The 57671-nt window shown below is 41.2% G+C and carries 49 protein-coding genes (1 of these 49 only partly in view); 29 read left to right on the top strand and 20 right to left on the bottom strand.

All coding sequences use genetic code 11. The features are described from left to right. A protein-coding gene (locus tag KTO63_RS03765) for a DUF3375 domain-containing protein (protein ID WP_232373018.1) crosses the window boundary here: on the bottom strand, positions 1-1019 show its 5' portion. It extends 571 nt beyond the left edge of the window; the window shows 1019 of its 1590 coding nt (coding positions 1-1019); the start codon lies at positions 1017-1019; its stop codon lies off the left edge, out of view. A gap of 125 nt (positions 1020-1144) precedes the next feature. On the opposite strand from KTO63_RS03765, the gene KTO63_RS03760 reads away from it, so the two are divergent. The 12 genes from KTO63_RS03760 to KTO63_RS03705 all read left to right on the top strand — a co-directional run bounded on the left by KTO63_RS03760 (position 1145) and on the right by KTO63_RS03705 (position 15149). Beyond that, positions 1145-1795, top strand: coding sequence for a tetratricopeptide repeat protein (locus KTO63_RS03760; protein ID WP_217789812.1), 651 nt, complete (start codon positions 1145-1147; stop codon positions 1793-1795). Between the two features lie 231 nt (positions 1796-2026). After that, entirely contained in the window at positions 2027-4033 is a 2007-nt protein-coding gene (gene ispG, locus KTO63_RS03755; protein WP_217789811.1) for a (E)-4-hydroxy-3-methylbut-2-enyl-diphosphate synthase, read from the top strand. 154 nt (positions 4034-4187) lie between these two features. After that, positions 4188-5144: an aldose 1-epimerase gene (locus KTO63_RS03750; protein ID WP_217789810.1), complete on the top strand. Its 957-nt coding sequence runs from the start codon at positions 4188-4190 to the stop codon at positions 5142-5144. Positions 5145-5291: 147 nt separating this feature from the next. After that, complete coding sequence (locus KTO63_RS03745; protein WP_217789809.1) at positions 5292-6065, top strand: hypothetical protein; 774 nt, start codon at positions 5292-5294, stop codon at positions 6063-6065. Positions 6066-6154: 89 nt separating this feature from the next. Then, positions 6155-6823, top strand: coding sequence for a lysoplasmalogenase (locus KTO63_RS03740; RefSeq protein WP_217789808.1), 669 nt, complete (start codon positions 6155-6157; stop codon positions 6821-6823). A gap of 28 nt (positions 6824-6851) precedes the next feature. After that, positions 6852-8450 (top strand): L-aspartate oxidase, encoded by a 1599-nt coding sequence (gene nadB, locus KTO63_RS03735; RefSeq protein WP_217789807.1) that lies wholly within the window; start codon positions 6852-6854, stop codon positions 8448-8450. Positions 8451-8763: 313 nt separating this feature from the next. Beyond that, positions 8764-9828: a 3-phosphoserine/phosphohydroxythreonine transaminase gene (serC, locus tag KTO63_RS03730; protein ID WP_232373017.1), complete on the top strand. Its 1065-nt coding sequence runs from the start codon at positions 8764-8766 to the stop codon at positions 9826-9828. A gap of 115 nt (positions 9829-9943) precedes the next feature. After that, the gene (locus KTO63_RS03725) at positions 9944-11176 is read left to right on the top strand and encodes a DUF1015 domain-containing protein (protein WP_217789805.1); all 1233 of its coding nucleotides are present in this window, start codon (positions 9944-9946) and stop codon (positions 11174-11176) included. Positions 11177-11299: 123 nt separating this feature from the next. Further along, complete coding sequence (locus KTO63_RS03720; RefSeq protein WP_217789804.1) at positions 11300-11863, top strand: 1-acyl-sn-glycerol-3-phosphate acyltransferase; 564 nt, start codon at positions 11300-11302, stop codon at positions 11861-11863. Positions 11864-12263: 400 nt separating this feature from the next. Then, the gene (tsaB, locus tag KTO63_RS03715; RefSeq protein WP_217789803.1) at positions 12264-12956 is read left to right on the top strand and encodes a tRNA (adenosine(37)-N6)-threonylcarbamoyltransferase complex dimerization subunit type 1 TsaB; all 693 of its coding nucleotides are present in this window, start codon (positions 12264-12266) and stop codon (positions 12954-12956) included. A 104-nt stretch (positions 12957-13060) separates the two neighbouring features. Beyond that, positions 13061-13399: an ArsR/SmtB family transcription factor gene (locus KTO63_RS03710; protein ID WP_217789801.1), complete on the top strand. Its 339-nt coding sequence runs from the start codon at positions 13061-13063 to the stop codon at positions 13397-13399. Between the two features lie 346 nt (positions 13400-13745). Continuing rightward, on the top strand, positions 13746-15149 hold the full coding sequence (locus tag KTO63_RS03705; protein ID WP_217789800.1) for an MBL fold metallo-hydrolase: 1404 nt from the start codon (positions 13746-13748) through the stop codon (positions 15147-15149). 129 nt (positions 15150-15278) lie between these two features. Here KTO63_RS03705 and KTO63_RS03700 read toward each other — a convergent pair whose 3' ends face one another. After that, positions 15279-16205, bottom strand: a complete 927-nt coding sequence (locus KTO63_RS03700; protein WP_217789799.1) for a lysophospholipid acyltransferase family protein — start codon at positions 16203-16205, stop codon at positions 15279-15281. 539 nt (positions 16206-16744) lie between these two features. Between KTO63_RS03700 and KTO63_RS03695 the strand changes: the two genes are divergently transcribed. Then, positions 16745-17656, top strand: coding sequence for a helix-turn-helix domain-containing protein (locus tag KTO63_RS03695; RefSeq protein WP_217789798.1), 912 nt, complete (start codon positions 16745-16747; stop codon positions 17654-17656). A gap of 93 nt (positions 17657-17749) precedes the next feature. Here the strand turns inward: KTO63_RS03695 and KTO63_RS03690 are convergent, their stop codons facing one another. Together KTO63_RS03690 and dnaN are read right to left on the bottom strand one after the other, a co-directional pair. Continuing rightward, positions 17750-18139: a putative signal transducing protein gene (locus KTO63_RS03690; protein WP_217789797.1), complete on the bottom strand. Its 390-nt coding sequence runs from the start codon at positions 18137-18139 to the stop codon at positions 17750-17752. A gap of 153 nt (positions 18140-18292) precedes the next feature. Next, a complete protein-coding gene (gene dnaN, locus KTO63_RS03685; RefSeq protein WP_217789796.1) occupies positions 18293-19408 on the bottom strand; it encodes a DNA polymerase III subunit beta in 1116 nt (371 codons plus the stop codon). Between the two features lie 245 nt (positions 19409-19653). Here dnaN and KTO63_RS03680 point away from each other — a divergent pair, with 245 nt between their 5' ends. The 4 genes from KTO63_RS03680 to KTO63_RS03665 all read left to right on the top strand — a co-directional run bounded on the left by KTO63_RS03680 (position 19654) and on the right by KTO63_RS03665 (position 22970). Then, the gene (locus tag KTO63_RS03680; RefSeq protein WP_217789795.1) at positions 19654-20133 is read left to right on the top strand and encodes a regulatory protein RecX; all 480 of its coding nucleotides are present in this window, start codon (positions 19654-19656) and stop codon (positions 20131-20133) included. Between the two features lie 52 nt (positions 20134-20185). Further along, positions 20186-20932 (top strand): 3-deoxy-manno-octulosonate cytidylyltransferase, encoded by a 747-nt coding sequence (locus tag KTO63_RS03675; protein ID WP_232373016.1) that lies wholly within the window; start codon positions 20186-20188, stop codon positions 20930-20932. Positions 20933-21111: 179 nt separating this feature from the next. Beyond that, complete coding sequence (locus KTO63_RS03670; RefSeq protein ID WP_217789794.1) at positions 21112-22185, top strand: iron-containing alcohol dehydrogenase family protein; 1074 nt, start codon at positions 21112-21114, stop codon at positions 22183-22185. Between the two features lie 143 nt (positions 22186-22328). Then, entirely contained in the window at positions 22329-22970 is a 642-nt protein-coding gene (locus KTO63_RS03665; RefSeq protein ID WP_217789793.1) for an NAD(P)H-dependent oxidoreductase, read from the top strand. 283 nt (positions 22971-23253) lie between these two features. Here KTO63_RS03665 and KTO63_RS03660 read toward each other — a convergent pair whose 3' ends face one another. The 6 genes from KTO63_RS03660 to KTO63_RS03635 form a co-directional block, all read right to left on the bottom strand. Next, entirely contained in the window at positions 23254-25200 is a 1947-nt protein-coding gene (locus KTO63_RS03660) for a protein kinase domain-containing protein (protein WP_217789792.1), read from the bottom strand. After that, complete coding sequence (locus KTO63_RS03655; protein WP_217789791.1) at positions 25197-25964, bottom strand: PP2C family serine/threonine-protein phosphatase; 768 nt, start codon at positions 25962-25964, stop codon at positions 25197-25199. The genes KTO63_RS03660 and KTO63_RS03655 overlap by 4 nt, the downstream gene beginning before the upstream one ends. Then, positions 25961-26635 carry a vWA domain-containing protein gene (locus KTO63_RS03650; RefSeq protein ID WP_217789790.1) on the bottom strand — a complete coding sequence of 225 codons (675 nt, stop codon included), beginning with the start codon at positions 26633-26635 and terminating at the stop codon, positions 25961-25963. Before KTO63_RS03650 ends, KTO63_RS03655 begins: the two co-directional genes overlap by 4 nt. Before the next feature lie 222 nt (positions 26636-26857). After that, complete coding sequence (locus KTO63_RS03645) at positions 26858-27499, bottom strand: YceI family protein (protein ID WP_217789789.1); 642 nt, start codon at positions 27497-27499, stop codon at positions 26858-26860. Between the two features lie 267 nt (positions 27500-27766). Further along, a complete protein-coding gene (locus KTO63_RS03640; protein ID WP_217789788.1) occupies positions 27767-28888 on the bottom strand; it encodes an alpha/beta hydrolase family protein in 1122 nt (373 codons plus the stop codon). Positions 28889-29147: 259 nt separating this feature from the next. Further along, positions 29148-30167 (bottom strand): tetratricopeptide repeat protein, encoded by a 1020-nt coding sequence (locus tag KTO63_RS03635; RefSeq protein ID WP_217789787.1) that lies wholly within the window; start codon positions 30165-30167, stop codon positions 29148-29150. A gap of 478 nt (positions 30168-30645) precedes the next feature. Between KTO63_RS03635 and KTO63_RS03630 the strand changes: the two genes are divergently transcribed. Then, positions 30646-31164 (top strand): GNAT family N-acetyltransferase, encoded by a 519-nt coding sequence (locus KTO63_RS03630; protein WP_217789786.1) that lies wholly within the window; start codon positions 30646-30648, stop codon positions 31162-31164. 125 nt (positions 31165-31289) lie between these two features. Here KTO63_RS03630 and KTO63_RS03625 read toward each other — a convergent pair whose 3' ends face one another. After that, entirely contained in the window at positions 31290-34442 is a 3153-nt protein-coding gene (locus KTO63_RS03625; RefSeq protein WP_217789785.1) for an AsmA family protein, read from the bottom strand. Between the two features lie 338 nt (positions 34443-34780). Between KTO63_RS03625 and KTO63_RS03620 the strand changes: the two genes are divergently transcribed. Together KTO63_RS03620 and KTO63_RS03615 are read left to right on the top strand one after the other, a co-directional pair. Next, a complete protein-coding gene (locus tag KTO63_RS03620) occupies positions 34781-35929 on the top strand; it encodes a methionine aminotransferase (protein WP_232373015.1) in 1149 nt (382 codons plus the stop codon). 174 nt (positions 35930-36103) lie between these two features. Next, positions 36104-37306: an aspartyl protease family protein gene (locus tag KTO63_RS03615; RefSeq protein ID WP_232373014.1), complete on the top strand. Its 1203-nt coding sequence runs from the start codon at positions 36104-36106 to the stop codon at positions 37304-37306. A gap of 121 nt (positions 37307-37427) precedes the next feature. Here KTO63_RS03615 and KTO63_RS03610 read toward each other — a convergent pair whose 3' ends face one another. From KTO63_RS03610 to KTO63_RS03595, 4 genes are all read right to left on the bottom strand, one after another. Further along, positions 37428-38936, bottom strand: a complete 1509-nt coding sequence (locus tag KTO63_RS03610) for a S41 family peptidase (protein WP_217789784.1) — start codon at positions 38934-38936, stop codon at positions 37428-37430. A 177-nt stretch (positions 38937-39113) separates the two neighbouring features. Continuing rightward, positions 39114-40142, bottom strand: coding sequence for a thiamine-phosphate kinase (thiL, locus tag KTO63_RS03605; protein WP_217789783.1), 1029 nt, complete (start codon positions 40140-40142; stop codon positions 39114-39116). Between the two features lie 46 nt (positions 40143-40188). After that, positions 40189-40599 (bottom strand): GxxExxY protein, encoded by a 411-nt coding sequence (locus KTO63_RS03600; RefSeq protein WP_217789782.1) that lies wholly within the window; start codon positions 40597-40599, stop codon positions 40189-40191. Between the two features lie 147 nt (positions 40600-40746). Beyond that, on the bottom strand, positions 40747-41526 hold the full coding sequence (locus KTO63_RS03595; protein WP_217789781.1) for an inositol monophosphatase family protein: 780 nt from the start codon (positions 41524-41526) through the stop codon (positions 40747-40749). A 166-nt stretch (positions 41527-41692) separates the two neighbouring features. Between KTO63_RS03595 and KTO63_RS03590 the strand changes: the two genes are divergently transcribed. From KTO63_RS03590 to KTO63_RS03555, 8 genes are all read left to right on the top strand, one after another. Continuing rightward, complete coding sequence (locus KTO63_RS03590; protein ID WP_217789780.1) at positions 41693-42901, top strand: glycosyltransferase family 2 protein; 1209 nt, start codon at positions 41693-41695, stop codon at positions 42899-42901. A 320-nt stretch (positions 42902-43221) separates the two neighbouring features. Next, positions 43222-44751 carry a GH3 family domain-containing protein gene (locus KTO63_RS03585; protein ID WP_217789779.1) on the top strand — a complete coding sequence of 510 codons (1530 nt, stop codon included), beginning with the start codon at positions 43222-43224 and terminating at the stop codon, positions 44749-44751. A 127-nt stretch (positions 44752-44878) separates the two neighbouring features. Beyond that, positions 44879-45523, top strand: coding sequence for a LysE family translocator (locus tag KTO63_RS03580; protein ID WP_217789778.1), 645 nt, complete (start codon positions 44879-44881; stop codon positions 45521-45523). A 122-nt stretch (positions 45524-45645) separates the two neighbouring features. Then, positions 45646-46224, top strand: a complete 579-nt coding sequence (locus tag KTO63_RS03575) for a hypothetical protein (protein ID WP_217789777.1) — start codon at positions 45646-45648, stop codon at positions 46222-46224. A gap of 159 nt (positions 46225-46383) precedes the next feature. After that, positions 46384-47097, top strand: coding sequence for a monofunctional biosynthetic peptidoglycan transglycosylase (mtgA, locus tag KTO63_RS03570; protein ID WP_217789776.1), 714 nt, complete (start codon positions 46384-46386; stop codon positions 47095-47097). A 158-nt stretch (positions 47098-47255) separates the two neighbouring features. Further along, a complete protein-coding gene (gene aspA / locus KTO63_RS03565) occupies positions 47256-48659 on the top strand; it encodes an aspartate ammonia-lyase (protein ID WP_217789775.1) in 1404 nt (467 codons plus the stop codon). 96 nt (positions 48660-48755) lie between these two features. After that, on the top strand, positions 48756-50096 hold the full coding sequence (locus tag KTO63_RS03560) for an anaerobic C4-dicarboxylate transporter family protein (RefSeq protein ID WP_217789774.1): 1341 nt from the start codon (positions 48756-48758) through the stop codon (positions 50094-50096). A gap of 18 nt (positions 50097-50114) precedes the next feature. Next, on the top strand, positions 50115-51290 hold the full coding sequence (locus KTO63_RS03555) for a porin (protein WP_217789773.1): 1176 nt from the start codon (positions 50115-50117) through the stop codon (positions 51288-51290). Here the strand turns inward: KTO63_RS03555 and KTO63_RS03550 are convergent. Further along, on the bottom strand, positions 51255-51740 hold the full coding sequence (locus tag KTO63_RS03550) for a hypothetical protein (protein ID WP_217789772.1): 486 nt from the start codon (positions 51738-51740) through the stop codon (positions 51255-51257). The two genes, KTO63_RS03555 and KTO63_RS03550, sit on opposite strands and share 36 nt — an antisense overlap. Positions 51741-51869: 129 nt before the next feature. On the opposite strand from KTO63_RS03550, the gene corA reads away from it, so the two are divergent. Further along, the gene (corA, locus tag KTO63_RS03545; protein WP_217789771.1) at positions 51870-52976 is read left to right on the top strand and encodes a magnesium/cobalt transporter CorA; all 1107 of its coding nucleotides are present in this window, start codon (positions 51870-51872) and stop codon (positions 52974-52976) included. A gap of 152 nt (positions 52977-53128) precedes the next feature. Here the strand turns inward: corA and KTO63_RS03540 are convergent, their stop codons facing one another. The 4 genes from KTO63_RS03540 to KTO63_RS03525 all read right to left on the bottom strand — a co-directional run bounded on the left by KTO63_RS03540 (position 53129) and on the right by KTO63_RS03525 (position 56838). Continuing rightward, positions 53129-53569: a GNAT family N-acetyltransferase gene (locus KTO63_RS03540; protein ID WP_217789770.1), complete on the bottom strand. Its 441-nt coding sequence runs from the start codon at positions 53567-53569 to the stop codon at positions 53129-53131. Between the two features lie 54 nt (positions 53570-53623). Then, positions 53624-54136: a DUF2480 family protein gene (locus KTO63_RS03535; protein WP_217789769.1), complete on the bottom strand. Its 513-nt coding sequence runs from the start codon at positions 54134-54136 to the stop codon at positions 53624-53626. Between the two features lie 99 nt (positions 54137-54235). Continuing rightward, positions 54236-54610 (bottom strand): DUF1508 domain-containing protein, encoded by a 375-nt coding sequence (locus KTO63_RS03530; RefSeq protein ID WP_217789768.1) that lies wholly within the window; start codon positions 54608-54610, stop codon positions 54236-54238. 122 nt (positions 54611-54732) lie between these two features. Next, positions 54733-56838, bottom strand: a complete 2106-nt coding sequence (locus KTO63_RS03525; protein ID WP_217789767.1) for a peptidylprolyl isomerase — start codon at positions 56836-56838, stop codon at positions 54733-54735. Positions 56839-57671 lie beyond the last annotated feature (833 nt).

Raw genomic sequence — 57671 nt, 5'->3', positions numbered from 1 at the left:
TGCTGAAGCAGCATTGTCTTTATGTTCTGCAGGAAATCATTGTTCGCTTCTATATTTCTGTCGTACAGCAAGTCTAGCAATTGCTCCGTAAGTTCGCGCCATTCTTCCTGACCGGCACGGGAAATAAGAAAATCCCAAAACGCATAGAAACTCTTTCCCTGGTCGCTGTTGCGCAGCGCATCGTAAGCTTCAAATGCATAGCCAACAATGGCGCCTTTGTTTAATTCTGCTTTCGTGTGATGCTCTACGATAGAGCGGTGTATTCCTTTAAAATTATCTTCCACTTCACGAAAATCGCTCAGCAGTTCGTAACACAATCTTGTAAAAAGCTCCAGCCTTTCCTGCACCTGGGCATTGTTATAAACCTCAACGGTAGCGCCATGTTCGAGTCTTTGGATCTCTTTGTCAATAGCGGCGCGTTTGTTTTTCAAATCTTCGAGGCGCGCAGTGCGATCATCTTCGGTTTTTTCTACGATATCGCGCAAAGAAGAGAATAACATTTTGAAGCGGCTCTCTGTACCCACAAAATCTCTACGGCCTAATGTCTGAAACCATTGAAATATCTTCTCCGTATGTGCACTCAGTTGATATTGCGTGTTGCCATCATTGTCCGGGAAATCCTGCAGCACTCTTTTTTGCACCCAGTTCACCAGGTATTTCCGGGCACGGCTTTCTTCATCTTCCCCAAATTCAATTTTTGCTTCTTCCAGATCTTCTGTTCCGTCCACGTGCATGGCAAGTGTTTCCGCCAGGTGAGTTGCCAGTTTTGTTTCGGAAATAAAGAATACATTGTTTTCTTTAAATACATCGTACAAAAACGGCAATACCCATGCGGCGTTGCGCATGCGAATGATCTGTATCGCAGAAGATGAGTTAAATAATAATGAAATATCGATCCCGGCCATTGCGGCAAGATAGGGAAAAACAGGAACGCCCGCCTGAATGAATTTTATTCGGGCAGGCAGATTTTCATGATTATTAAGGTTTATTAAGATTTTATAGGTTTTGAAGCTTCGCAAATGAAAACCAGAGAGTTAGATACTATAGGCTCTTAAAAAACAAAAAAATCATAACCGATCTTCAAAATCATCAAAATCTGCGTTCCTTCTCTATCTTTGCACTCTTTCAAAAAAAGTCTTTCACAATGAAATTTTACAATTGGGTCATTAAATACAGGCTTCCGCTGGGAATCGTGTTTCTTGTTTTAGCCATTGCATGTACGGTAGCCTTCGGTTTTTGGCCGTCTTTCGTTCTTTATTTAGTAGCAGTTATCTTAATTTTCAGTCATTTCTTCTTCGGTCCGCTTCGCCTGATCCAGGAGTATATGGAATCCGGTGATATGGACGGCGCGGAAAGAGTGTTGAATACCATCAAATTTCCTGGTCTTTTATACAAACCAATCCGTTCGGTTTATTATACCCTGAAAGGTAATATCGCGATGATGAAACAGGATTTCACCGGCGCGGAAAAACACATGAAGAAAGGTTTGGACCTTGGTATGCCGATGAAAGAAGCAGAAGGCGCTAGTTTGCTGCAACTGGGAATGGTGTCTATGCAGAAGAATGACCTTAGACAAGCGGAAAACTATATCCGTTCTGCGATCCGCAAAGGTCTTCCCGATAAAGAAAACGAAGCAGCAGCCTACCTTCAAATGTGCAGCATTATGATGACAAAAAGAGAGTTCCGCGCTGCAAAAGATTTCTTCAAAAAAGCAAAAGCATTAAAACCAACTACGCCTCAAATAGTAGATCAAATCAAACAGATCGAAAAATATATTACGAGAATGCCGGGATAGGCGGGTTCAAGCGTTTCAGAAAAGGTCTCCAATTGGGGGCCTTTTTTTTGCACACAGATGACACGGATTGGACTGATTTACACGGATTTTTTGCTGAAATGCATCATGCGTTTTAAACACATAGATAAGTTATTTAGTCATTCAATTATTGGCAAGAATCAGTGTAAATCAGTCCAATCCGTGTCATCTGCGTGCCAATTTCCTTACCTTGCAACAAAGTGTACAATCTACATGCAGTTATATAGTGAATCGCTGACTTCTTACAAAAGACTATCTACAAGAGAAGTGAAGATCGGAGATCTTTTGCTGGGCAATTTTCATCCCATTCGCGTACAAACCATGACCACTACCGACACCATGGACACCATGGCCACGGTAGAGCAAAGCATCCGGTGCATTGAAGCCGGAGCGGAAATGGTGCGCATTACGGCACCAAGCAAAAAGGAAGCAGAGAACCTGTTGAACATTAAAAATGAATTGCGCAAGCGTGGTTACAATACACCACTCATTGCCGATATCCACTTTACACCCAACGCTGCGGAAATTGCCGCGAGAATTGTAGAAAAAGTAAGGGTGAACCCAGGCAATTACGTTGACAAAAAGAAATTCGAACAACTGGAATATACCGATGCAGAATATGCAGAGGAAATAGAACGCATCCGCACAAGGTTTACACCGCTGGTGAAAATCTGTAAAGAACATGGCACGGCAATGCGCATCGGGACCAACCACGGTTCTTTGAGCGATCGCATCATGAGTCGGTATGGCGACACGCCGATTGGCATGGTGGAAAGCGCGATGGAATTTTTGCGCATAGCACGAGATGAGGACTATCACAATATTATATTAAGCATGAAGTCCAGCAACCCGCAAGTAATGGTTCATGCTTACAGGCTTTTGATCAAGCAAATGATGGATGAATTCAACGAATGCTATCCGCTTCATTTGGGCGTTACAGAAGCGGGCGACGGAGAGGACGGAAGAATTAAATCTGCCATCGGCATCGGTACTTTGCTGGAAGATGGCATTGGCGATACGATCCGTGTTTCTCTGACTGAAGACCCTGAGTTCGAAATTCCTGTTTGCAAGGACCTGGTGAAAAGATATAATCATCAAACTGAGCGCAGCGAAGCTCCGGCTGAAAAAATCAAGCTTCCTTATTCTCCGTTCGAATATAAAAGACGGGAAACTTTCGAGGTTTCCAATATTGGCGGTAAACAAGTACCTGTTGTAGTGGCAGATTTCAGTAAGCATGCGGCTATTTCTCCCGCAGATCTTGAAAACATTGGTTACAAATACGACGAGCCGAGCGATAAATGGACAATTGGCGACGCGGCAGCGGATTATATTTTTACAGGGAATAACCTGATCCATTTTGCACTACCCGGCACATTGAAAGTTGTGCTGAATGCGCACGCATGGCAACAAGAGGATCTTGAAGCAAATGTTAATGGCAGCTATAAATTCGTTCCGTTGTTCTCCGACGAGCAATTCATTAACGCCACGGTAAAACACAACGCGGTCAATTTTGTGATGGTGGATTGTTTCACCAGTGCGGAAAATGATGGTACAAAAAATATCGACGAGCTGGCAAAAGATAACACGGTTGTACTTTGCCTAAGCTCTACCAATAAAAATGCGATGCAATCTGTTCGAAAAATGTTTGTGGAACTGATGAACAGAAGCATCAAAAATCCGGCGATATTAATTTGCGACAGCCCGCATCATGGCATTGACGAGCATTTGATCCATCTCGCAACAGAAACAGGTGCGTTGTTTTTAGAAGGTATGGGCGACGGCATCAGCCTCGGCTTAACCGGTTCTACTATCGAAAACATTAAGGTGACGGGTAGAACCTATCTGGAAACAAAAAGCATAGAGCAATTCTTAAATAATACGGCTTTCTCCATTTTACAGGCGACAAGAACACGCATTTCTAAAACAGAATACATTAGCTGTCCAAGCTGCGGTCGTACCTTGTTCGACTTGCAGGAAACAACGGCGAAGATCCGTTCGCGCACCAATCACTTGAAGGGAATAAAAATTGCCATCATGGGTTGTATAGTAAACGGCCCGGGCGAAATGGCAGACGCAGACTTTGGCTACGTGGGCAGCGGCCCCGGCAAAATCACTTTGTATAAAAGCAAAGAGGTTGTGAAAAGAAACGTTGACAGCGAAGTGGCCGTGGAAGAACTCATTAATCTTTTAAAAGAGAATGGAGCTTGGGTGGAGCAATAATTGAATAACTGAATAACCGAATAACTGAGTGGTTGAAAGTCGAAGCGACTGATCGAATGTAAACGTCAGTTATTCAGTCATTCAGTTATTCAATCACTCCGGAGCGCGAAGTACATTCCATTTTTAAATATCAAATACAAACATAACCACCACTATGTCCTTTTCCACTTACCAACAAGAAGAAAACGGTTTATCATTAATCGTACTGGAAGACAAACAGACAGGAACAACTGCAAGTATTTTGCCCGCTTACGGCGCAATGTTGCACAGCTTCGATATTCCTTTGAAAAACCAAGGCAAATTAAACGTAATTGCCAACTACGCAGATCAAAAAGATATCGACACTGATCTCGCGACAAGTTTTAAAAGCAGCAAACTTTCTCCATTTGCATGTCGCATCGCTGATGGAAAATATACTTTCAATGGACAGTTGTTTGAGTTCCCCAATAAATTTCAAGATGGCACAGCCATTCACGGCTTGTTGTTCAATAAACCATTTGAAGTTACCGCCCAGCATGCAGATGAAAAAGGGGCTTCTGTAACGCTACAATACAAATACAACAACGAAAACGAAGGTTACCCTTATCAATACACTTGCGAAGTAACTTATTCATTGAGTTCTCCCAACACGCTTGAACTGAAAACAGTTGTTACAAATAACAGCGGCACAACCATTCCAATGCAGGACGGCTGGCACCCTTATTTTACTTTGGGAAATGATGTAAACGATTGCCTGTTGCAGTTTCACGGCGAAAACATTATTGAGTTCAACGAGAAACTTGTTCCAACGGGTAAACAAATTGAATACAGCGAATTCAATGCTCCAAAACTGCTAAACGAAAAAGAGCTGGACAACTGCTTTTCGCTTCGTTCGGTAAAAAATGAGCCTGCGGCAATTTTCTCTAACCCACGCAACGGTGTAAGCGTAAGCCTGTGGCCGGATGAAAGCTATCCTTTTCTGCAGATCTACACACCGCCTCACAGAAAAAGCCTGGCAATTGAAAATTTAAGCGCAGCACCAGATAGTTTTAATAACAAAATGGGACTGGTTTTACTGCCGGCGGGAGAGAGCAAAACATTTACAGTAAAGTATCAGGCAATTCAGAAGTAAAAATTAAAAAGTCAAAAAGTGGAGACCCAAACAGTCGGCGGCCTTGTTGTGACTTTTTAATTTTGACTTTTGACTTTTTAGTTTTGACTTTAATTCTAGCTTTGTATTCAAATATTATCGCAAAACCTTAAACATTTTCACAGCTGTATGAAACACCTCAAATACTTAATCATCCTTGCTTTTTCTTTTTGCCTTGTAAGCTGTTTCGATACAGTGGAGGAAGTGGAGATAAAGCAAAACGGTACCGGCACTTATAAACTCAATATGGATATGAGTAAAGCCTTTGAAATGATGAAAGGCTTTATGAATGATAGCGACCTGCAAAAAGAAGGAATGAATAAAGCAATGGACACTACCATAAACTTTGATTCCATTCTTGACAGCGCACAGGATCTGGACGCACACAAAAAAGAATTATTGAAGGGCGGCGTAATGCACGTTAATATGGACATGCAGAAAAGTGTGATGAAGCTGGACATGAAATACCCTTTCACCAGTTTTGGAAATCTTAATGAGTTGTATGCCATGATCCAGAAAGGAAACGGAGGATTGAATGAAGCTTTTAAAAGCATGCAGGCACAGGAAGGCATGGGAATGGAAAATGCTTCTGATACCAGCGGCCTGAATCAAATCAATTCCATTTTCGATGTGAACTTTAAAGACGGTTCTTATTCAAAAACCTTGAACAAGGCCCGTTACGATGCATTCATACACGATGAAAAAGCGGAGCAAATAAAGGGAATGATGAGCATGATGGGAGAAATGAACTATACACTGATCCTGAAATTGCCAAAACCTGCAAAAACAGTAAGCAACAAACTGGCTACTTTATCCGCGGATAAAAAAACCATCACATTGAAGTCAGACCTTTTCAGTGCATTTGACAATCCACAACTGATGGAATTGAAGGCAACCTATTAAGATGCTAAATGCCGAACGCCTAATGCTAAACGCGGCCTCAAGCGTTGAGCGTTAGGCGTTCGGCGTTAAGCTCGCTAAACCTCACTACTATGCGCAAACAAAGCTGGCTCATCTTATTCGGTATCGATGGCTTAATTAACCTGTTCTCTATTACTGCCAATTGGCATTGGCTCACACTGGTTTCAAAGTCATTGCTCATGCCATTTTTAATCGCATGGTTCGTTTCAAATATTCCTGATAATTCAAGGCCGCGATTATATGTAATGGCGGCCTTGTTTTTTTCATGGCTCGGCGATGTGTTTTTATTGGTAGATGAACCGAAGTTTTTCATGGCCGGTTTAGCGTCCTTCCTTTTCGCTCACTTGCTTTACATTTTCTTTTTTGCCAGCGTGATTTATGCGCAAACAGAAAAGCAGAAATGGAACCCATGGATTTCCGGCGCCGTTTTTCTGTATGCTATTCTTCTGTTTTTCTTCTTGAGGCCGCACCTTGGCGCGTTGCAAACGCCTGTTTTCGTATATGCGGCAACTATTGCGACCATGCTGGTTTGCAGCATCCAGGCATTTAAAAATAACGGTAACAGGCAAACTTATTTTTGCATTGCTGGCGCGGCGCTTTTCGTACTATCAGACTCTTTACTAGCAACCAACAAGTTTTATCAACCCTTCGCAGGCGCATCCTTTGGTGTTATGCTGAGCTATATCATGGCACAATATTGCATTGTACGCGGCGCCATCACATATCTCTCCCGCAATTAATCTTACATTTGACAACTTATTTATTGCAATGGAAACAGATTTTTTAGTCATAGGATCAGGTATTGCCGGCTTGACGTACGCTTTAAAAATAGCAAATCAATTTCCTGACAAACAGGTTACGATTATTACAAAAGCCAATGCCGATGAGACGAACACCAAGTATGCGCAGGGCGGCGTAGCCGGCGTAACGGATTTTGAAAAAGACAGTTTCGAAAAACATATACAGGATACACTGATTTCCGGGGATGGCTTGTGCAACGAAGAGATCGTTGAAATAGTGGTAAAGGAGGGCGTTGACCGCATCCAGGAAATTATTGATTGGGGCGCACGCTTCGATAAAGATCCTGATGGTGATTTTTCATTAGGCAGGGAAGGCGGCCATAGTGAGTTTCGCATACTGCATCATAAAGACATTACCGGTTGGGAAATAGAAAGAGCCTTGCTGGCAGCCATTGCAAAGCAAAAAAACATCGAGCTCGTTAAGCATTGCTTCGTGATAGATCTCATCACGCAGCACCACCTTGGTTACCTTGTAACAAAATCTACTCCGGATATCGATTGTTACGGTGTGTACGTGCTAAATCTTCAAACGAACCGCATAGAAAAAATTCTTTCCAAAATTACTCTACTCGCAACGGGAGGAAACGGACAAATTTATCGCACCACTACAAACCCGTACATCGCAACGGGCGACGGTGTGGCAATGGTGTACCGTGCAAAGGGAAGAATTGAAAACATGGAGTTCATCCAGTTTCACCCTACCGCGTTGTATCTCCCAGGCATCCGTGGCCAGGCTTTTTTAATCACAGAAGCGGTTCGTGGAGATGGCGGTATTCTTCGCAATAAGAACGGTGAGGCTTTCATGGAAAAATATGATGAAAGAAAGGACCTCGCTCCCCGTGATATCGTGGCCCGCGCCATTGATAGCGAAATGAAGAAGAATGGTACCGAGCATGAATACCTCGATTGCCGCCACATGGACAAAGACAAGTTCATTCATCACTTCCCCAATATTTACGAGAAGTGTTTGTCTATCGGCATTGACGTAACAAAAGATATGATTCCTATTGCGCCTGCGGCGCACTATAGCTGTGGTGGTATCAAAACAAATGAATGGGGTAGAACATCTATCCGTCACTTATATGCTTCGGGAGAATGTGCTTCCACAGGTTTGCACGGCGCTAACCGGTTAGCCAGTAACTCTTTGCTCGAAGCAATGGTATTCAGCCACCGTAGCTTTCTCGATTCAGTAAGAGAAATTGAAAACATCGAGTTTCAAACTACCATTCCCGACTGGAACGCATCAAGCACCGGCGATCCAAAGGAAATGATCCTCATCACACAAAGCTTAAAAGAACTGCAGCTGCTAATGAGTGACTACGTGGGTATCGTGCGCACCAACACCCGTCTCGAAAGAGCCATGCACCGCCTCGATCTGCTGCACGAAGAAACAGAAGTGCTTTATCGCAACACTAAAATTTCACCGCAGCTATGTGAATTGCGCAACATGATCACTGCGGCATATCTCGTAGTAAAATCTGCAAGCTTCAGAAAAGAAAGCCGCGGACTGCATTACAACACGGATTATCCGTACAAGAGTGCGTTGGTGCAGAATATTGCTTTGTAGAGAGCACACAGATGACCCTGATAATAATTGAATAACTGAGTAACTGAATAACTGAAGGTTTTATGAGTAAGAAGCTCTTTGATTCCAAACCTTCAATTATTCAGTTATTCTACTTTTTGCAACTATCAGCGCAAATCAGTCTAATCAGTGCCATCTGTGTGCTCCCTTCTACTTAAAAAAATTTCAACAAAACCACCGTATTTGTAGACTTTTATCATTCCATCCCCTCTTTGCATAGAATTAATAAAGGTAATTCCCCGCTTTTTGAATATTTTTGCGCCTCCTTACTTCATCGAATAAAACTAACATGGTAATGCACAATTTTAACGCGGGCCCATCTATTTTACCTAAAGAAGTCTTTCAGGAAGCTTCAAAAGCAATTTTAGATTTCAACAATACCGGTCTTTCCATCCTGGAAATCGGTCACCGTACTCCATTATTTGAAGGTGTTCTTAATGAAGCCGTTTCGTTGTTAAAAGAATTGATGAACCTTGATTCGAATAAGGAAGTGCTTTTCCTTCACGGTGGTGCGTCCACACAATTCTTCCAGATCCCAATGAATTTGTTGGCCGAAGGCAAAACTGCTGCTTACCTTGATTGCGGCGTTTGGGGATCAAAAGCTATCAAAGAAGCAAAATTGTTTGGCAATGTAAATGTTGTTGCCAGCTCAAAAGATAAAAACTACTCTTACATTCCAACAGGATACGAAATTCCTGATGATGTAAGCTATTTCCATTACACAACAAACAACACGATCGAAGGAACAGAAATGCATAGCATTCCTCAAACGAATGTGCCTTTGATCGCAGACATGAGCAGTGATATTTTGAGCACGGTGATGGACTTCAATAAATTCTCACTTATTTATGCCGGTGCGCAGAAAAACATTGGTGCAGCGGGCGTAAACATCCTCGTAATCGATAAAAACATTGTTGGGCTTGCAGGCCGCAAACTGCCCACAATGATGGATTACAAAAATCACATTGAAAACGGCTCCATGCTCAACACGCCTCCGGTTTTTGCTGTGTACGTGTGTATGCTCACATTGCGTTGGTTGAAAAAAATAGGCGGTGTAGCAGCAATCGAAAAGATCAACGACCAGAAAGCGAGCCTGCTTTACAATACGCTGGATGCTTTACCTATGTTCAATTTGCCTGTAGCAAAACAAGACAGAAGTAAAATGAACGTTGTTTTCACCATATCTGATCCGGAAGTAGAGAAAGCATTTTTGCAAACCTGCAAAGACAATGGCATGTACGGCGTAAAAGGACACAGAAGCGTTGGCGGCTTCCGTGCATCTTTGTACAATGCACTGCCACTCGAAAGCGTACAAGCTCTCTGTGATCTGATAAAAGATTTCGCAGCGAAAAAAGGATAGGTCGCGAAACGTGAATGGTCAATCGTGAATAGGTTTCCCGCATATCAACCATTCACGTTTCACCATTCACCATTCACGATTGTAGATCACGACTAACACTCAAAACAAAATACCAATGGCACATATAACGCCTTTCAAAGCATTAAGACCAACTGTTGATCTCGCAAAAAAAGTAGCGGCTCCTCCTTACGATGTGTTGAATTCTTCAGAAGCAAGAGTTGCCGCACAAAGTAATCCGCAGTCTTTTTTACACGTAACAAAATCTGAAATAGATCTTAGCGAAGACGTGGATGTACACTCACAAAAAGTGTACGAAAAGGCGAAAGAAAATATTGAGATTCTTTTTGACAACGGCGTTCTATTGCGCGAAGAAAAGCCTTGCTATTACATTTATGAACTTGTAATGAATGGCCGCAGCCAAACCGGCCTGGTAGCGGGTTCTTCAGTAGATGATTACGAAAACGACATCATTAAAAAGCACGAGTTTACACGCCCTGAAAAAGAGCAGGACCGCATCAACCACATCAAAACAACAGGCGCACAAACAGGTAATGTTTTCCTTGCCTACCGCGATGTGGATGCTATTAATGAACTGATAGAAAACTGGAAGAAAAATCACGCTGCTGTGTACGATTTTGCAGCAGACGATTCTATCCACCATAAAATATGGACCGTAAATGAAGATGCGGCCATTGCATCTATCTCCAATCTCTTTAGCGAAAAAGTTCCTCATACTTATATCGCCGATGGCCACCACAGAGCGGCTTCCGCAGCAAAGGTGCGCAAGGCGTTGGATAAGGGTCATCACGACAATGCAAACTATTTCCTTACTACACTTTTCCCTGCGAGCCAGTTGAAGATCATGGATTACAACCGCGTGGTAAAAGATCTGAATGGCCTGAGCGTTCAGGAGTTTTTGACTAAACTTGAAAGCGATTTCACCTTGTCTCCGGCTCCTACAGCGGTTTTGCCAACTGACCTGCACGAATTCGGTTTATTTGTTGATGGCAAATGGTACAAACTTGTTGCAAAAGAAGGCGCTTACACAAAGGACCCGATAGGCATATTGGATGTAACCATTTTGCAAAACAAAGTATTGGATGCAATCCTTGACATCAAAGACCCGCGCACAGATAAAAGAGTCGATTTTGTTGGCGGCATCCGTGGTTTAGGCGAATTGGAAAAAAGAGTGAACAGTGGCGACATGGCTGCTGCTTTCAGTTTGTATCCTGTTAGCATCAAACAATTATTTGATATCGCGGATAGTGGCAATGTTATGCCTCCGAAATCTACATGGTTTGAGCCTAAGCTGAGAGACGGTTTACTCACGCACCTGATTTATCAATAGAATACCTGATTTTGATCACCCGCCAGTTTTGTAAAACTGATATTTTGCAGAACCTTTTCTCCCGATGCGACGTTTCACATCGGGAGAATTAGGGTTATTCACTAATCTCAAACTTGTCGGTAAATGCTTAGATTGTTCGCTTGGTGGTTCAAATTAAAAGGTTGGAAAATTAAAACATCGTTTTCCGGCAAGGCTGATAAGGGTGTTATTATTGCAGCTCCCCACACATCCAATTGGGATTTTGTCTATTCCCTTGCCGCATTGCGCATAGTAGGAATAAATGCCCATTATCTCATCAAAAAAGAATGGTTCAAATGGCCACTCACAGGCATTTTGCACAAATCGGGAGGCATTCCTGTAGAACGGAAAAAAACCTATAACAAACTTGTTGAGTCGATCATTGATATGTTCAGACAAAAAGATGAGCTGATTTTGATGATTGCGACCGAGGGAACCCGCAAACGTGTTGAGAAATGGAAAAAGGGCTTCTATTACATCGCCCTTGGTGCAAATGTTCCGGTTTATCCCGCATATTTGGATTACAAAAAGAAAGAAGCAGGCATTGGAGCGCCCATCTGGCTAACGGGTGATAAAGAAAAAGACGCAAAAGTTTTGAGGGATTTTTATTCAGATAAAACAGCAAAATTTCCGGAAGATTTTAACCTGGATGCGATAAGGTTTGATTAAGCGTTGCATGTTTTCAAGTTGCAAGGACATAATTTGTTGCCAGACTCATGATTTTGCAAGTTCGAACAAGGGCCTGATCTTATTAAGAATATTTGAATATCAATACCGGCACCTTGCTGGTGCGATTTACAACCAGCCGGAACAAGGCCTCCACCATTGGAAGTCACTCAAAAAATTTGGTCAACCAAAAAGGGCAATTCATAAAGATATTTCGGTTTTTTATATTCTTTTATTTCTTGTTACGAGAAATTTACCTCTTCTTTGCATATTGAATTTTAGTGGTTTACCATGAAACCCGTTATTCATAGCGGGATTTAAAGTAATTTTGCCGGTTTGATAAATCGTTTAAACAGGTATTTTCGGAAGGTAAGTCATTAAATATCAATTAACTTTCTTTTAAATGGCGTTGATTCTTAATATATATACGGCGACGGAAACGGCTAGTGTGGGGTTAATGGAAGGGGAAAAAGAACTGAGTGTTGAGATAAATAAAGAACAACGCGATCATTCTTCCTGGCTTCAGAATGCAATTCAGAGGATATTGACTGCTTCGGCGCGTTCTGTTAGCGACCTTAATGCAATAGCTGTTGCAGAAGGCCCCGGATCTTATACCGGATTGAGAGTAGGAATGGCAACGGCAAAAGGATTGTGTTTTGCATTAAACATCCCTTTAATAACTGAAAGTACTTTAAAAATAATGGCGCTTGCCAGCGTGGAAAACTGGCATAAAAATAATAGTATAAATAAACAACAAATTATATTATTTTGCCCTATGATTGACGCGAGAAGACTTGAAGTGTTTTCCGCAGTATTTGATGAAGAATTAGGCATAGTAGAAAAAGCAGCTGCCCGAATTTTAGACGAGTCTTCTTACAATGATTTGCTTTTAGAACATAAAGTTGTCTTTTCCGGATCCGGAAGCAACAAGTTTGAGAAGCTGATATCAAATAAAAACGCTGATTTTCAAACGGTTAATATAACCGCTGCGCAATTAGGAACCTTATCTTACCAAAAATACTTACGATCTGAATTTGCAGACCTCGCGTATGCCGAGCCTGCCTACCTGAAGGAAGTTTACCTCGCAGGAAGCTAAAATTCTAAAAGTTTGTCCCATTAGGATTGTAAAATGTCGCTTTTAAATATATGTTTTAGTCAATTTGTTGAATTTTTGCATGTGTTTAAGTCCAATTATCAATTATGAATACATCAATTAATACCGTAATGATAAAATTAGAAGACGTGTCTACCATGAAAATTGATTTTCTCCAGGTAAAAAAAGCAGCACTTATTTTGAGGGCGCTGAATCATAAACTGCGCCAGCAAATTCTAAAGTTGCTAGAGGAAAGCGGTAAAATGACCGTAACAGAAATATATGTTCGCCTTCGCCTTGAGCAGTCCGTAGCCTCACAGCATTTGGCTATTTTAAGAAGAGCAGGAATCGTTAAAACCGAGCGTGATGGAAAGTTTATTTATTATACTGTGAATCACAATCGCATTGAAGATATCAACAAATTTGTTCTTGAGCTTACTGCGTAAGCCCCAGGAATTTTAAAATAGATTTAAACACGTAACAGGAGGTTATTTCAGCAATGAGATAACCTCTTTTTATTTCTTCACATTTCTGATTTCAGACTTTTGAGTAACAGGCGTTCATGTCTAATTTGAAAATTTGAGGATTTGAAAATTTGAAAATGCTTTGGGCGGAGCCTTATGGGTTTTATCATTACTCCCGGATAATTTGAAAGTCAACTTTGAAAGAGAAAAGCTACACAGACAGAATCTTCAAATTCTCAAATCCTCAAATTTTCAAATTTGCCTAACTTTTGACCTGATCCAGCTTACTTTTTAATGCCTACCTTTGCAATACTAAACATGAGACATTATGTATGTAGAGCAATTATATACCAATTGTTTAAGCGAAGCTGCTTATTACATTGAAAGCAACGGGGAAGCCGCCATTATTGACCCTTTGAGAGATATTGACGACTATCTTCAAAAAGCAGCGGAACGAAATGCTACCATCAAATATATTTTTGAAACACACTTTCACGCCGACTTCGTAAGTGGTCACATAGACCTCAGCAAAGCAACGGGTGCGCCTATCATTTATGGCCCGGGCACTAACGCCGCTTTCGATTTCCATTTGGCAAAAGATGGTGAAGTTTTTAAACTGGGAAACATCAGCCTTGAAGTGCTGCATACACCTGGTCACACAATCGAATCTACCTGCTATTTATTAAAAGATGAACAAGGAACCGATCACGCAATTTTTACTGGCGACACATTGTTCGTTGGAGATGTTGGCCGTCCTGATCTTAGCAGCGGAAATAAATCTTCAGAAGAGCTGGCTGGTTTGTTGTATGATTCGTTGCAAAGCAAAATTGTTCCATTGGCAGATAATGTAATTGTTTATCCTGCACACGGTCCCGGAAGCAGCTGTGGTAAAAACCTTGGCCCGCATACGCAAAGCACCATTGGTAGTGAAAAGCAAACGAACTATGCTTTGCAGCCTCAAAGCAAACAAGAGTTTGTTGATGCAGTAACAAAAGATCTGCCTGCAGCTCCGCAATATTTTCCCATCAATGCAAAGATCAACCAACAAGGTTACACTAGCCTTGATGAAGTGTTGAAAACTGCGTTGGCTCCTTTGTCTATTCAAAACTTTAAAGCGGAAGCAGAGAAAGGTGCTGTTATTTTGGACACAAGAAATGCTAATACATTTATACAGGGGTATGTGCCAAACTCAATAAGCATCGGCCTTGAAGGACGCTTTGCAGAATGGGCAGGAAGTATCTTAAGCTTCGATGAACCGATGATTCTTGTTACAGATGCAGGAAAAGAAAAAGAAACAGCTATTCGTCTTGCGCGTGTAGGTTTTGATAAAATAAACGGTTACCTCGAAGGTGGTTTTGAAGCATGGAAAAATGCAGGCGAAAAAGTTGACCTGATCATTGATGTTGAGGCAGATGAATTGGCAATGGATCTTCCTTTTGATGAACATCTTGTTGTACTTGATGTTCGCCGCGAAGCAGAATTTGCAGTTGGCCACGTGAAAAATGCTGTTAACCTTCCGCTTTCTGATATGAAGAATCCGGCAAACATGTCAATCCTTGAAGAGAATCAAAACATTTATGTTCATTGTGCAGGCGGCTACAGAAGCGTGATTGCTTCTTCATTGCTGAAGCGTCAAGGTATTCACAACATCCGCAACGTAAACGGCGGTTGGGGCAAGATCAAAGATCAGTCTGGTATTGAGACGGAGAAAGATCAGAGTGTGCTGAACTAGAGAAAAATTAATAATTAGTAATTAGTAATTAATAGGGCGGCATTCAAAAACTGAATGCCGCCCTTAGCGTTTTTAAACAGATACAATATCGCTTTTTCAAAATATGTTACCCTGTTAATTCTTAATTCGTTACTCATACGCCGCCCGCCTCAACACCGGCACATCTTTCCCAATCCACAATTTCTTGTATTCGCTTTTCCACTCAGATTTCCAGCGCTTGTGCGTCCACATCCATATCTCAGGATTTTCTCTGATTGCGTTTTCCAATAGCGTCACGTATCTGCGTGTTAGTTCTCCTTCTTCTACGCTTCTTGGATTTTCTTCAATCATTTCGAAATGAAGCGTGTAGTAGCCACGCTTCGGTTTCTTAAAATAGCCGAACACTGCAGGCATGTTTGCGGAACGGGAACTTTTCTCCGGGCCTGTTACAAAAGGAGTAGCCCTGTCGAAGAAATTTAGCCAATATGCCTTGTCTACTCCGCCAGGATTTTGATCCGCCAGCAAAGCCAGCATATATGGGCGTTTGCGTTGTTCGATATAAGCTCTTGTAAATGCGCTGGTGGGCGTTGCAGGAATAAGGCCCGCACCTGAGCGCTGTCTTAAATGAATGAACAATCTTTCCATCGCCTGATTCTTAATGGGCATATACACGATAAGCATGTGCAATGGAGAGTTGTATTCAAGCGTGAAGTTTCCTAGCTCCCAGTTAAAATAGTGTCCGAGAAAAAGATGGGCACTTTTTCCCTTGGCATTGATCTGTTCAAATATTTCAAAGTTGCCTTTGTATCTTTTTTCAACAAAAGATTTTCCCGCGCTCAGCATTTTAATAGCCTCAATAAAGTTGTCAATAAAATTCCTGTAGAACTTTCTTGCAATAGTTTTTTTCTCTGCTTCTGATTTTTCAGGAAAAGCAATAGAAAGATTTTTCATCACCACCTGTTTGCGATAACCTGCTATATAGTAGAGTATAACATAAATAAGGTCGCAAAAAATATACAGAACCCGCATGGGCAACAAGGAGAGTAAATATAAAACGCCATATAACAAGTAATACATAACTAGTAATTACAGACAAGCTGTATTTATGTTTTGCCAGAAGTTGTTAAAAAGATTTGCAAAGATATGATGATGAATAACTTCAACGGCACAAGGCCAGAAGTAAAAATTCAAAAGTGAAAAGTCAATAACGTTCAAAACAGTTCGAGACCCTTTTGGCTTTTGCCTTTTGACTTTCCCTTCATGATAGCTTGAAAGCAACGATTTTATTTCAGACGTTGTCAGCTTCAGGAAACCAGCAAACTCAATTGTCATCAAACTCTCATAAATGAATTATTTTAGATATTATTTAGATTCTACCCGCAAGTTTTGTGTTAGTTTAGCGTCAAAGTCTCGACAACGTTTACCAATTTTAAGTCCGGCTTTACCCCCCATCTTGTTCCGTAAAAACTACTAAAAGAACGTAAACCTACTTGTTTTACAATTCTTTACCCTTCCCCGTTATTTTATAAGCGGTAAATATTGATAAGGAGCGGGAGGTGAAAAGTTGACTTAAATCAATCAAATAAACGAATTTTGCAATTCTATCTTTAGTGAACATGGCTGAAAAAATACCTTATTACAACAATCTTAGTGAGTCGTTTCAAAGCGCCGATATGACGGTTTTGAATCCAGATTTTGAGCTGATCAAGTTTGAAGATATCCCGTACGATAGTAAGCTTTTCAAACAACCATTCCGTCTGAATGCATTCATTGCAGCTCTGGTGACGGATGGCAGTTTCACTCTCAACATAAACTCACAAGTTTATCATCTTGAGCGTGGCAACATGTATTTCACTGCTCCATGGCACATCCGCCATTATCATGAAATTAAAAACTGGAAAGGCTACATCATTTTCTTTACGCCGCAATACGTTTTCCAGCAAAAGCCCGCCAGAACGATCACTACAGAGTTTCCTTTTTACCAGGCAGAAAGCGGTTTAACTACAAAGCTTAGCGAAGAGCAGATCACTGCGTTTGAGCAGTTGTTCACCGATATGCAAGGTGTACTTCGCTCAGATAATCCTGATCGTTACAAGATGTTGTTTCATTATACCAACATTTTGTTGTTCAATGCGAAAGCTGCGACTTCCGGAAGTTATACAGTTACCAAAGGCAATGAAACAGTTGTTTCTCAATTCATGAATTTGCTGAATGGCTATTTCATTGAGTTGAATAAAGGGAACATCAAGGAAGAGTTAACTTTAAAAGCTGTTGCAGAGGGAATGCACTTGCACCCGAACTATTTAAGCAATCTGCTTAAAGATCAAACTGGTAAATCTGCTTCGCAAATTATTCGTGAAAGAGTTGGTTTGGAAGCGCAGGCGCTTTTGAAAAACACGAATATGACTGTAGCAGAAGTTGCATACTACTTACAATTTACAGACACTTCCAACTTTGCCAAATTCTTTAAAAACGTTGCAGGCTTTAGCCCGAGCGGGTTTAGAGAGAGCTTAAGGGAAAAAGTCTAAGAATAAAGTAAAAATTAAAAAGTCAAAAGTCAAAAACACAAGTGCGAAATAGCGCTCCCTTTTTTGACTTTTGACTTTTTAATTTTTTGCTTATTAAAGCTCTTCTTGCATCGCTCCACAACTATAACACCTGTAAACAGTTGTCTGCTCCACTGGCTGGCCATTTTTTAAAACACTCCATAGCTGTTGCCAGACTGTATCAAAAGTTTTTACGTTCACAATTTTTTGAACGCTTTTTTGTCCGCAGTTTTCACAAGCAACATTCTCAAGAAAAGTTCGCTCGGTTGTTTCGAGAATGCGGTTGGCTTCTTCAATGTCTTCTTCATTCACCATCAACTTCATTCCGCCCAGCGCGGGGCTTAGCAAAGGATCGATGGTAATGGTATACTCATCTTGTATATAGCAATTTAACCCCGCATCCTTTAGCAGAGAGAGCTGCATGTTTGCATTTATATAATTGTCGTAGGATCGAATTGCTTTCACGCTGTTTCTTTAATGGTTAAGGATTTGAAATTTATTTTTAGAATATCTAATAAATTTCAAATCCTTATTAAATGTACGAAAGGTGTTGAAAAGGGCATTAAAAAAGGTTGTTCCATTTCTGAAACAACCTTTGTATAAAAGAGATTTATTTTACTATTGATTCAACATCAAAGGCATTACAAGCATTAACAGCTCTTCGTTTTCTTCGCCTTCTGTTTGTTTAATGATACCAGCTTTTGTTGGTGTAGACAGCTCAACTTTTACTTCGTCGCTTTCTGCAGCGTTCAACATTTCTATCAGGAATTTCGCGTTGAAAGCAATTGCCAGGTCTTCACCATCGTATTGACATTTCATTCTTTCATTTCCTTCAAAGCTAAAGTCAACGTCTTGTGCAGCCAGTTGCAATTCACTTCCGTGAATGTTCAACACAACCTGGTTAGTGCTCTTGTTACTGAATACACTTACGCGGCGCAATGCACCTTGAAAGTCTGATTTCGTAACAACGAGTTTGTACGGATTGTCTGTAGGAATAACAACTTTGTAATCAGGGAAACGGGCGTCGATCAATCGACAGCTCATTTGTGTGTTGCCATGCTTTACAAACAGGTGGTTGCTGTTGTAATTGATTGTGATTTCATCTGCATTGTCAGGCAATGCTGTTTTCAACAAGTTCAGCGGCTTACGTGGCACAATGAAAGAATCGTTCTGCGGGCAATGAACGTTTGTCAATTTATAACGAACCAGTCTGTGTGCATCGGTAGCAACAAACTGCAAATAGTTTTTATCCAGTTCAAAGTAAACACCTGTCATCGCCGGACGAAGATCGTCGTTACTTACAGCGAATAAAGTTTTGTTGATGGCGGTTACCAGCTGACCTGATTCCAAAGTAAATGATGTGGTATCATCTGCAGATGGTTCTTTAGGGAAGTTATCAGGGTTTTCGCCCATTACTTTATACTTACCGTTGTCGCTTGTAATTTCAACAGCGAAATTTTTGTCGATGTTGAAAGTCAGTGGCTGATCCGCAATATTCTTCAAAGAGTCGATCAAAATTTTTGCAGGAATACAAACCTTGCCGCTCTCTTTCGCTTCGATTTCGATCTGCACGCGCATAACCGTTTCAAGGTCAGTTGCTACTACGGAAAGCTTATTCGTTTCTACCTCAAACAGAAAATCTTCTAATATTGGCAAAACCGTATTGGAGTTAATAACCCCGCTGATCTGTTGTAACTGTTTCAGCAAGGCCGAAGATGAAACAATGAACTTCATATTAATTGAATTCAAATTTTATGTAGTGGCGAAACTAATGATTTTTAACTAATAGGCAAGTGTTGGGGGATAGTTTGTGTGAAGAAAATGCTGAACGCTCAAAGCCCAACGCAAAACGCCAAATACTGGACGCAGAATGCCTAACGCTTAAGGCTCTTTCTGTGCAGCAGGCTGCCTTTTAGCGTTAGGCATTCTGCGTTAAGCATTAGACGTTTAGCATTGGGCGTTCGGCTATCTTTGCTTCCATGGCCTTTGAACGAACGTTAACGCCCGAGCAGGCGCTCCAAAAAGCAAAACAATATTGCGCCTACCAGGAGCGCAGTCACCAGGAAGTGAAGGATAAACTCTATAGTTACGGTTTGTATAAACCTGCGGTGGAAACAATGCTTTCGCAACTGATTGAGGAGAACTATTTGAACGAAGAGCGCTTTGCCATTGCGTTTGCTGGCGGCAAGTTTCGCATGAAGCATTGGGGTAAAGTCAAAATTAAATACGAGCTGAAACTAAAAAAAGTAGGCGACTACTGCATAAAAAAAGCTCTCCAATCGATAGAAGACGAACCCTATTTTGAAACACTCCACAAGCTGGCCGAGGAAAAATGGAAAACACTCAAGGGTGAGAAAAACATTTTCATAAAAATGCGCAAAATGCAGGATTACCTTTTGCAAAAAGGGTATGAGAATGAATGGGTGAAGGAGGCAGTGGAGAAGCAGAGGGGAAAGTAGCTCGCTACCGGCAACTTCAAAAATCCCTAGCTTTGCGAAAACTTTTCTTTACATGCAAGACAATCGCATTGTTGCAATGATACCGGCCCGTTATGCTGCTACGCGCTTTCCGGGAAAACTTATGCAAATGCTCGGCGATAAAACCATTATCCGCCATACCTATGACAATACTTTGGCCACCGGACTTTTTGACCAGGTGGTGGTGGTAACGGACAGTGATATTATTTTCGAAGAGATTACTTCACATGGCGGTAATGCCATTATGAGCAAAAAGCTTCACGAAAGTGGCAGCGACCGTATTGCGGAAGCCGCGGGCCATCTGGATGTAGATATTGTTTTGAATGTGCAGGGAGATACGCCTTTTGTGAAAAGAGAACCTTTGCAAAAATTGTTGCAGGTTTTTGAAGGCGAAGAGGGTACAAAAGTACAGGTGGCATCAATGATGCAGCCGCTTACTGAACAAGTATACATCGACGATCCTAACTATGTAAAAGTGGCCGTGGATATTAACATGAACGCAATTTTCTTTAGCAGAAGCGTGATCCCATATCCGCGTAATAAAGATCTTGTGATTCCTTACTACGAACATATTGGCGTTTATGCATTCCGTAAACAAGCGCTTTTAAATTTTACCAACTGGCCCATGACGCCCTTGGAATCTGCTGAAAAAGTAGAATGTCTTCGTTACCTCGAACACGGCGTTCCAATGAAAATGGTGATCGTGGATTATATGGGAGTTGAGATAGACACACCAGGCGACCTTGATAAGGCTGCTTCGTTTATGAAGGACGAAGAGTAAATCAAAAGGAAAAAGTAAAAAATCAAAAAAAGGAAGAGGGAACTCGGTCAAAGTTTTAAGATGTTTGATAACACTTAAGCGACGACTACCTTTTTAATTTTTAATTATTAATTATTAATTGCCCCGCCCTACTTTTGTAACCCAATAGCGATTGTTCGCTTCATCTTCAAATCCTATTTATGCAGTTTAGAAATTTTAAAATGGTTGATTACGTGGTGTTTGGCCGCGGTAGCTTCAATCAGTTAGACGAAATATTGGCGCCTAAGCGCAAATCAGACGCTCCGATGATTTTCTTGGTTGACCACTTTTTTGAAGGAAAGGCTTTGCCAAGCCGCATTCCTTTGAGAGGAAAGGATAAAATAATTTTTGCAGACGTTACGCTTGAGCCTAAAACCAAACAGGTAGATGCGCTGGCACAACAACTGAAAGATGAATTTGGAACCGTTAGCGGTATCATTGGTATCGGTGGTGGTTCTACAATGGATCTTGCTAAGGCAGTGAGTTTGATGATGACAAACCCTGGCTCTTCTGCAGATTATCAAGGCTGGGACCTTGTAAAACAGCCCGGTGTTTACAAAGCTGGTATTCCTACATTGAGCGGAACGGGTGCGGAAGTTTCCCGTACAACTGTTTTGACCGGACCAACCCGCAAACTGGGCATGAACTCTGATTTTACACCGTTTGATCAAATCGTTTTGGACCCTGAGTTAACTGCCGACGCGCCGGTTAACCAGCGTTTTTATACCGGTATGGATTGCTATATCCATTGCATTGAAAGCCTTGAAGGAACTTTCCTGAACGAATTCAGCAAAAGCTATGGCGAAAAGGCTCTTGAACTTTGCCAGGATGTTTTCCTGAAAAGAGATCATTGGGACGCAACTTCTGACGATAAACTGATGATGGCTTCTTACGCAGGTGGTATGAGCATCGCTTATTCACAAGTGGGTGTTACGCACGCGGTTAGCTACGGCTTAAGTTATTTGCTGGGCACCAAGCACGGCATAGGCAACTGTATAGTAATGAACCATTTGGAAGAATATTATCCTGCTGGGGTAGATGAGTTCAAAAGAATGGTGGAGAAAAACAACATTGACATCCCAACAGGAGTGTGTAAAGGTTTGACTGATGAACAATTCGACATTATGATCAATGTTTCCCTTGGCATGAAACCACTTTGGGAGAATGCTTTGGGTAAGGATTGGGAAACAATAATGACCCGCGAAAAATTGAGAGCGCTTTTCGAGCGTCTGTAGTTTTTTAATAAATATCTGATTTTCATACAAATAACACCGAAATTCTATCGGTGTTATTTTTTTTAACACCTTTTTGATGTTTGAACGTCAATTTATTTATACCTTTGTTTAAACATTGATTCTTAAAAATAAAACTAATTTATATGGAATATCTTGATTCACTGAACTGGCGCTATGCGGCTAAAAAAATGAATGGTCAAAAAGTACCTGCTGAAAAGCTGCATAACATTTTAGAGGCTATCAACCTCGCTCCTTCATCAATGGGTTTGCAGCCTTTCCACGTTATCGTGGTGGAGGATGAAGAGTTGCGAAAGAAATTGGCTCCTGCTATGTACAACCAGCCACAAATCATCAGCGGTTCCGCTGTTGTGATATTTGCGGCATGGGATAACGTTACAGAGGAACATATTGACGAGTATCTGAGAAACACCGCGAAAGTGCGTGGCATTAAAGTAGAGGATCTTGGCGGTTTCCGCGATATGTTGATGAATGCTATTAAAGGTCGCTCTGCAGAAAACCTGCAACAGTGGTCTGCCCGCCAGGCATATATTGCTTTAGGCGTGGGTGTTACGGCTGCTGCAATTGAAAAAGTGGATACGACTCCAATGGAAGGTTTTAATCCTGCCGCAGTTGATGAAGTGCTTGGTTTGAAAGAAAAAGGATTGACTTCTGTAGTAGCGCTTGCATTGGGTTACAGAGATGATTCGGACCATCTTGCGAAAGCGAAAAAAGTTCGTCGTGCGAAGGAAGAATTCTTCACACACTATGTTGCAGAATACGCTTAAGGTTTAATGGTGTTGTTTATATTAAGAGCCTTCATTCTTCGGAATGGAGGCTTTTTTGATAGCACACGGATTAGACGGATTTACACGGATTTTTTTTGGCACGCAGATGACGCTGATTTGACTGATCTACGCTGATGGGTGTTAATAACTGAGTAACTGAATAATTGAATGGTATGCATAAGAATCTCCTTTGATTTTGAACCCTCAATTATTCAATTAGTCAGTTATTCAACTTTTGAGAAACCCGTGTAAATCCGTCCAATCCGTGTTATCCGTGTGCTCTCTAAGTGAAGCCGCCGAATTTTTTATTGAACGCTTCGTAGTCAACAATGGATTGGCAATACTCTTTGTGTAATGAATTGATTTGCGTTTCTAGTTGCGATTGGCGGTTGAGGATACTTGTCTTTAAATAATTGAGTGAATTGTAATCTTTCTTTATTTCATTTTCCAGATATCTTTTCTGTTGCTCTATTTGTGTAGCGATCAGGGCATAACGCGTTTGCAATAAATCATTGTCTGGTTTGTAGGTATATCTTGAAGCCACCAGCCTTTGCCACGACAATAAGTTTTGAATAAACTTCGGGCCTATGCCGGGAACTTTTATCGATGTGAGCTTTGTAATATCTCCCGCCGTTCTGATACCTGCCGTTGCCAGTGTTGCTTTTCGCGACGCACCGAAACCCGCTATAGTAAAGTCGTCCAGCAAAAACTGGTGCAGGAAAACATGCAGTTGATTATTGTACACCTCTTCTTCCATTTCACGTTTCCGTTTCTGCAATTCTGTTGGAAGCCTTTTGAACTGATCGATGGACCTTTCCAATTTCGAAGCGTTGTTGCTGTAATTGTTGAGTTCTTTCGGCGTGTTATATTCTTTTAATGCAGTCTCCAGCAATTGTCCCTGTGTTTTGTATGCAAGTTCGCGTCGCTTTTTTTCTTTTACTATATCTCTATGCCACGGAAGCAATTTGTATGAGAAGCCAATAAGGAAAAGCGATAGAAAAGAAAATTGTGTTGCGTAAATCGCAATTAAAATGGCAATTACAACTATGATCGCCATTCCGATTCGATGGTACATCTTATAGCGTTTGTAAATATCCAAAATCGGGCTTGGTGGAATGGCCTGTTTGTTCTGCTTTGGAAATGAAATTTTCTTCAGGTTAAGTTGCTCAACTTTAAATCCGTTGATGAACTTATCCATATCAGCAGATCCAGGTATTTGCTGCGTATAACTGTCGTCCAGAAAATAATAAATATTGCGTCGATCCTTAAAGTCGCACCAGGGGCAGGTTACAAGCGTTGAGGGATAAATATGAATCTTATGTTTTTCGCAGGTTGACATTTCCTTTGAAAACTCGTCAAGCGCTTTCATCCATTGCTCAGGTTCGGGCCTCGCAATTTCATTTTCAAAAGAGGAGTGAAAGAGTGCGACTAATTGCTGCGATAAATTACTAATGGCAAAACTGTCGTTTGGCGGCAGTAATTTTTTATTCAGTTTGTTAACAGAATAAGCAAACAAATATTTCTTAATGGCCGTTTCTTCGTCAATGTCTTCATTGGAAATGTTGCGACCTGCAAATGGATGCCTGCCAAGAAACAACAATTGGAAAATTAACACTGCCATTGAGAAGCTATCGGTGTTTACGCTTCTGATTACATTGTTAAACGACGATTTACTCAACAGTTCCGGCGGCGTGTATCTTGGCACGCCCACCTCACAAAAGAAATAGCTGCTGTTGTTTTTTATTTGAAAAGAATCACAATCGATAAACGCCACCATGCCCTGGCTGTTCACCAGGATGTTTCCTTCGTTTACGTCACCAATTACCAGGCCCTGTGAGTGGAGGGCGTAAAAAGCAGTGGCGAGATTTCTTGCCACGTGCACCAGAAAGTTGTAGCCTTTGTCAGGAAAATTTTTCTTTCGGTCCATTGGGCTGAACAGCATATGCAGCGGCATGTAGTTGTCCAGCTTCTTCATTACAAAACCTACAACAGTCCCATTATCCCGCACAATATCAACCGGCCATGCTGCATAGTTTAGTGTTTGGGCATTGCCCATCGCTACCATTGTGCGCAGCTTTTCAATCTTGTCTGTGCTAAGCGCCTCATTGTAAATTTTCAACACCTGCGAGTAGTTGTTGGCAAGTTCATATACCTGTCCCTCGCCGCCTTTCCCTAATTCACGGGAAGCTGTGTACGAATTTTTTTCACCGGTATATGTTTTGTTGATCATTTATTGAGCGTTGTTGCGAGGAACAAGGTTTTATCATCGTCGGTTCTGCTGTTGATCATTTGGCCGGAGAGAAACTCCCTCAGTTTGTTGTTGAGTATCTCTGTTTCTTCAGCATTTTTTGCCATTCGCAGCCATTTAAACAGATCACTGAAAAATGGTCCATGTACGCTGGATGTTTCATTGTTCAATGTGAGGTGTTGCAATCCGTCTGTTATAATAGCAACTTCATTTATGCGTTCGTTAACCGTTGTTATTTTAAGATTGGGAAAATTGATGTCGTCCACCAGGAACACGGTTGTGTTGGAATATTCTCCGTTTTGCGGCCACCAGATGGCTGCGTAGCCGTTGTTGCCGTCATCACGAATGATGGCTCCATCGCCAATTTGAAAGAAAACAGATTTCCCTGGCAGCAAAATGCATCCAAGAAAAGTGGAAGAAAATTCATTTATTTCAACGCCTCTTTCTTCAGCAAGGTTTGCAAAGACATCGTAAATGTTTTCTGCAACAGACATGACAATTGAGTTATCAACATCCTTTTCTGCGGCAATGCATTCTTCAAACAACTCAATCGCTTTTTGCGTAGCGATTGTTGATGCTTCTTCTGCATATGCTGCACTGCCTGCACCATCGCTTACACAACAGATCAATGCTGTTTCATTATTGGCTGCGTTTACAATTTTGTAGGCAATCGCATCTTCGCATGATTTGTTTGTGGCAAGATGAGAAGTTCCGATAGCGCTTTGTCCTATTGCTTTCCACATCATAGTTCTGACCAGCCGGTTGGTGGCAACATGGTGATATTGCTTCCCGGGTTTTTACTTGAAACCATTTTCATGGAAGCCGATAGCCACATGAAGAATTCTCTGAACATTAAGCCTTTCAATCGCAAAGGCTGGCGAACGGATATTTGTTGCAGCACATCCATATTTGCACCTTCTACGCCAATGGCAAAAAAGGCGAATGATTTGCGATCTTCCCCGTCTTTGATTTGCGAGGCAGCGTGGTGCCAGCCATCTGTAGGAGCGCCGTCTGTTATTAAAATGATCCAGGGCTTGTAGTAAGAAACGCCGTGGTTTTTATAGTCCTGTTTTCTTTTCGTAACCATGTCCACCGCCAGTGAAATGGCGCTTCCCATTGGTGTGTCGCCGTTGGCGTGTAAAGTTTTGGGGTAGAAGTTTGGCACCGTCTGGAAATCTGATTCAATGGAAACGGGACCAAATGTGATCATGGCCACTTCCACTCTTTTCATTGCCAAAGGATCGCCGAGGAGTTCCTGCTTGAAGGTTTCAATGCCTTCGTTCAATTCACGGATAGGCAGACCAGACATTGAGCCGGATGTGTCCAGCACCAGCACGCACGGACATCGTGGTTCCGGGTTGTCGGCAAAGCTGTCGCTTCCAAAAGGTATTTGTTCAAATGAAATGTAATCGCTCATGGGCGTAATTTAATTTAAAACGGGACACAGATGACACAGATAATAACTGAATAACTGAGTAACTGAATAACTGAGTGGTTCAATGTGGAAAACTAAGACTAAACACAAACATTCAGTTATTCAGTTACTCAGTTATTCAGTTTCAAAACCTACGTGCTCACTTTGGATAAAAAAATAAACCCCGCTTTCGCGAGGTTTATCCTTAAAACAAAACAACAAAAATTATGACTTGCTAGCTACTATTTTCAACTGAAGGTTTACCTCAGGACGAACGAATTTGTCGCCCAAAGATTTATCATTTCCGTAATGCATGCCCCATTGTGTTCTGTCAATATTAAAGTTTGCAGAAGCATTGATGGTGTTTTCTGCAACTGTGATCTTCGCAGGGAACGTTACGTTTTTAGTGCTGTCCTTCAAAGTAAGGTTTCCGCTTATTTTGTGTGTAGCAGCTGTATCGTTTGCCAAAGGTTCTACTTTAGTAATTTCGAAAGTTGCGTTTGGATATTTAGCAACATCGAAGAAATCTGCACTTTTCAGGTGACCTTCAATTTTCTCTTTTCCGTCGCCTGGTTTCATGTCAACATCTGTAAGAGAATTTATGTCGATAATGAATTTACCGGCAGCGATTTGACCATCCGCCAACGTGAATTCACCATTGTTTATTTTCAATGTTCCGTTGTGCTGACCAACTGGTTTTGTTCCCAACCAGCCAACAACACTTGTAGCGGTGTCAATTTTAAATTCTGTACCTGCGGCTGTAGCAGCAGCTTGTTTTTCTGCCGTTTCAGCTTTGTCAGCTTTGGGAGCGTCCTGGCAACTGATGATGAAGAGAGCTGCCGCGATAGGAAGTAATATCCTTTTCATAGTTAATTTCTAATTTTAGAACCCAAAGGTACAACATTTACCTATTCGAAGTTGTAACACTGATATTCAAATATCATAAGATTGTAAAAACATCTCAAACTATTTCTAAGGGAGTTTAGAGAGTGCAGACTGCCTGATTGACTCGGGTTTTTTCCAACCGCAAAGTGCGCAAAGGTTGCGCAAAGAAAAGAAGGGAGATTCTTATGCGTATCCTTCGTTTCCTTTGCGCCAACGTAGTGCGCTTTGCGGTTGATTGGGTTTTCCGTTTCAGAAAACCAGTATACTCTTGAAAATTTTATACTGAGTATCAACGACTGACTGGTTAAAGCCGTGGGCTGTTTTTGGTAACAAAAAGTATTCTTTTTTCGGGGCTTTTAGTTTGTCAAAATAAGCCCTTGTCGATTCTTTAGGCGTTAAGATATCTTCCTCGCCCTGGATCAGGTAAACCGGCAGTTGGAAGCTGGTATTGTTTTTCAGAAAGTTTATGGATGCTCGCATCGATGATACTCCGAGTTGCTTGTCGCCCACAAAATTGACAAAAGAATAATCATCGCCGTCTTCGCGGTCCTTTTCATCTTTACGATTTGCATAAACGGAGTCTTCTATGAACCATGATTGAGGTGCGGGGATGGAGTTTTCCCTTTCATATTTTTTGACAATCTTCCACAACTTTCCAACTGTTCTCGCTCTTTCATAAGGTGGTTTGCCAATGGCATTTAGTTTGTTCAGGGAAGCTGTGTCGTTGTTTTTTTGTGCCAACTGTTGCACTTTGTTGTAAAGTAAATCATCGCTGTCCGGGTTTACAATTTGTGAGTGGCCCACATATGCATAAAACAGATCTGGTCGTTTTGTGGCTATAGTAACACCAAGCGCAGAGCCCCATGACGTCCCGAAGAGTATGACTTTTTTCTTTTTCAGTTGCTTACAAAGTTGCTCAGTTAGTGCGATGCCATCTGCCGCCATTTGATCGATGGTCAGGACATTTGCTTGTAAAAATTCTTTGGTCAATTCCCCGGGTGCATTTTTGCCAAAGGTTCTGCCTGCTCCTCGTTGATCCCATTGCACAACTATAAAATCATTTTCCAATTGTTTATAAATATGATCAGCATAAGGGCTCATAACGCTTCCGGGTCCGCCATGCAGAAATAAGATAACCGGCTTCGAGAGATTTCCTTTGATAGTAAGCCACTGCTCAATGCCATTGATCAGCAGAAATTTTTCTTCGCAAATATGATCCTGAGGAATGTTTTCAGCTGCGGCTATTGAATGAGTTGCTGATTGCTGCGCATTGACAGAAAATCCGAAAACTGATTGAATGCAGATAACGATGATTGATAGGCAATAGGTTCTGATTGACATAGTTGTATAAAACACAAACATAATAAGCATTTGGAGAATTTTAAATGCTATAGCTTTAATCTAAGAGGTCTCGTTATCGACGGGGCTTCGACAAGCTCAGCCTGACACTCTGCTTTTGCTGTAAGGCTGAGCTCGTCGAAGCCTCATTTAAACAAAGGCGATGCTATCAAAGGCTCTTTAGGAAATAACATTGCCAAAGATGCCACTAACAACAATTAGCTTCATTGGAACCGAAAAGAAAAGGCAGCCTCAAATTGTGGGCTGCCTTTTGTATAATGCTATCTGACTCCTAGTCTTTTTTCGTCTGGTAATACTGATGATCGGCTAATTTGAAAACCCTTCCTTTTTGGAAAGATGTGAATTTCTCGTATTCCGCAGCGTGGGTTGTTGTCCAGCTTTGGAAAGTAGTAAGGTTTTGCGCCGCTCCAAACAACCATTGATTGTACGCATCAAACATGCCGCCTTTTAATAGTTGTTGTTGATAATCGAATAGTTTAAATGGAAAACTCAGTGCTTTTTTGTCCATCCACTCAAGCAGAAATTTTGTTCTGATCATGGTTAGCGTTTCAGCGGTAATGCCGTTTGCAGCGATATCTGTCTGATGCGACATTACTTCAAGATAGGCTTTTACAAATTCGTTTTTCATGTCCTGATCTTTGGTAAGGTTTTGTTCCACAAACAGCTTTTTGTAACCCTCCAACACCAGCTTTTTAATTTCTTCTGTTCTGCGGCTGTAGCTTTCGAGATCCAGGAAAATTTCCCCGTAAATCAAACCCCACACTTTGTCTTTTGTGAAGTAGTAATATTTAGCAGCATTGTAGTAATTGCCAGAATAATTTTTGTCTACCTCAATTCCTTTTTCCCAAAGTTTGATGGCGCTGTAGTCTTGTTTTGTCCACAGCATTTCGCCGTATTCACTATATAGCACGCCGCTGTTTGGAAACGCCTTGATGCCTTTTTTGTACAATTTCTCACAGTCCTTTCTTTCTTCGATTGCTTTGTACACCATTCCCAGCAGCTGGTACGACTGCACATCGGCATCTGGTCTTTCAGGCAACGGTTTGCCTACTTCCAATGCTTTCGAATAATCGTGACTGAGGTAATAGTTAAAAACGATGTCTTTCAGTATTTCAAGATCATTGGGTTTTTGTTGAAGTGCTTTGTTGAAAGAAAGCAACGCGTTTGTATAATCGCCCTGGCGCATAAAAGTCTTGCCTGTTTCCTGCAAAGTCTTTGCATCCGGTGTTTGCTGCGCAAACAATATCATACTACATTGAAAAGCCAATACGAACGATAAGATTCTTTTCATCTGTTTGGTTTGTCGAATTTTTTAATAGGCTCAAAGATAGGCAGATTGTATAGTCAACGTTGTGCTATAACAATCCGGTCACGAGATTTTTCGGGTTTTAGTGAAATGTGGGCACAGGTTAGGGGGCACCTAGTATTTCTCGCTTCGCGATATTTAACATGTCGCCCCTACGGGGCTGGCAGTTGGTTCGCGATAACGCCAATAATTACAACTAACGTACCGCCCCGATAGGGCTGGTTGAATTTCAAGCACCAAGCTCCGTAGGAGCGGAACGTTAGTATGGGAAGATGACAATCCAGATTTCCATAGCCAGCCCCATAGGAGCGACATGTTAAACATCGCGAAGCGAACACAATCAGCTTGTTTTGATTTAACGCCTTTCGTAGATAAAGGACCAGTCCATTCCGGACAACCCAACCTCCTACCGTGTTTTTTGTTATTCTTTGAATTCACTCTATTTTTCGCCAACATTGTATTTATGGAAGACATAAAAATTATAATCGCTTCAGCTGAACATGCGGACCTTATTGCGGAAATGAGTCAGAAGACATTTTATGATTCTTTCCATGAGCAAAATACAAAGGAGGATATGGATAAATTTCTCAACGAGCAATTTACTATTCCCGCGCTTAGGGTTGAGGTTGGAAAAGAGGGAAACATTTTTCTGCTTGCATACCTTAACGATGTTCCCGCCGGCTATGTGCGGCTGCGCGAAGAACCGTTGCCGGACGAAAACAGTTCTGCGAACGCCATTGAACTGGCGCGCATTTATTGCATCAAAGAAGCCATTGGCAAAGGCGTTGGCTCTGCATTGATGAAAAAGTCACTTTCCATTGCCAAAGAGTTGAACAAAGAAGTTATCTGGCTGGGCGTATGGGAATTTAATCCAACTGCTATAGCGTTCTACAAAAAATTCGGCTTCGAACAATTCAGCGAACATGAGTTTTTGTTGGGGAATGATAGGCAGAGGGATGTTTTGATGAAGAAGACGCTGTGACAACAATTAATAATTAATAATTAGTAATTAATAAGGTGCTCTTTATTATAAATAGCGAGCCTCCAAAACTGTGAAGCTACCAGTAGTGCTGCACTCTTTCAAGACTGCAGCATATTAATTTTTAATTAGTCCTCATATTCCGTTTCCTCCAACTGATCCGTATTTTTCCCCACGGCTATATTTGGATTTTCGGCAGTGCCGGTCACTTTTATGGGTATGCCGATGATGCCGAGTGGCGGCAGGCCGAGGCGCATTTTTAGATTGAGTCTTTGATCGAAGCTCGTTTGGCCCTCAAGGCGGATCCTGAAGCCGGACACTTTCATTTTGGTGCGTTCAAGTGTTATGAGGTTGTTTTTAATGGTTGTTTTAAAATCAACTTTAGAAAGATCGGGATCCTTAATGTCATCTTTACCGGTTTTACTACCCACGGCGTTGAATAATTTCAGACCCTTAAGTTTCACTTTCTTTACGCTAAGCGTTCCTCCACCTACAAGCGATGGATAGATGGGCATCATGTTTTCATTCAGTTTGCCGTTTAACTTGTAGTCTATAGAAACAATTCCTTCTGCTTTACTTGCTGCCGTTGCCAGGTCGTGGAATATTTTTACTTCGTTATAGGCTCGTTTTACATCAAAATCAGTGGCGGTAATGTGATAGTCGAAATTGGCCTTCACGGGATTGACGCTTGCATAAACGGCATCCATAGAAACGTTACAGCCTATCATGTTAAATGCTGCTTGTTTCAATGTCAGTTGGCTGTTGTTAAGTGTTGCGTCTCCTGTAAAGTTTTCTAAAACGATATCGTTGTATTTTATTTTCGCGGCATTCGCGGCCAGGTGCAGGTTAAGGTTTTCCGGAATGATCACAACACCAGTTGCAGTAGGTGTTTCTGCGGGAAATGCTTTTGCCTCCTCGGGCAATTTTTTGTCCTGCGCCGGAGCAAAAGCCATAAACTCGTTTACATCGATAAATTTCGAATCGAGTTTAAAATCGCCTTGCAACACGGCTTTATCGTTCAGTATGTAGTTAAGTACATTGCTACAGTAACCATCCAGCCTGAAATCAGAGCTTCCGTATTGGGCAATAAACTTATTGAACCACATTTTATCCTGGTTAAATCTGAACAGGCCCTCTGTTATTTTAAACGGTTGTGGAAAGGCTTCATGTGTTATAGCAAGTTCTTTTACTTCAAGTGTTCCGCTGTTGTTCAATTTCGTGTAGCGGCCGTTCATGGCGTCGCTTTGCCTTCCCTTTAATGCAAAATCTGCTTTGATAAGCCCGGTTACATTAAATTCTTTTTGTGAAAATACCTTGTAAATTCTGTCGATGTCCAGTTCACCTTTTGCAGTAATGTCATATAAAATGTCTTCAAAGTTTTTCAGTGAGCCGTTTACATAGAACGGTTTTCCTTCGAACACAAAAGACGCCGGTTCAACGTTAACGTTAAGCCCTTTCAGCGTTCCGTCACTGTCATCTGCTTTTGCGTTGATGTTTATAGATTCAATCGCATTGGGATAATACTTGGTTTTGAGAACGCCGTCTGCCAAACGAATATCTGCCGTGGTTACAGGAAATTTCTTTTTGTCTGCATCGTAAGTGCCTTTGCTGTTCACATTCAGTTGAAGAGCTCCTTTCAATTGCATGCTTTCCAGCGGATATACTTTTTCGATATCCTGCATGTTCAGGGTGGATTGTATGTTGGCGTTTACGAACACATCCGGTAAGCCGGCCAGGTTGATATTTCCTTTGATGAAACTGTTCAGCGCCGTCGCATTCAGGTTTGCAATATCAAACTTCATGTGACGGTAGTTGCTATCGCAGGACGCATCAAGTTTGAAGTTGATATTCTTAATTGCTTCCGGCAACGATGCGTATTTGAAATAACCGTTGCTCATACTCGACTTGATAGTAAATGCCGGAATACTTGTAACGACAGTATCAATTATTGTTTTCCTAAGCGTTCTTTTCACAAGAGTATCTGTGGTATAATTTCCATCAGCATGTAACTGCAGGTCTATTTTTCCTTTTGTATCGTAATTCGTGAAGCCGAACGCACGTTGCAGCATTTCGAGATTCATGTTGGCATCTACATTTGCGAAAACATACGGCTGCGAAAAACCTCTTGTGCGAATGGTGCCTTTCAAATAATCCTTTTCAAGATTGAAAGAAATGGAGTCGGCATTTATTTGCATACTGTCCAGGTTCAGCGATGGCATTTTTACATCCAGCCTGAGCGCGATGTTTTTGGCAGGAACCGGCGCGTTGTTGTATCTCACAAAACCACGATCCACATCCATGTGAAAATTAAGGTCTGGCGAAAGATTTTTTGATGCTATGTATTTTCCTTTCAATGTAAGAAGAAGGTTTGCAAAACCATCTACGTCCGTCTTCTTCAGCCATTCCACATATTGCGGTGGCATGGCGGTGAACAGATCGTAAAGACCGGCCTTTTTAGAGCTAACAGAAAGATCCATCGCATAGCCGTTCTCGAGAAAGTCTAACGTGCCATTAAATGTGATGGGCAGGCCGTTTATCTTCAACCTGTTTTTCGTAAAAATGAATGCAAGTGACTTTGTGTTGATCTTGGTGACCAGGTTTGCCTTTACATTTTTTCTTTGCAGGTAATAAATATTGCTGAATGAAAAATCGATCGAGTCGATTCTGGCCTTAGTCGTCAGGTCAAAGATAGACTCCGAGAAATCGCCTGTGCCTTTGTAGGTAAAACCAAATGCGTCTATATGCAGGGGAACGGATTTATCGTCATACAATACGTGTGAATTGTTGATGACAATTTTACTTAGTTCGAGGTTGGCTGATGACGTGTCTGATTCATCTTTCTTCCTCGTTGAATCTGTTTTGGAAATATAGACATTGTAGTTTGCATGTCCTTTTTCGTCTGCAAGAATCTTGATATTTCCGCCGTCTACATATATTTCATCTATCACTACTTTCTTGCTATAAAGCAATGTGGTAAGGTTAATACCCAGCGCCATTTCTTTGGCAGCGATCAATGTATCTTTTTTAAACGGCGCAGATCCCTTCAGGCAAAAATCATGGAGTGTAAGCGTAAGTGAAGGAAAATGATTGAAGAAAGAAAGCCTTGCTTTGGAAAATTCCAGCTCGCCATCTATGCTTTTGTTTGTCCAGTTCTTTATGTGTGTAGCTACAGTATTTGGCAAAAGATATGGTGCAATAAACAGCAACAACAATAGGGCAGCTATTGAAATACCGGAAACCTTGAGTAGTTTTTTCAAAAAGGGAAAGACAGAAAATTTCATTACCTATAATTTTTGGAGTTTTCCAATAGGTACACAATCGACGGAAGGTTGAAATCAGGGGATATTAAATTAAAACTGGTGTATACGGGGGGCTGTTCAGGTTAAATAAGTATGCCAAAATTAGAAAAAAAGGAAGACATGTAAATTATTTCACGGTAAACCACTATTGGTATACAAATAAGCAGGGGTGTCTGTTTAGTTTATTACCAACTTTTTGACAAATAACCGAATAACTGATTAACTGAAAGTTCAAAGTCAGTCTTGCTCTTCGATATTCAACCACTCAGTTATTCAGTTAATCAGTTATTCAATTATTTTTGAGCATCAAAAATTTCCTCATGTCAATTCACATCCAAAGCAAGCTCCCCAATGTAGGCACCACAATTTTTACGACTATGAGCGCATTGGCGGCGCAGCATAATGCTGTAAATCTCGGGCAGGGTTTACCGGATTATGCGATGAGCAAGGAACTGATTGCGTTGGTGAGCAAGGCCATGAATGACAACTATAACCAGTACGCTCCAATGGCGGGATGGATGCCGCTGCGTGAATCGATTGCTGAAAAAGTTCAATTTCTTTATAATACTACCATTAATCCTGATACAGATATTACCATTACTCCGGGCGGCACTTATGCAATCTATTCATCCCTAACCACCATTTTGCAACCGGGCGATGAAGTGATCGTTTTCGAACCGGCATACGATAGCTACGTTCCAAACATCGAAGTGAATGGCGGCAAGGCTATTTTGTTACCGCTAACCATTCCCGATTTTAGAATTGACTGGCAATTGGTGAAGCAAAATATTTCACCAAAAACAAAAGCGATTATAATTAACACTCCGCATAACCCAACGGGTGCCGTTTTGCAAGAAAGCGACATCCAAGAGCTGAGAAAGATTGTAAAGGGAACAAACATTTTCATCATCAGCGATGAGGTGTACGAGCATTTGATCTTTGATGGCATAGCGCATCAAAGCATTCTTCGCTATCCGGATTTAATGGAGAGAAGTTTTGTTTGCTTTTCTTTTGGCAAAGTATATCACTGCACGGGATGGAAACTCGGCTATACCATTGCTCCTGCAGCGCTCACGAAAGAATTCAGAAAAGTACATCAGTTTAATTGCTTCAGTTGCTTTACACCCGCGCAGGTAGCATTGGCAACTTTTTTAAAAGATAAAGATTCTTACCTGCAGCTTTCTCCTTTTTTGCAGGAAAAGAGAGATTATTTTATTGAGTTGATGAAAGAAACACGTTTCAATCTGAAGTCATCTTCCGGAAGTTATTTTATAACGGCTTCCTATGAACGCATTTCTGATGAAGGAGATGCTGATTTTGCCATTCGCTTAACGAAAGAGTTTGGCGTTGCCACAATTCCACTGTCTGCATTTTATCAGAATAGCAAAGATGATAAGTTACTGAGATTTTGTTTTGCCAAGAAAAACGAAACCCTGGAAGCGGCAGCGGAGAAATTGGTGAACCTGTAGAGACAAGGCATTGCCTTGTCTTTCTTCGCACACGCCGCATTTCTGAAAAGACAAGGCAATGCCTTGTCTCTACTATGCCGTTCAAATAAAATCCCCACCATCCCGCAACTTCATAGACAAAAAATATTATATTTAAACAGACAACACCCGCTTCACCTTTAACGATAAAAAAGATTGCGACGAAATAATTTTTCGCTTACGATTGTTTTGCTGACAATGCTCTTATCTGTTTCCCTTGCGAAAGGACAGGAAATTTTGCAGGCTCCGGCAAAACTGCTTACCAGCTTCCCGATTAAACAATATAACGGTGGTGTTATTATTGTCTATGCCCGCCTCGATGATATTCCGGATACGCTTCACTTTATTCTTGATACCGGAAGCAGCGGCATTTCTCTCGATTCTTCTACCGTCGAAAGATATAAAATAGGTTCCGAAGCTTCCAACAAAACGGTAAGGGGTATTGCTGGCATTAAACCCGTTCGCTTTGCCAATAATCACTCTCTCAAACTTCCGGGTTTATCGGTCGACAGCCTCAATTTTCACATTAATGACTATGATATTTTAACAAGCGTATACGGCGAAACAATTGATGGTATTATTGGTTTTAGTTTTTTCAACAGGTACATTATAAAAATTGATTACGACAGCCTCATCATGCACGTTTACAGTAAAGGCTTTTTAAAATATCCGAGAGGGGGTCATTTGCTTAAACCTGGCATACTGAATATTCCAATCCAGGAAGGGTCGGTAGAAGAGCAGCGCAACCTGAATGCAAGATTTTATTTTGACTCCGGCGCAGGCTTATGCTTATTGTTTTCAGAAGATTTTGCGGATGACAGTTTGAAGTTTAGTGCAAAGAAAAAAATTGTAGAAACGGAAGCGGAGGGGCTTGGCGGTAAAACGAAAATGCGACTGACAACTTTAAAATCTTTCAAGCTGGGGCCATACAAATTCAGAAAAGTGCCGGCCTACATTTTTGAAGATGACTACAACGTTACTTCTTATCCATACTTAGGTGGTTTAATTGGCAATGATCTGCTAAGGCGATTTAACGTAATCCTCAATTACGAGAAAAGAGAAATATACCTGATGCCGAATTCGCATTTCCGGGAGCCGTTTGATTATGCTTATTCTGGTTTGAGCATTTACTACATCGAAGGGCAGGTGGTAATCACCGATATCATGAAAGGCTCACCGGCAGCGGCGGCTGGTTTTCGCGAGGGCGATGTGATTGTTGCGATCAATGAAAACACCAGCAGAAATGTGCAGATCTACAAAGGATTGTTGCAGGCGCCAAATCAAAGGGTGCGTTTAATTATCGCCAGGGAAAATGAAGGTTTGAAAGAAATTACATTCAAAGTTTCCAGTATACGGTAATTGGCACACTGATGACGCTGATTAAACTGATTTACACGGTTTTTTTGTAGAGACGCATTGAATGCGTCTCTGTCACACCAAAACAAGGTTCGAAAAACGTTGGGGCGCAAGAGAGACGCATTCAATGCGTCTGTACGCTTTTTATTAATTCCAGCGCCTTCGCCATTTTCAAATCTTCGCCCTTTCCGATCGAAGTTGTCGTGGGAACCACTTCCACATCCGGCATTACACCGTGCCCATTCTTCACTATGTTATTATCAATTACGAGTCTGAATTTCGGCAGTCGAAAACGAACCTTTGTATTGGGTAAAGTAACGTCGGGAATAAACCATGCACAATTGCCATACTGACCGCCACCAGTTTCTTCGCCTACTATCAACACATTTTTTTGAGACTTTATGGCGCCCGCAAACAGGGTGGTGGCTGAGAAAGAATTTCCGCCTGTTAATATATACACATCGCCGTAGAAGTGATTGTGCTTGTGTGGTTTGAAATAATGGCGCTCATAAAAACCAAAATGATACAGCCCGTCTTTTCTTTTTCTCGTGGTAAAAGTCATGAACGGCCATACTATGAAACTGTTGCTAATGTACCGGCCATAGGTGCTGATCTTTTTCACAGCATATAACGAATCAGCGAGTTTGAATTTTTTATCAATGATGAATTTGGTGAGTAGGGTTGAATTGGAGACGTCTCCTCCGCCATTGTTTCTAACATCTATAACCAGGTGTTTTACTCCGTTGTGTTTCATTTCTCTAAAACTTTTCTTTATGAAATGTTTTAGCCTGTTGCCTGCAGAAAAAGTATTGATCTCCAAAAAAGCGGTTTGATGTGCGGTATCTATAGTCAGCACTCTTTCGTTGCTCAGATCGAGTCTGCGTCTTTCTTTTCTTGATGGCTTTGGTGTAAAAGCCATTTGTCTTTTAAAAGTGGAATCTCTTCCTGCCTTGTACAATTTCACAGATGAAACCCTGGCATTATTTGCGTTGTCCGTAAAGCCTATTGAAAAGTTCGATGTTTGTCCGAACGCTGTTTTATAGTAAGCACCAAATGCAAAGCCGTTGCTTATCGACTGGCGCTTGTGTGTGCTGTTGTATCCATCTGCAGAAACATACTGCATGAGGCTATCGCGAACGGTAGTTATAGGCATATTGTTGATGCTATTGATAACCATTCCCGGTCTTAAGATGGAATCTCTGCCATTGATGTTGGCAGTTATAACAGCCGTGTCTTTTAGAAATTTAACGCCCAGGGGAAACAATGGAAGTCTTACTGTATCAAGATATCTGTTGAATGCTTTTGAATTTTTGGTGGTGGTGTGGCCACAATTGATCTTGGCAATTACGTAGCTTAATAATGCCCTGAACTGTGGTTCCGTCATCGAATCTGTTATCCGGGCATAGCCACTATCGAAATAGCGGTTCATCGAATCTTTAGAAGTATACCAGTAAAGCCCGGGGTGAGATTCTTCCAAAATTTTCCTGAACAACGAGTAATCACTTCTTAATTGCTGTGGAGAATATTTTTTATCGGGATTGAATTTCTTCCTGGAAGATGCACAACCAATAATCATCAACATTGCTGCCACAAAAACACTGAACGTATAAATATTTTTTTTCTGCTTCGCCATTTTCATATTGGTGTACAGCCCGGTTTTAGTAATTATTTGGTTGTGTAAAATACGTAAAAGTGGTTTGTGCTACTGTTTAAGTTTTGCCACAGAGGACACAGAGGAACAGAGTGGATTTTTTTCTCTGTTCTTCTGTGTTCTCTGTGGCAAACAAACAAGGGCGAATGCTATTCGCCCCTACGAGAATGCGTTCCAGCCCTGTGCTGTAATATCAAATGTATTGCCGCCTTTGGTGATGATCTTTTTGCCTTTTTCCGGTTCGGTCATGTAGCCTATCACGCTGATCTGTTCGTTAAGCACCAGCTTTTCATAATCTGCCTGCGCAATAGTAAATACCAATTCATAATCTTCGCCGCCACTGAGGGCACATGCAGTTGGATCTAGTTGAAATTTGAAGGCCGCGTTTTTTGTGTCTTCGTGTATGGGAATTTTGTCTTCATACAATACGCAACCCAAATTGCTTTGCTTGCATATGTGCAATATTTCAGAGCTCAATCCATCGCTTACGTCCATCATGGCGGTGGGTTGTAAAGCGGATTTTTCAAAAAACTCTACGATGTCTTTTCTTGCTTCTGGTTTTAATATTCTCCCTATTACATATTTTTCTCCCTCAAGATCCGGTTGCACTTGTGGGTTTTCGAGAAAGATCTTCTTTTCTCTTTCCAGAAAAGTTAGTCCCAGGAAGGCAGCACCTAAGTCGCCGCTCACACAAAGCAGGTCTCCTTGTTGAGCCGTGCTTCTTTTTACATACTTGCCCGGTGAAATTTCGCCTAGCGCTGTTACAGATATTACGAAGCCTTTTTGTGAGCTTGTCGTGTCGCCGCCAATCAGGTCCACGCCGTATTTGGCGCAGGCAGCATATACGCCTTCGTAAAATTCATCCAACGCTTCCACGCTGAATTTGTTGCTGAGCGCTATGCTGATGGTCACCTGTGTTGGCGTCGCATTCATGGCGTAGATGTCGCTCAAATTCACCACTATGCTTTTATAGCCTAAGTGCCGCAGCGGCGTGTACATTAAATCGAAATGTACGCCTTCCACAAGCATGTCGGTGGTAACGACTGTTTGCTTTCCAAAATGATCGATCACCGCGGCATCATCGCCAACGCCTACAATGCTTGAAACATTCTGCAGTTCTATATTCTTTGTGAGATGGTCGATAAGACCGAATTCTCCGAGTGTTGATATTTCTGTGCGTTCTGACATCTGTTTTATTTTATTGTTTTACCATCGGCAACCTCGCAAAGTTCTTTCAGTATTTTGGAAGTTCGGCAAATTCTTTTGTTACCAGTGGTACGAGTTGTTTTGTAATATTATCACAATGAAAATTAATAAGCAATCCTTTGGGTTTGTTGGCTAGTTTTAAATAAGATAAAAGTTGGGCCTTGTATACTGGGATTATTGCTTCCGTGGCTTTTAATTCAACGATCACTATATCATTTATAAGCAAATCCAGTTTTAAAGACGACTCCAACACTTTTTCCTTATATCTTATCGGAACCCAGACTTCTGTTTTTACATTAAAATCAAACCGCCTCAACTCGTCAATCATGCAGGTTTTATATACAGATTCTAATAAGCCCGGGCCCAAATGATTATGAACTTCTATTGCGCAGCTAACTATCGCGTAGCTAACGTCGTTTATGTATTTCTGTGTGATCATACCTCTTTGTTTTTAAGAGGTAAATAGTTGGTCAGTTTTTTCACCACTAAGGCACTAAGGTCACTAAGTTCCACTAAGGAATTCCCGACAATCAGCGTCTCTTAGTGAGGCTTAGTGTCCTTAGTGCCTTAGTGGTAAATCAGGGTCTTAGCTCTTCTCACCATTCACCCAAGCCTTCAGCTCTTCGTGTATCACACCATTCGTAGCCAAAATATTTGGTTGATATGGAGAATAATAATCGCCTTTGAAATCAGTTACTTTTCCACCCGCTTCTTCTACCATTAAAAATCCCGCGGCGCTGTCCCACGCATTCAGTTTGTGTTCATAAAAACCATCGAAGCGACCTGCGGCCACCCAGCAAAGATCGATGGCAGCAGAACCCAGGCGGCGAACAGCGATGCCTTTTCTGATGAATCTTTCAAAACACTGCAACGGGCCATTTGGCGAGTCGAGGTACGTGTAAGGAAACCCGGTAACCAAACAAGCTTTCTCTACTTCGCTTTGCTCGCTTACAAAAATCTGCGTGTCGTTTAAGAACGCACCTTTACCTTTTTCGGCAAAGAAAAACTCGTTCATAATAGGATTGTAAACCGCACCCATTATCATTTGGCCACCTTTTTCAACACCAATGCTCACGCAGCAAAGCGGTAATCCGTTTGCAAAATTGATGGTGCCATCTATCGGATCAATGATCCATTTATATTCTGAATCCTGGACAATTTCTCCTGATTCCTCGCTCAAAATAAAATGTCCGGGAAAATTTTTTCTGATAACTTCTATGATCGCTTTTTCAGCGGCATGATCCGCTTCTGTAACCAAATTGTTAACTCCTTCCTTATTGGAAACAACCAGGTTTTTTCTGTTGAAAAAGCGCTTTAACTCCGCAGCGCCTGCATTTGTAGCGTCGAGTAGTGTTTGTTTTATCATGCGGCAAAGATAGCAAGACAAATAACTGAATAATTGATTTATTGAATAATTGACAGGCAAACAATCCGCTTAATTCAGAGGTTCTTCACGACGAGTGCATAACTGAACTATCACAGCTCTTCAATAATTCAATAAATCAATAATTCAATTATTCTATATTTGGTTCATGCACTTATCCGTTATCATCGTTAATTACAACGTAAAGTTCTTCCTCGAGCAATGCCTGTATTCATTGCTAAAGGCGATTGATAACCTGCCCTCACCGGCAGATGCCGAAGTGATCGTGTTTGACAATGCAAGCAGCGATGGCAGCAGGGCATTTTTCCTCAACAAATTTCAGGGCGTTCAATTCATTTGGCATGGCGAAAATCTTGGCTTTGCCAAGGCAAACAACAGGGCCTTGTCTTTTGCCCGGGGCAAATACATTTTGTTTTTGAATCCCGACACAATCTTGAGCGAGGATGCTTTATACAAAAGTGTTCATTTCCTGGAAAGCCAGTCTGGTGGCGGAGCTTTGGGCATTCGCATGATAGATGGTTCAGGAAATTTTTTGCCGGAGTCAAAACGCGGATTTCCCTCACCGGCTGCTTCGTTTTATAAATTAAGCGGACTTATCCATTTGTTTCCTTCTTCGAAAAAAATTGCTACTTACTATGCCGGTCACTTGAGCGAACATGAGAGTAATGAAATTGATGTTTTGTCAGGCGCGTACATGCTTGTGAAAAAAGAGGTTTTGGATAAAACAGGAGGTTTTGATGAAGCCTTCTTTATGTATGGCGAAGACATTGACCTTAGCTACCGTATTCAAAAAGCGGGATATAAAAATTTCTATTTCGCAGATAGCACCATTATTCATTTCAAGGGCGAAAGCACGAATCAAAACAGTGCGCGGTACGTTAGAATATTTTACCAGGCAATGAACATTTTTGTGCATAAGCATTTTAATACAGCTTCATCATGGTGGTACATCGCTTTTATTAAAGTGGCTATTCTATTGAGCGGCGTTTTATCTTTTGTAAAACGGTCTGTGGCAAGTGTTGTAAAACCAAGGCCTAAAACAAAATTGCAAACGCTGATTGTTGCAAGTAAGCATGATGAAGAAAATATTGTATCCATTCTTTCAAGCTATAAAACGCCCGAGCGGAAAATCACTTTCGAAAATCTTGATTCTCTCGATAACAATTTTGAGTATTCGTTGTACGACGAAATAATTATCGCTGCGAGTTCAACCGGTGTTGCTTATAAAGACGTGATTACTTTTTTGCAACAGGTGCCGTCCGGCGTTGCAGTTAAAATACATTCGTCCGGCAGCAGCAGTATTGTGTGCAGTGATTCAAAAGCTGCGAACGGTGATGTGCTGCACGCCACGGTTTGATCTCTTCGGTTTAACACTAAGGCACGAAGAAAACACTAAGCTTCACTAAGAGTGGCCGCTTATCTGAAACCCCTTAGTGAAACTTAGTGTGTCTTAGTGGTGAATTGTTAAGTTTACATAACGTCGAAGCATATTTCCTCTCCCGAAGACAGCAATCAACACTCAACCATGTCTTTTGGAAAATATCCATCTGCCGCGGGTTTTGCTTAAAAATGTTCTAATATTTTTCAACGCCATACGCCAAAAACCAATAAATATTTATAATTTACTTTTGGTTCCAAATCGTAATTTTGAATTTCATCAAATGAATTGCTTGTTCAATGGCATTGATCGACATTTCTCTCCCTAAATCAGTATCCAAAGCGCTCAATTTGCCGCGCAAGTCTCCCAGGAGAGAGCAGCTCCGTGTGTTAAAGAAACTTTTGAAGAAGGCCCGTTTCACAGAATTTGGTCAGCAATACCGTTTTGATGAAATCTTACTGAGTCGTCACCTGGGTAAAAAATTCCAGGAAATTGTTCCTACATACAATTACAATAAAATATATAACGAATACTGGCACAAGACACTGGAAGGCAAATCTGACATTTGCTGGCCGGGAAAAATAAAGTATTACGCTTTATCTTCCGGTACTTCAGAGGCTGCCAGCAAGTATATACCTATTACCCCTGATCTTTTACGTGGTAACCTGAACACCATGATCAAACTGGTGATTTCTTTGCGTAATTATGAAGAAATCCCGGTGAAGGCCATTGGTAAAGCAGGGTTATTGCTTGGTGGAACCACAGATCTGCAAAAAGGAACGGGTTATTTTGCCGGTGACCTTAGCGGTATTACGGCGAAACGTATGCCTTTCTGGTTCACACCCTTCTACAAACCGGGTAAAAAAATTGCCAAACAAAAAGACTGGAACAAGAAACTTGAGGAGATCGTAGAGCAGGCGCCAAACTGGGATATCGGTTATTTAACCGGCGTTCCGGCATGGATACAGATGTGTATTGAAAAGATCATCGAACGTTATCAGCTGAAAACGATCCATGATATTTGGCCAAACCTTTCTTTCTTCCTGCACGGCGGCGTTTCGTTTGAACCATATAAAAAAGGATTTGAGAAATTATTGGGCAGACCTATTTCTTACGTGGAAACATACCTCGCCTCCGAAGGTTTCATTGCCTACCAGGATGGGCCGGGTGCCAAAGGAATGAAGTTGGTCACCAACGAACATATTTTTATGGAGTTTGTTCCGTTTGACGATGTGAACTTTGACGGAGAAGGAAATATGATCGAAAAGCCAGAAGTGATGATGATCCACGAAGTGGAAGAGGGCAGGGATTACGCAATATTATTAAGTACCAGCGCGGGAGCATGGCGTTATTTGATAGGTGACACCATCCGTTTTGTAAACAAAGCGAACTGCGAAATCGTGATCACCGGCCGTACCAAACACTTCCTGAGTCTTGTAGGAGAACACTTGAGTGTGGAAAACATGACCAAAGCCATTCAGGTGGCGGGTGAAGATTTAAACATTTGCATTCCTGAATTTACGGTTGCCGGTGTTCCGCACGGAAACATGTTCGCACACAACTGGTACGTTGCCTGCAACGACAAAGCGGATCCGCAGGTGCTCGCTGAAAAAATTGATGCCGTTCTGAAAGATATCAACGACGACTACGCTACAGAAAGATTAAGTGCCCTGAAAGAAGTCACTGTAAAAGTTTTGCCGGAGTCTGCTTTCATGTCGTTTATGAAAATGAAGGGTAAGGAAGGCGGTCAGCATAAATTCCCCCGTGTACTAAAAGGGAAGATGCTAAAGGAATGGGAAGATTTTCTTGCGCAGGGTACAGACGGATAATTATCCGTCTCTATGGATCTATTAATGAACCATTTATAAAAAAGATTATCGGTAAATTTTGGAGTTAGAGACAGATAATTATCTGTCTCTACGTATTTTTATCATCCAAACACAATTACCCCATTTCATGACGGAAGCTTTAGTGAAAGGATTGGCTTTAGGTTTAGTGCTGGCAATGTCGGTAGGACCCGTGATATTCACTGTTATCAAGCAAAGCCTGAATAACGGAAAAGAAGGCGGGTTCAGTTTTGTGGCCGGTGTTTGGATAAGTGATTTTGTGTTGGTCTTCCTCAGCAATATTTTCTCCGAAGCCGTTAGCACTCTACTCGAGTTTAAAAAAATCATCGGTTATGGTGGAAGCAGTTTTTTGATTGGCCTTGGTTTGTTTTATATTTTCTTCAAAAAAGTAACGGTTAAGCAAAGTCCTGGCGGAGACCAACAACTCTTCACCAAAAAAGATTTCTTCAAAATAGCGCTACAGGGTTTTCTCATCAACACACTTAATCCAAGTGTAATTTTATTCTGGCTGGTTAATGCCACCACTTTTTCTTTAAGTCATACGCTTGAGCAGCGCATCATTATTTTTTCAACCTGCCTTATACTTAATATGGCGGCAGATGTTGCAAAGGTTCTTCTCGCCGGCAAGTTGCGCAAACGGCTGACGTTGCACAACATTTCCATCATCAACAAAATTTCGGGTACGCTACTGATTGGTTTCGGTATCGCTTTATTGTACAGTGTTTTGTTTTTATCAAACAAAGTTTATCATTAAGCGTTAGTAGAGACAAGGCAATGCCTTGTCTGAACGGGCAATGCCTTGTCTGTACAATAACATCTTATTTACGAAAAGTAAATATTCAATTTTCGTATCAAGATGTTAATTTAGCTTTTAGTATGTATAAAATAATCCTACTTATAAGTTTTGTTTTTTCTACGATGATGGCTTCCGCACAGTCAGACTTTATCGTTGTTAAAAAGAGAAACAACCGTACGGTTAAAACCTTCATGCCTGGTTCTCCCATTACCATTACAACTTTCCAGGATTACGTACTTACTGGCCCGGTCGATACTATAAGAGACGACTCTATTTTTGTGAGGATGTATAACATCCGGGTAATGCCCACTCAATTTGGCACCACTATTATCGACACTGCGGGTTCAAATGTTAGGGGTGTTAATTATAAGGATATTCAGAAAATAGATGTTGGTAAAAAAGAGTCATTTGTTTTTATTAAAAACGGTACGCTCTTTATGATTGGCGGTCTGGGTTATATAGCGCTGAATCTTATTAACGGCGCCTATTTACATGAACCGCCCGACGGAGCCAGCATTGCTATTGCCGGTGGCGTTGCTGCAGCGGGTTTTATAATGAACCGCATTTATCACTCCCGAAAAAAGCACGGCAAACTCTACAAGATCGAATACATCCACATGAATGACAACAACATTCAAAAGGCGAGAAAGGGATTCTAGTAGAGACAAGGCATTGCCTTGTCTCTGCGATCAGGTTGATAATGCAACGAAGACAAGGCAATGCCTTGTCTCTACCAAACACATTTTTTACTTTTTACTTTTCCTCCATTATCTTGCGGGCAATTGTGGGTAAAACATCCAATACTTTATTGAAATAATTTGAATACAAAAGGCCTCATACCAAAAACGTGGAGACTGTTAAAAAGAATTTTCCTTATTCTTTTCATCGGGCAGTTTGTATACATCGTTTTATTAAAATGGATAGACCCTCCTGTCACACTTACGCAACTGGGGAGTTTATTCACAGGGCATGGTTTAAAGAGAGATTATGTAAACTATAACGAAATTTCCCCCAATCTTAAACTCGCGGTAATTTCTTCGGAGGACCAGCTTTTTGCAGATCACAGCGGTTTCGATTGGAAAAGCATCGAAAAAGCTATGGCTTACAATAAGCGCAAGCCCAATCGTACGCACGGTGCGAGTACAATAAGCCAGCAGGTCGCAAAAAATGTCTTCTTATGGCAGGGCCGCGATTACATTAGAAAGGGCCTGGAGGTTTACTTTACTTTCATGATAGAAAAAATTTGGGGTAAGCGCCGTATCATGGACGTTTATCTCAATGTAATAGAAATGGGCGATGGCATTTTCGGAGCTGAAAAAGCTGCGCAGGTATATTTTAATAAACCTGCCAAAAACTTAACAAGGAGAGAGGCTGCAATGATCGCCGCCTGTTTGCCCAACCCAAAAGTGTTTAAAGTAAAACCGCCGCACGTGCACATCCTTAGCCGCTATCCGGTAATTATGAGGCAAATGAACAATCTTGACAGTGATGATGATATCCTGGCAATCATTTCAACGGGTTCTAAAAATTAGCACAGTTCTACATTTTACAGTTAAATTAAAATCGCCAAATCGCCTGTCTCTCCGCTACCTGCATACAAAATTCTTACTGCGAACCAATTCCCATGTTGTTTGTAATTAGTTCCTCCGAATAGTTCTTTTTTCAGATTCATTAACTAATACAATGCGTTATGTCAACAAGGATTGAAAGTGATTTTCTTGGAAAAAAAGAAATTCCAAATGATGCTTACTATGGTGTTCAAACAGAAAGGGCGCTTGAAAATTTTCACATCACAGGCATCCCACTCAAGGCGGAGCCTTTTTTCGTGCAGGCACTTGGCTTTGTAAAAAAAGCTGCGGCTATGGCTAACCGTGATCTCGGCGTGCTCGACCCTGCAATCGCAGAAAAAATTATAGCGGCCTCCGATAAAGTGATCAATGGGGATTATGATAGCCAGTTTTTGAGCGACATGATCCAGGGTGGCGCAGGCACTTCTGTTAATATGAATGCAAATGAAGTAATTGCCAATGTTGCATTGGAACTGATGGGAAAAGAAAAGGGCGAATATGAATTCTGCCATCCAAATGATCATGTAAATTGTTCACAGTCTACCAACGATGCTTACCCCACAGCATTCAGAATTGCTTTGATCAATAAACTCAGCCGGTACAAGCAAACACTGGCCGCGCTCACGGAGTCTTTTGCGGCTAAGGGAAAAGAGTTTAAAGATGTGTTGAAAATGGGCCGCACGCAATTGCAGGATGCTGTGCCGATGAGTTTGGGAGATGAGTTCAGAGCATTTGCCACCAACCTCCATGAAGAGCAGGCAAGAATTGAAGATTCCAAAAAACTGATCGCCGAAATTAACATGGGCGCCACCGCAATTGGTACGAGTGTGAATGCTCCGGAAGGTTATGCACAACTCGTAACAAAACATTTGCGGGACGTAACCGGCCTTGAACTGGTTTTGGCAAGTGACCTTATTGAAGCAACATATGACGCCGGCGCTTACGTTCAGCTATCTGGTGTATTAAAAAGAACAGCGGTAAAAATTTCAAAGATCTGTAATGATTTAAGATTATTATCTTCGGGACCACGGTGTGGGTTAAACGAAATTAATTTGCCGCCCATGCAGCCGGGTTCATCAATTATGCCGGGAAAGGTAAATCCCGTAATACCTGAGGTAGTGAACCAGACTGCGTTCTATGTGATCGGTGCAGATCTTACCGTTACACTCGCGGCAGAAGCAGGGCAATTACAATTGAATGTGATGGAGCCGGTTCTGTCGTTCGCTTTATTTTCGTCAATCACTTACATGGAAAATGCCTGTAAAACTTTGAAAGAAAAATGTGTAGATGGAATTACTGCAAATCCGGAAGTGACGAAAAAAATGGTAATGAACAGCATTGGCATTGTTACACAACTCAATCCAATCCTGGGTTATAAACAATGTGCCGGCATTGCACGCGAAGCATTGGAAACAGGAAAATCTGTTCACGATATTGTGGTGATAGAAAAACAATTGCTCACACAGGAAAAATGGGACGAGGTATTCACATTTGAAAATATGATAAGTCCGAAGTTTATAAAATAGTTGCTGGTTTATAGTTGAGAGTTGTTAGGCTGAATGATCGCGCATGTTGCCTAACAACTCTCAACTCTCAACTTTCAACTCTCAACTATTTAACCTATGATCTGGATCGAATTTGCAATAATGTTGACGGCTATCCTCGTTGGGTCACAAATGAAAGGCATTGGTCTTGGTGTGATGGGCATGGTCGCGTTAATGATATTTATTCTTGTCTTTAAAATGCGTCCCACCGATCCTCCGCTGGATGTGATGCTGATTATTCTTTCCATTGTTACTACCGCTGCCGCATTGCAGGCTGCCGGTGGCTTGGATTATCTTGTGGGCGTTGCTGAAAAGATCATTAGAAGTAAGCCATCACAAATTGTATTCATAGGGCCGTTCACTGTTTTCTTTCTCTGTTTATTTGCCGGAACCTCACATATTGTTTATTCCTTGTTGCCGATTATATCTGAAGTTTCTGCAAAAAAAAGAATTCGTCCGGAGAGACCACTAAGCATGTCTGTTATCGCATCGCACCTGGCTCTTACCAGCAGTCCCATGTCAGCAGCAACTGCGGCAATGACGGCCATTCTCGCGTATCCGGGTGCGCAAAAAAATATTCTCATGGTTTGTATTCCCGCTTCATTGATCGGTGTGTTTGTTGGTTGTTTATCTGTATTAAAAATGGGAAAGGATCTGGATAAAGACCCGGAGTTCCAGAAAAAAATGCAGGATCCTGCATTCGCTGCAGATATTGATAAAGATTCAGGAAGCGCAGAGAGAAAATATAAACCAGGGGCCAAAACATCTGTAGCTATTTTCGGTATCGCTATTTTGCTCATCATTATTGCCGGCGCATTTCCCCAACTGATTCCCAGCTATGGGCCGGGTGAAGAGAATTTTAGCATTACAGAAAATGGCACACTGAGAATGGGAACCATCATTGAAATCGTAACATTAAGTGCCGCAGCGGCTATCATGCTGATCACAAAAACTTCTGCCGTTGATGTTACAAAAGCAAGTCTGTTTAACTCAATGGCTTCTGCAGTCGTGTCAGTGTTTGGTGTCGTTTGGATGGCCGCCACATTCATGCACCACAATGAATCATCTATCAAACACGCACTGGGAGATATTACCACTCAACATCCATGGACGTTTGCCATTGCCGTGTTCGCCATGGGTATGTTGACTTTTAGCCAGGCCGCCACCACCAAAACCATGATGCCTTTGGGTGTTGTGCTGGGCATTCCGGCTCCGCAACTCATCGCTATGTTTCCTGCGGTAAACAGCGATTTCGTCTTGCCCGGTTATCCTACTTTGCTGGCCGCCATCAATTTCGACAAAACGGGTTCTACGCACATCGGAAAATTTGTGGTGAACCACAGTTTTATGCGAGGCGGCTTAATTACCATCGCCGTCACGATCGCGATGGGCTTTCTGTTTGCGAGCCTGTTATTGTAGACAATTAAACCGAGTTTTATGAAATTGAAGCTTCTGTTGATTGTTGCTGTCTTTTCCGCCTGCACTCAACTCACGGCGCAGCGTCAATTGGATAGTACCATCAAATCAACCAATCCCATCATTCCTATTCACAAACAGAATCTTTTAAAAAACATTGATGTCATTGCTAATATGCAATGGTCCCTAAACAATTATTTCCAGGATGGAAAATACCAGCAGTCCAAATTTGAGAATGACCAGTTCCGCCTGGAAATAAGAGGAAAAATAACAGATCGTGTGTCTTTCCGTTTTCGTGATCGTTACACAAAAGTTACTGAACCAGGCTCGCTGGATAATTTATCAAGATCGACAGATATCGCCTCCATTACTATCAATCTTGCAAAAAAATGGGATCTCACAATGGGTAAGATGTGCGCAGACTGGGGCGGTTATGAATTTGATGCCAATCCCATCGATATTTATGAGTACAATGATATTGTGGAATATTCCGATAACTTCTTAACTGGTGCAATGATTAGTTATACCGCAAATCAGCAACATCAATTTACTTTTCAGTTGATGAATTCCCGCACCCAAACTTTCGAAGAAATTTACGACTCCATTCCCGGTGTTACGCCCTCCAAATTTCCTGTAGCGGCAAATATCAACTGGCGTGGAACGATGGCTGGTGGTAAGTTTCAGACCATTTGGAGTTATAGTCAGTTTTTGGAGGCGCAAAATCGAACGATGTATTACATCGCCCTGGGTAATCAACTTAAGCTGAATAAGTTTCTGTTTCAATATGATTTTAAATGGAGCAATGAGCAACTGGACAGAAAGGGCATTGTTGGGTCTTTTGTGCCAAAAAGTATTTTGCCCTACGCGCCGCAGAATACACGCTATGTGGAGCATTGGCTGCATGTGAATTTTCAGCCACAGAAGAAGTTGAACTTTTTTATCATCGGAATGGTAAGCAATGCGTACTGGTACGGCAACCCCGACCCAAACAAAGACAATCATTTACGAACAGCATGGGGTGTAATTCCCGGGGTAGAATATTTTCCATTTAAAGACCTGGATAATCTGAAATTCTTCTGCACTTATGTGGGCCGTTTTTATAAATACAGTGACTACGCAAAGAGGACTTTCGGAGATGTAGATACAAACACCGGCCGCGTTTCAATAGGTTTTATTTGCCCGTTGCTGATCCTCTGAGTTGTCGGTTGTTTCCATTGGTAAGTTCTCATTTGCCGAAGGCGATTGCTGTTTGCTAAAAAGAAAGTAAAGCGAAATACCTGCCCAGCCTATCCAAAACAGGTAACCACCGAGATGAAATTTTTCTTTCAGCAACCGGTGTGTATAATAATATTGGAAGTCGCGATAGGTAAAATACATGCCAACTATGGCCGCAGTTAACGCCAACAAATGGAACGAATTGGCTCTTTTCTTAACCAGTTTCCGGTCAACGGCGGCCTGCAACAGCATCAGGAAAAATAACGCGGCGAAGATTACCAGTGTTCCTTTCCACCACGTTTTCATAAATGTGTATTCCTTGTAAAAAAGTGAAATACCAATACGGCCAATAAATGACATTTTTGAGAGCAGGAAACCGGCAATAAATGATAGCACGGCCAGGAAAACAGATAAGGGGAGAAGGCGTTTCATGGCATAAATATAGTTGTTACTATGTAGTTATTGGTTGTTGGTTGTTAGGCTGAATGATCGAACCCTCTCTAACAACTGCCAACTAACAACTACCAACTAATTTTTTTTATCTTGCTTTAAATTACTCCTATGGATAGCAAGCGCTATTTGCAATATTTTGGGCTGGACCTGTTTCAGCGTGCGCCTTCCCGCACGAAGGAGATCTTTAATGTTAATCCCACTATTATTCCCGCTCGCGAAGAAGCCGAAAAGGTTAGAATTTTTGCCTATGATTATTCGAACGAATCCTGTTCAGGCAAAGAACTTTCAAATATTGAAGAAACTTACGGGTTTAAAGAAAACGGCCACGTTACATGGATAAATATTGACGGCATTCGCAAAAGCGATGTCGACGCAATTGGAGAAGTATATGGCATACACCCTTTGTTACGAGAAGATATTTTAAGCGTGGGGCAGCGGCCAAAAATAGATGACGTTGAAGGCGTAATTTTTTGCTTACTCAATATGCTGTACTATAACGAAAACAGCTTCACCGTTGAGTCTGAACAAATAAGCATTGTATTGGGAAAAGATTTTGTGATTTCTTTCCAGGAAGATGCATCACGGGACGTTTTTAATCCCATCCGCGAAAAACTAAAATATCAGCAAAGCAAGGTTAGAATGCGAGGTGCTGATTACTTGTGTTATACCATGCTCGATCTTATCGTAGACAACTACTATGTAGTTATGGAAAAGCTGGGTGACAGGATTGAGTTGCTTGAAGAAGAAGTTATCAGAAGCACTAGCAGAAGAACACTAGCGAAAATCCTCGTGCTTAAGAAAGAGTTACTCGCACTTAAAAAAAATATTGCTCCCGTTCGCGAACTAATTAGCGGATTGCTCAAAAGCGAAAGCGACCTGCTGGATGACAGTACCACCAAGTATTTTAAAGACATATACGACCACATCATCCAGGCATACGAGCTCACCGAAAACTATCGTGATATGATGATGAGCATGCAGGACCTGTATATCAACAACATCAATTTAAGAATGAACGAAGTGATGAAAGTGATGGCGGTTGTAACCTGTCTTATGGCACCTGCCACGGTGATTGGTGGAATCTTTGGAATGAACTTCGATCATATCCCGGAGTTGCACAACAAGTATGGATTTTATATCGCGGTAGGCTTAATGGTCGTAATACCAATCTGGATGTTGGGGATATTTAAGAAACGGGGATGGTTTAAAATTTAGAGTCTGGTTGTTTATAAACTCTCGCTAATGTTAATGAACAAGATTTACCACTAAGGCACTAAGGACACTAAGCCTCACTAAGGGTTGTATTAAATTTAGACTTCTCTTAGTGAAACTTAGTGTCCTTAGTGTCTTAGTGGTAAAAAGGCCTCTCACAAATTAAACTGATAGAAAAAACTACTTGATTTCTGCCACCCATTGCCTTCATACACGGATTGTGCAGTAAAATTATCTTCAGAAGTTTCGAGAATAAGCCATTTGGCATTTGTTTTCGCACCAAAATCTTTTGCAGCATTTAATAACTTGTTGCCTACGCCGGTTTTTCTTGCAGAAGTTTTTACAAACAGGTCATTCAACAACCATGCTCTTCTCATTGACACAGAAGAAAAAATAGGGTAGAGCTGCGTAAAGCCAACTGCTTCATCGTTCGCAAACGCAAGAAGTATTACAGATTCATTCCCTTCCATTCTTTCCTTCAAAAATTCTTTTGCCTTAGGAATATCGGAAGCCTGTTTATAAAATATTCTGTATTGATCGAAAAGATCAGCAACGGTATCAAGATCTTTAATAGTGGCGGGGCGAACGGTTATCATGGCGTGTTTTTAATTTTTTGTTGTCAGGCTGAGCTTGTCGAAGCCTTACCAACGTTATACTTTGGCTTTTTTAAAAACCGGCACGGTGCTGCAGGGTTCGCCATACATTATGCTTTTGGCAACCGGTCTAAGTAATTTTGTAATTTCCAGGTATGCGAATTCGCCGATCGGCAAATCGCCGCAGCCTTTAACCACTACACGTTTGTCGGCAAATTCCTTACTGTCTATACCATCAATATTTTTCAGGAATACAGTTTTATGTGCACCTTCTTCTGTGCCGATGAAAAAATCTTTTGCTACTGGCTGCAGATTCGAAGCGATTAACATATAGGCCCACATTGGAATGATTGCATCTGCAGAACATGTTACCGCAACATATTTATCCTGGTAAACGCTCCAGTCAAGATTTTTTAACGCCTCACGAAAATCCTTTTCTTTTAAGATCAATCCCATGAACAAATAATCCTTTAGATCAAAAACAACGATCTGTTCTTTTGGATAATACTTTTCAAGATCAATTTCAACAATGCCGCTTTCTGCCACTTTATTTACAATTACCTCACTCATGATTTGTATTGTTTTTAATAAAAAACTGTTCTATATCAAAGTTAAAATAAAAAATGCCGTCGCGGGGATGGCATTTTTCATGACTGAGTCATATCTTTTCTAACGAGATGCTTCCGCGACAGCTACGGTCCTTTGTTTTTTTAATTTTACTGTTTGATCAACCACCACTGTTTTCGGGATTTCATTTTTGAGCATTGATAAAATGTCCGATGACTCAGTTAAACTGCCGTATGATTCGCTGGTTGCCAGTGTTTGGCCGTTGGCAGACTTAATAACAAACGAAACAGCGCTTTCCTGATCAATCCACTGATATCTTCCAATTCCCTGAATTGCGTTTTTAAGAGATTCAATCCCTTTTTTGCAGGCGATTTTGCAACAGTAAAACTTGCTTGTCAACAAGGTTTCCTGGTTGGAACATTCTACAGTGAAATAGTATTTTTTTTGTCTTGTGCGGGAAATAATAAATCTGACCATTGCAATTAATTTTAATTGAATTTGGTCATGGTTTACTGGCAATAAAGTTATTGGTTTAGTGTTATAAAAATAAAAACCCCCGAAAATTTTCGGGGGTTTTTTATAATCAGGTTGTTTCTTTATTAGAAGAATTTAGCGCGATTGTCTTTAATTGTAGCCGCTTTTCTCAATACCTGGATAGATCTGTAAGCAGATTCGCTTTTTGCTCTTTGTATCAAAGCTTGTCTTTGCTGATCAATGTTGATTCCAGTTGATTCTGCACTTACGTTGTTTACTTTAATTACAAATACACCACCGTTTCCGGCAATTGCGTCAGATACTTTGCCTTTCAGGCTTTGGTTGAAAGAAGCTCCGATCACTTTTTGCTCTTGTCCAACATTTGGAATGAATGGAGAAGCAAATCTGATGCTGTCTGCGTTGTAAACTTGCTGTCCAACGGCAGCCGCTGCTGTCTCAAGAGAAGATGTTTTACCTGCAAGCTTAGCTTTAATTTGCTCAGCCTTCTTTTGATTGCGTATGATAAATTCTACCTGCGGTCTTGCTTTTGCTGCAGACGCTATACCTTCTTTATTGTCTTCTGTTACAAGAACAACAACATATTTATCATCTACATCAAATGCATCAGATACATCACCAACTTTTGCTTCGTTGATCCATTTGATTAGGTTGCGGTTGCTTCCCAAGCCTTGGATACTTCCGTCCATTGGTTTAATTTCTGTAGCATTGAATTTCATGTATTTTCTTTTATCAGCGTTTGCATCAAATGCTTTTGCATTGGTGCTTTCACCGGCAAATTGGTTAGCCAGACCAGATGCAGCGTTATCAGTTTCCGTACTAGCTGAAATTGGTTTGCTCAGGTAAGCTACTTTATATGCTATTTCAAAATCTTTTTGGTTCAACACTTCTATATAGTGATAACCGAAAGAAGTTTTCACAACTTTTTTGTCGCCGGTATTTCCGTAGAAAATAGTTTCAGCAAATTCTTTTGCAAGGTTGCTAAACTGAATAGAATTGAAATCATACTCTCCACCTTTTTCTTTACTTCCCGGATCATCGCTGTATTTAGCGCAAAGATCTGCAAAGTTTGCTCCTCCTTTAATTGCAGCAGCAATACTGTCGATGCGAACTTTTGCAATGCTATCGGGAGTCGTTTGTGTGCTGATCAATATGTGACGGCATTTTACGCTGTCAGGCAGATTTCTTTTACCAATCATTTTTGCAAGTGCATAGCTGCCACCATCAAGGTAAGGACCGTACACAGCGCCATCACTCAAAGAGCGGATGGTGTCGGCATTTGGCATTTGCATTTTTGATTTCACTACATAAAGATCTACATAGTTAGTTGCAGAACCATTACGCACTAAAAATCCACTTGCATCATTTGTAGATGCAAATTCGTTTTTCAAATTTGAAATCTGGGTGAACAATGCAGCGCTATCATTACTTGTAGGAGCTGCGCTGAAAGCAACATAAGAAATGCTTTTGTTTGCTTCCTGTTTAAACTCTTCACTATGTTTACTTACGTAAGATTTGATATCATCATCACTTACTTTCACAGCACTGTCGCTGATAGATGAGTAAGGAGTAGCAACGTAGCTGATAGAAGCCAACTGACTGTTGTCAGTGTTTGTTTTTTCTAACAACCATTTTGGATAATAAGTAGTGTTGCCAATCAATGAAGCATATTTTTCACGCAATCTGTTTTGAAGCAGAGCAGGTAAATATTCGTCTTCAAAACTTTGTGCTCTTGGATCATTTTTATGTTTACGCAATTCAGCGATCGCTTGTCTCGCTGCGTTCACATCATATTCACCTTTTTCGTTGGTGAATTGTCTTCTGAAATCCTGTGGAGGATTTGCACCGAACAAAATATCATCCAGCTCTTTCGGAGTAACAGTTACACCAGCTTTGTCGATTTCATCGTCAAGCAAAGTTTCATCGATTGACTGGCTCCAAACCTGCTCCTGAATGTTTTGACGCATTTGCTCGTTCATAGGGTAACCCTGTGATTGATACTGATCTTCCGTTGCTTTTACTTTTTTCTGGAAGTCCATGTACTCAACATCGTTTCCATTAATAGAACCAATCGTTGTTTTATTACCGCTAAACATTCCACGACCACCTCTACCTACGAAGGCGTCCATTAATAAAAATCCCAACAAGCTCAGGGCAATAACACCGAATACCAGCCATGCTGCTTTATCCCTGATTGACTGAATGATTGACATACTTTAATTTATTATGTACGGTTTTAGAAAATTAGTTGGCAAAAATAGGGGAATTTAACTTATGAACAAATTGTGGAAAAAATGCCGAAAGTCACTGTAAACCTGCGTCTTAGCGTTAAAACAATTTGTCATACGAATTTTGAAAGTGATGTTTTTTTTAAGAGAACGCCCGCCTGCCTAGTCGGGCAGGCAGATTTTCATGATTGTCATGATTCGTTATGATCTTATTGTTGAGCAATAAGATATTCTCGGCTAAGCAATCTGGTTTCTTTTCACTTTGGCTAATATCGTAAATTATCGAAAACGTCAGAACATTATTTTCTGAATCGTTGCGATTTTTTATCGGAGAATTTTTTTCTATGTAATCTAATAAATCATGACAACCATGAAAATCTGCGTTCCGTCTCTCATGTCACACACATATAGGATATTCTGTATAAACCAGCATTGATCAATATTTCATCAAATATTAACATTGCGAAACATGGATGTGGAACGCTGATTCACAGGGGTTGTTAATATTGGCTTAATACAGTGGATAAACCATGTTTTTGGAATTTTGTTTTTGGGGATAGTATGCCAACAAGTTCTGAAAATTCTAATTTTGATTTTGGGGCTTGGGAAAAGTCACTAGTTATTCGACCTTCATTCACATTCATGTGGTCAAAATTCTTTTTAACTGGTTTTCAATATCCACCAAAGTGGATAAGCGGGTAGAAATAGCGACTGTACTTTCTTTTTAATTGTTAGATATTTGTGGAAAGATGTGGATAAACCCATGGAAATGATTATTCAAAGCGTTTTAAAAATCAGTTTTCCACGAATTCACATCC

It is taken from the genome of Pinibacter aurantiacus, assembly GCF_019130065.1.
In the GTDB taxonomy this organism is placed as follows: domain Bacteria; phylum Bacteroidota; class Bacteroidia; order Chitinophagales; family Chitinophagaceae; genus Pinibacter; species Pinibacter aurantiacus.
Note: the sequence above shows the minus strand (reverse complement) of the source record. Positions and strands in the feature narration are given on the sequence as shown.

What these genes read in the sequence shown, in the direction of transcription:
- KTO63_RS03760 (WP_217789812.1), top strand. Translation starts at nt 1,145, where the DNA reads ATGAAATTTTACAATTGGGTCATTAAATACAGGCTTCCGCTGGGAATC.
- ispG (WP_217789811.1), top strand. Translation starts at nt 2,027, where the DNA reads ATGCAGTTATATAGTGAATCGCTGACTTCTTACAAAAGACTATCTACA.
- KTO63_RS03750 (WP_217789810.1), top strand. Translation starts at nt 4,188, where the DNA reads ATGTCCTTTTCCACTTACCAACAAGAAGAAAACGGTTTATCATTAATC.
- KTO63_RS03745 (WP_217789809.1), top strand. Translation starts at nt 5,292, where the DNA reads ATGAAACACCTCAAATACTTAATCATCCTTGCTTTTTCTTTTTGCCTT.
- KTO63_RS03740 (WP_217789808.1), top strand. Translation starts at nt 6,155, where the DNA reads ATGCGCAAACAAAGCTGGCTCATCTTATTCGGTATCGATGGCTTAATT.
- nadB (WP_217789807.1), top strand. Translation starts at nt 6,852, where the DNA reads ATGGAAACAGATTTTTTAGTCATAGGATCAGGTATTGCCGGCTTGACG.
- serC (WP_232373017.1), top strand. Translation starts at nt 8,764, where the DNA reads ATGCACAATTTTAACGCGGGCCCATCTATTTTACCTAAAGAAGTCTTT.
- KTO63_RS03725 (WP_217789805.1), top strand. Translation starts at nt 9,944, where the DNA reads ATGGCACATATAACGCCTTTCAAAGCATTAAGACCAACTGTTGATCTC.
- KTO63_RS03720 (WP_217789804.1), top strand. Translation starts at nt 11,300, where the DNA reads ATGCTTAGATTGTTCGCTTGGTGGTTCAAATTAAAAGGTTGGAAAATT.
- tsaB (WP_217789803.1), top strand. Translation starts at nt 12,264, where the DNA reads ATGGCGTTGATTCTTAATATATATACGGCGACGGAAACGGCTAGTGTG.
- KTO63_RS03710 (WP_217789801.1), top strand. Translation starts at nt 13,061, where the DNA reads ATGAATACATCAATTAATACCGTAATGATAAAATTAGAAGACGTGTCT.
- KTO63_RS03705 (WP_217789800.1), top strand. Translation starts at nt 13,746, where the DNA reads ATGTATGTAGAGCAATTATATACCAATTGTTTAAGCGAAGCTGCTTAT.
- KTO63_RS03700 (WP_217789799.1), bottom strand. Translation starts at nt 16,205, where the DNA reads ATGTATTACTTGTTATATGGCGTTTTATATTTACTCTCCTTGTTGCCC.
- KTO63_RS03695 (WP_217789798.1), top strand. Translation starts at nt 16,745, where the DNA reads ATGGCTGAAAAAATACCTTATTACAACAATCTTAGTGAGTCGTTTCAA.
- dnaN (WP_217789796.1), bottom strand. Translation starts at nt 19,408, where the DNA reads ATGAAGTTCATTGTTTCATCTTCGGCCTTGCTGAAACAGTTACAACAG.
- KTO63_RS03680 (WP_217789795.1), top strand. Translation starts at nt 19,654, where the DNA reads ATGGCCTTTGAACGAACGTTAACGCCCGAGCAGGCGCTCCAAAAAGCA.
- KTO63_RS03675 (WP_232373016.1), top strand. Translation starts at nt 20,186, where the DNA reads ATGCAAGACAATCGCATTGTTGCAATGATACCGGCCCGTTATGCTGCT.
- KTO63_RS03670 (WP_217789794.1), top strand. Translation starts at nt 21,112, where the DNA reads ATGCAGTTTAGAAATTTTAAAATGGTTGATTACGTGGTGTTTGGCCGC.
- KTO63_RS03665 (WP_217789793.1), top strand. Translation starts at nt 22,329, where the DNA reads ATGGAATATCTTGATTCACTGAACTGGCGCTATGCGGCTAAAAAAATG.
- KTO63_RS03660 (WP_217789792.1), bottom strand. Translation starts at nt 25,200, where the DNA reads ATGATCAACAAAACATATACCGGTGAAAAAAATTCGTACACAGCTTCC.
- KTO63_RS03655 (WP_217789791.1), bottom strand. Translation starts at nt 25,964, where the DNA reads ATGATGTGGAAAGCAATAGGACAAAGCGCTATCGGAACTTCTCATCTT.
- KTO63_RS03650 (WP_217789790.1), bottom strand. Translation starts at nt 26,635, where the DNA reads ATGAGCGATTACATTTCATTTGAACAAATACCTTTTGGAAGCGACAGC.
- KTO63_RS03645 (WP_217789789.1), bottom strand. Translation starts at nt 27,499, where the DNA reads ATGAAAAGGATATTACTTCCTATCGCGGCAGCTCTCTTCATCATCAGT.
- KTO63_RS03640 (WP_217789788.1), bottom strand. Translation starts at nt 28,888, where the DNA reads ATGCTTATTATGTTTGTGTTTTATACAACTATGTCAATCAGAACCTAT.
- KTO63_RS03635 (WP_217789787.1), bottom strand. Translation starts at nt 30,167, where the DNA reads ATGAAAAGAATCTTATCGTTCGTATTGGCTTTTCAATGTAGTATGATA.
- KTO63_RS03630 (WP_217789786.1), top strand. Translation starts at nt 30,646, where the DNA reads ATGGAAGACATAAAAATTATAATCGCTTCAGCTGAACATGCGGACCTT.
- KTO63_RS03625 (WP_217789785.1), bottom strand. Translation starts at nt 34,442, where the DNA reads ATGAAATTTTCTGTCTTTCCCTTTTTGAAAAAACTACTCAAGGTTTCC.
- KTO63_RS03620 (WP_232373015.1), top strand. Translation starts at nt 34,781, where the DNA reads ATGTCAATTCACATCCAAAGCAAGCTCCCCAATGTAGGCACCACAATT.
- KTO63_RS03610 (WP_217789784.1), bottom strand. Translation starts at nt 38,936, where the DNA reads ATGGCGAAGCAGAAAAAAAATATTTATACGTTCAGTGTTTTTGTGGCA.
- thiL (WP_217789783.1), bottom strand. Translation starts at nt 40,142, where the DNA reads ATGTCAGAACGCACAGAAATATCAACACTCGGAGAATTCGGTCTTATC.
- KTO63_RS03600 (WP_217789782.1), bottom strand. Translation starts at nt 40,599, where the DNA reads ATGATCACACAGAAATACATAAACGACGTTAGCTACGCGATAGTTAGC.
- KTO63_RS03595 (WP_217789781.1), bottom strand. Translation starts at nt 41,526, where the DNA reads ATGATAAAACAAACACTACTCGACGCTACAAATGCAGGCGCTGCGGAG.
- KTO63_RS03590 (WP_217789780.1), top strand. Translation starts at nt 41,693, where the DNA reads ATGCACTTATCCGTTATCATCGTTAATTACAACGTAAAGTTCTTCCTC.
- KTO63_RS03585 (WP_217789779.1), top strand. Translation starts at nt 43,222, where the DNA reads ATGGCATTGATCGACATTTCTCTCCCTAAATCAGTATCCAAAGCGCTC.
- KTO63_RS03580 (WP_217789778.1), top strand. Translation starts at nt 44,879, where the DNA reads ATGACGGAAGCTTTAGTGAAAGGATTGGCTTTAGGTTTAGTGCTGGCA.
- KTO63_RS03575 (WP_217789777.1), top strand. Translation starts at nt 45,646, where the DNA reads ATGTATAAAATAATCCTACTTATAAGTTTTGTTTTTTCTACGATGATG.
- aspA (WP_217789775.1), top strand. Translation starts at nt 47,256, where the DNA reads ATGTCAACAAGGATTGAAAGTGATTTTCTTGGAAAAAAAGAAATTCCA.
- KTO63_RS03560 (WP_217789774.1), top strand. Translation starts at nt 48,756, where the DNA reads ATGATCTGGATCGAATTTGCAATAATGTTGACGGCTATCCTCGTTGGG.
- KTO63_RS03555 (WP_217789773.1), top strand. Translation starts at nt 50,115, where the DNA reads ATGAAATTGAAGCTTCTGTTGATTGTTGCTGTCTTTTCCGCCTGCACT.
- KTO63_RS03550 (WP_217789772.1), bottom strand. Translation starts at nt 51,740, where the DNA reads ATGAAACGCCTTCTCCCCTTATCTGTTTTCCTGGCCGTGCTATCATTT.
- corA (WP_217789771.1), top strand. Translation starts at nt 51,870, where the DNA reads ATGGATAGCAAGCGCTATTTGCAATATTTTGGGCTGGACCTGTTTCAG.
- KTO63_RS03540 (WP_217789770.1), bottom strand. Translation starts at nt 53,569, where the DNA reads ATGATAACCGTTCGCCCCGCCACTATTAAAGATCTTGATACCGTTGCT.
- KTO63_RS03535 (WP_217789769.1), bottom strand. Translation starts at nt 54,136, where the DNA reads ATGAGTGAGGTAATTGTAAATAAAGTGGCAGAAAGCGGCATTGTTGAA.
- KTO63_RS03530 (WP_217789768.1), bottom strand. Translation starts at nt 54,610, where the DNA reads ATGGTCAGATTTATTATTTCCCGCACAAGACAAAAAAAATACTATTTC.
- KTO63_RS03525 (WP_217789767.1), bottom strand. Translation starts at nt 56,838, where the DNA reads ATGTCAATCATTCAGTCAATCAGGGATAAAGCAGCATGGCTGGTATTC.